44 protein-coding genes and 3 tRNA genes (1 of these 47 only partly in view) are annotated in these 53,046 nt (G+C 70.2%); 15 read left to right on the plus strand and 32 right to left on the minus strand.

What is annotated here, in order from left to right; translation table 11 throughout:
- The 4 genes in view from CX1_RS09795 to CX1_RS09810 are tightly spaced (at most 42 nt apart) and all read right to left on the minus strand, a layout consistent with a single transcriptional unit that may run on beyond the window.
- Positions 1-1,902 carry the 5' portion of an ATP-dependent DNA helicase RecG gene (locus CX1_RS09795; RefSeq protein ID WP_255217653.1) on the minus strand. It extends 228 nt beyond the left edge of the window, so 1,902 of the gene's 2,130 nt are visible here — the first part of the coding sequence; its start codon is at positions 1,900-1,902; its stop codon lies off the left edge, out of view.
- A gap of 42 nt (positions 1,903-1,944) precedes the next feature.
- Positions 1,945-3,597 (minus strand): DAK2 domain-containing protein, encoded by a 1,653-nt coding sequence (locus CX1_RS09800; protein ID WP_046649465.1) that lies wholly within the window; start codon positions 3,595-3,597, stop codon positions 1,945-1,947.
- A 10-nt stretch (positions 3,598-3,607) separates the two neighbouring features.
- A complete protein-coding gene (locus CX1_RS09805) occupies positions 3,608-4,285 on the minus strand; it encodes a uracil-DNA glycosylase (RefSeq protein ID WP_046649445.1) in 678 nt (225 codons plus the stop codon).
- A complete protein-coding gene (locus CX1_RS09810) occupies positions 4,285-5,235 on the minus strand; it encodes a thiamine-phosphate kinase (protein WP_046649446.1) in 951 nt (316 codons plus the stop codon). The genes CX1_RS09805 and CX1_RS09810 overlap by 1 nt, the downstream gene beginning before the upstream one ends.
- A 78-nt stretch (positions 5,236-5,313) precedes the next feature.
- On the opposite strand from CX1_RS09810, the gene CX1_RS09815 reads away from it, so the two are divergent.
- A complete protein-coding gene (locus CX1_RS09815; RefSeq protein WP_046649447.1) occupies positions 5,314-6,258 on the plus strand; it encodes a DUF3515 domain-containing protein in 945 nt (314 codons plus the stop codon).
- A gap of 19 nt (positions 6,259-6,277) precedes the next feature.
- Here the strand turns inward: CX1_RS09815 and CX1_RS09820 are convergent, their stop codons facing one another.
- Positions 6,278-7,396: a D-alanine--D-alanine ligase family protein gene (locus CX1_RS09820; RefSeq protein ID WP_046649448.1), complete on the minus strand. Its 1,119-nt coding sequence runs from the start codon at positions 7,394-7,396 to the stop codon at positions 6,278-6,280.
- 90 nt (positions 7,397-7,486) lie between these two features.
- On the minus strand, positions 7,487-8,485 hold the full coding sequence (locus CX1_RS09825; RefSeq protein WP_046649449.1) for an NAD(P)H-dependent glycerol-3-phosphate dehydrogenase: 999 nt from the start codon (positions 8,483-8,485) through the stop codon (positions 7,487-7,489).
- 211 nt (positions 8,486-8,696) lie between these two features.
- Here CX1_RS09825 and CX1_RS09830 point away from each other — a divergent pair, with 211 nt between their 5' ends.
- Positions 8,697-9,680 (plus strand): NUDIX hydrolase, encoded by a 984-nt coding sequence (locus tag CX1_RS09830; protein WP_046649450.1) that lies wholly within the window; start codon positions 8,697-8,699, stop codon positions 9,678-9,680.
- Positions 9,681-9,688: 8 nt separating this feature from the next.
- Here the strand turns inward: CX1_RS09830 and CX1_RS09835 are convergent, their stop codons facing one another.
- From CX1_RS09835 to leuC, 3 genes are all read right to left on the minus strand, one after another.
- Positions 9,689-10,027 (minus strand): HU family DNA-binding protein, encoded by a 339-nt coding sequence (locus CX1_RS09835; protein ID WP_060925593.1) that lies wholly within the window; start codon positions 10,025-10,027, stop codon positions 9,689-9,691.
- Between the two features lie 193 nt (positions 10,028-10,220).
- On the minus strand, positions 10,221-10,814 hold the full coding sequence (gene leuD / locus CX1_RS09840; protein ID WP_046649451.1) for a 3-isopropylmalate dehydratase small subunit: 594 nt from the start codon (positions 10,812-10,814) through the stop codon (positions 10,221-10,223).
- A gap of 40 nt (positions 10,815-10,854) precedes the next feature.
- Positions 10,855-12,285 carry a 3-isopropylmalate dehydratase large subunit gene (gene leuC, locus CX1_RS09845; RefSeq protein WP_046649466.1) on the minus strand — a complete coding sequence of 477 codons (1,431 nt, stop codon included), beginning with the start codon at positions 12,283-12,285 and terminating at the stop codon, positions 10,855-10,857.
- A 125-nt stretch (positions 12,286-12,410) separates the two neighbouring features.
- On the opposite strand from leuC, the gene CX1_RS09850 reads away from it, so the two are divergent.
- Both CX1_RS09850 and CX1_RS09855 read left to right on the plus strand, forming a co-directional pair.
- Positions 12,411-13,136 carry an IclR family transcriptional regulator gene (locus CX1_RS09850; protein ID WP_046649452.1) on the plus strand — a complete coding sequence of 242 codons (726 nt, stop codon included), beginning with the start codon at positions 12,411-12,413 and terminating at the stop codon, positions 13,134-13,136.
- 44 nt (positions 13,137-13,180) lie between these two features.
- Positions 13,181-14,434, plus strand: coding sequence for an MFS transporter (locus CX1_RS09855; protein ID WP_060925594.1), 1,254 nt, complete (start codon positions 13,181-13,183; stop codon positions 14,432-14,434).
- 56 nt (positions 14,435-14,490) lie between these two features.
- On the opposite strand, the gene CX1_RS09860 is transcribed toward CX1_RS09855, so the two are convergent.
- From CX1_RS09860 to CX1_RS09880, 5 genes are all read right to left on the minus strand, one after another.
- Positions 14,491-14,563 (minus strand) — tRNA-Glu (locus CX1_RS09860).
- 285 nt (positions 14,564-14,848) lie between these two features.
- A tRNA-Glu gene (locus tag CX1_RS09865) sits at positions 14,849-14,921 on the minus strand.
- A gap of 42 nt (positions 14,922-14,963) precedes the next feature.
- Positions 14,964-15,035 (minus strand) — tRNA-Gln (locus tag CX1_RS09870).
- Between the two features lie 172 nt (positions 15,036-15,207).
- A complete protein-coding gene (gltX, locus tag CX1_RS09875) occupies positions 15,208-16,701 on the minus strand; it encodes a glutamate--tRNA ligase (protein WP_046649453.1) in 1,494 nt (497 codons plus the stop codon).
- Positions 16,702-16,772: 71 nt separating this feature from the next.
- Entirely contained in the window at positions 16,773-17,561 is a 789-nt protein-coding gene (locus tag CX1_RS09880) for a TIM barrel protein (protein WP_046649454.1), read from the minus strand.
- A gap of 37 nt (positions 17,562-17,598) precedes the next feature.
- Between CX1_RS09880 and CX1_RS09885 the strand changes: the two genes are divergently transcribed.
- Positions 17,599-18,426 (plus strand): SDR family oxidoreductase, encoded by an 828-nt coding sequence (locus CX1_RS09885; RefSeq protein ID WP_255217655.1) that lies wholly within the window; start codon positions 17,599-17,601, stop codon positions 18,424-18,426.
- Positions 18,427-18,600: 174 nt separating this feature from the next.
- Positions 18,601-19,758 carry an isochorismate synthase gene (locus CX1_RS09890; protein ID WP_060925595.1) on the plus strand — a complete coding sequence of 386 codons (1,158 nt, stop codon included), beginning with the start codon at positions 18,601-18,603 and terminating at the stop codon, positions 19,756-19,758.
- Between the two features lie 96 nt (positions 19,759-19,854).
- On the opposite strand, the gene CX1_RS09895 is transcribed toward CX1_RS09890, so the two are convergent.
- From CX1_RS09895 to CX1_RS09905, 3 genes are all read right to left on the minus strand, one after another.
- Entirely contained in the window at positions 19,855-20,643 is a 789-nt protein-coding gene (locus CX1_RS09895; protein ID WP_060925596.1) for a fumarylacetoacetate hydrolase family protein, read from the minus strand.
- Between the two features lie 66 nt (positions 20,644-20,709).
- A complete protein-coding gene (locus tag CX1_RS09900; RefSeq protein WP_231129776.1) occupies positions 20,710-21,336 on the minus strand; it encodes an exonuclease domain-containing protein in 627 nt (208 codons plus the stop codon).
- Between the two features lie 14 nt (positions 21,337-21,350).
- Positions 21,351-23,210, minus strand: a complete 1,860-nt coding sequence (locus tag CX1_RS09905) for a DUF294 nucleotidyltransferase-like domain-containing protein (protein WP_060925597.1) — start codon at positions 23,208-23,210, stop codon at positions 21,351-21,353.
- 89 nt (positions 23,211-23,299) lie between these two features.
- Between CX1_RS09905 and CX1_RS09910 the strand changes: the two genes are divergently transcribed.
- The 5 genes from CX1_RS09910 (at position 23,300) to CX1_RS09930 (ending at position 28,197) form a co-directional block, all read left to right on the plus strand.
- Positions 23,300-24,121, plus strand: coding sequence for a hypothetical protein (locus tag CX1_RS09910; RefSeq protein WP_060925598.1), 822 nt, complete (start codon positions 23,300-23,302; stop codon positions 24,119-24,121).
- A 57-nt stretch (positions 24,122-24,178) separates the two neighbouring features.
- Positions 24,179-24,907, plus strand: a complete 729-nt coding sequence (locus CX1_RS09915; RefSeq protein WP_082719277.1) for a mycothiol transferase — start codon at positions 24,179-24,181, stop codon at positions 24,905-24,907.
- Between the two features lie 28 nt (positions 24,908-24,935).
- Entirely contained in the window at positions 24,936-25,679 is a 744-nt protein-coding gene (locus CX1_RS09920; protein ID WP_046649459.1) for a Crp/Fnr family transcriptional regulator, read from the plus strand.
- A 117-nt stretch (positions 25,680-25,796) separates the two neighbouring features.
- Complete coding sequence (locus CX1_RS09925; RefSeq protein ID WP_060925599.1) at positions 25,797-26,024, plus strand: heavy-metal-associated domain-containing protein; 228 nt, start codon at positions 25,797-25,799, stop codon at positions 26,022-26,024.
- Between the two features lie 250 nt (positions 26,025-26,274).
- Entirely contained in the window at positions 26,275-28,197 is a 1,923-nt protein-coding gene (locus tag CX1_RS09930) for a heavy metal translocating P-type ATPase (RefSeq protein ID WP_060925600.1), read from the plus strand.
- 197 nt (positions 28,198-28,394) lie between these two features.
- On the opposite strand, the gene CX1_RS09935 is transcribed toward CX1_RS09930, so the two are convergent.
- Positions 28,395-29,417 (minus strand): 3-isopropylmalate dehydrogenase, encoded by a 1,023-nt coding sequence (locus CX1_RS09935; RefSeq protein WP_113570033.1) that lies wholly within the window; start codon positions 29,415-29,417, stop codon positions 28,395-28,397.
- A gap of 106 nt (positions 29,418-29,523) precedes the next feature.
- The gene (locus tag CX1_RS09940; RefSeq protein WP_052753001.1) at positions 29,524-30,501 is read right to left on the minus strand and encodes a hypothetical protein; all 978 of its coding nucleotides are present in this window, start codon (positions 30,499-30,501) and stop codon (positions 29,524-29,526) included.
- Between the two features lie 158 nt (positions 30,502-30,659).
- Here CX1_RS09940 and CX1_RS09945 point away from each other — a divergent pair, with 158 nt between their 5' ends.
- Positions 30,660-31,628 (plus strand): hypothetical protein, encoded by a 969-nt coding sequence (locus CX1_RS09945; RefSeq protein ID WP_146780696.1) that lies wholly within the window; start codon positions 30,660-30,662, stop codon positions 31,626-31,628.
- Between the two features lie 78 nt (positions 31,629-31,706).
- Here CX1_RS09945 and CX1_RS09950 read toward each other — a convergent pair whose 3' ends face one another.
- From CX1_RS09950 to CX1_RS09965, 4 genes are all read right to left on the minus strand, one after another.
- The gene (locus CX1_RS09950) at positions 31,707-33,383 is read right to left on the minus strand and encodes a dipeptide ABC transporter ATP-binding protein (protein ID WP_082719294.1); all 1,677 of its coding nucleotides are present in this window, start codon (positions 33,381-33,383) and stop codon (positions 31,707-31,709) included.
- A 74-nt stretch (positions 33,384-33,457) separates the two neighbouring features.
- Positions 33,458-34,489, minus strand: a complete 1,032-nt coding sequence (locus tag CX1_RS09955; RefSeq protein ID WP_082719278.1) for an ABC transporter permease — start codon at positions 34,487-34,489, stop codon at positions 33,458-33,460.
- Positions 34,482-35,408 (minus strand): ABC transporter permease, encoded by a 927-nt coding sequence (locus tag CX1_RS09960; protein WP_060925603.1) that lies wholly within the window; start codon positions 35,406-35,408, stop codon positions 34,482-34,484. Before CX1_RS09960 ends, CX1_RS09955 begins: the two co-directional genes overlap by 8 nt.
- A 5-nt stretch (positions 35,409-35,413) precedes the next feature.
- Positions 35,414-37,156 (minus strand): peptide ABC transporter substrate-binding protein, encoded by a 1,743-nt coding sequence (locus tag CX1_RS09965; RefSeq protein WP_306302941.1) that lies wholly within the window; start codon positions 37,154-37,156, stop codon positions 35,414-35,416.
- 245 nt (positions 37,157-37,401) lie between these two features.
- On the opposite strand from CX1_RS09965, the gene CX1_RS09970 reads away from it, so the two are divergent.
- Entirely contained in the window at positions 37,402-38,490 is a 1,089-nt protein-coding gene (locus CX1_RS09970; protein ID WP_060925604.1) for a GTP-binding protein, read from the plus strand.
- 338 nt (positions 38,491-38,828) lie between these two features.
- On the plus strand, positions 38,829-40,343 hold the full coding sequence (gene scpC / locus CX1_RS09975; protein WP_046649463.1) for a succinyl-CoA:acetate CoA-transferase ScpC: 1,515 nt from the start codon (positions 38,829-38,831) through the stop codon (positions 40,341-40,343).
- A 125-nt stretch (positions 40,344-40,468) separates the two neighbouring features.
- On the opposite strand, the gene CX1_RS09980 is transcribed toward scpC, so the two are convergent.
- Together CX1_RS09980 and CX1_RS12555 are read right to left on the minus strand one after the other, a co-directional pair.
- Entirely contained in the window at positions 40,469-42,292 is a 1,824-nt protein-coding gene (locus CX1_RS09980) for an ABC transporter ATP-binding protein (protein ID WP_240452615.1), read from the minus strand.
- Position 42,293: 1 nt separating this feature from the next.
- The gene (locus CX1_RS12555; protein ID WP_169793214.1) at positions 42,294-43,928 is read right to left on the minus strand and encodes an ABC transporter ATP-binding protein; all 1,635 of its coding nucleotides are present in this window, start codon (positions 43,926-43,928) and stop codon (positions 42,294-42,296) included.
- Positions 43,929-44,078: 150 nt separating this feature from the next.
- Here CX1_RS12555 and CX1_RS09990 point away from each other — a divergent pair, with 150 nt between their 5' ends.
- The gene (locus CX1_RS09990) at positions 44,079-45,056 is read left to right on the plus strand and encodes a siderophore-interacting protein (protein WP_060925606.1); all 978 of its coding nucleotides are present in this window, start codon (positions 44,079-44,081) and stop codon (positions 45,054-45,056) included.
- 3 nt (positions 45,057-45,059) lie between these two features.
- Here the strand turns inward: CX1_RS09990 and CX1_RS09995 are convergent, their stop codons facing one another.
- The 7 genes from CX1_RS09995 to CX1_RS12560 form a co-directional block, all read right to left on the minus strand.
- Positions 45,060-45,842 (minus strand): ABC transporter ATP-binding protein, encoded by a 783-nt coding sequence (locus CX1_RS09995; protein WP_046651120.1) that lies wholly within the window; start codon positions 45,840-45,842, stop codon positions 45,060-45,062.
- The gene (locus CX1_RS10000; protein ID WP_046651121.1) at positions 45,839-46,858 is read right to left on the minus strand and encodes a FecCD family ABC transporter permease; all 1,020 of its coding nucleotides are present in this window, start codon (positions 46,856-46,858) and stop codon (positions 45,839-45,841) included. Before CX1_RS10000 ends, CX1_RS09995 begins: the two co-directional genes overlap by 4 nt.
- A complete protein-coding gene (locus CX1_RS10005; protein WP_113570023.1) occupies positions 46,845-47,858 on the minus strand; it encodes a FecCD family ABC transporter permease in 1,014 nt (337 codons plus the stop codon). The genes CX1_RS10000 and CX1_RS10005 overlap by 14 nt, the downstream gene beginning before the upstream one ends.
- On the minus strand, positions 47,855-48,814 hold the full coding sequence (locus CX1_RS10010; protein ID WP_060925615.1) for an iron-siderophore ABC transporter substrate-binding protein: 960 nt from the start codon (positions 48,812-48,814) through the stop codon (positions 47,855-47,857). Before CX1_RS10010 ends, CX1_RS10005 begins: the two co-directional genes overlap by 4 nt.
- A 147-nt stretch (positions 48,815-48,961) precedes the next feature.
- Positions 48,962-49,453 carry a hypothetical protein gene (locus CX1_RS10015; protein ID WP_146780698.1) on the minus strand — a complete coding sequence of 164 codons (492 nt, stop codon included), beginning with the start codon at positions 49,451-49,453 and terminating at the stop codon, positions 48,962-48,964.
- 167 nt (positions 49,454-49,620) lie between these two features.
- The gene (serA, locus tag CX1_RS10020) at positions 49,621-51,216 is read right to left on the minus strand and encodes a phosphoglycerate dehydrogenase (protein ID WP_060925607.1); all 1,596 of its coding nucleotides are present in this window, start codon (positions 51,214-51,216) and stop codon (positions 49,621-49,623) included.
- A gap of 235 nt (positions 51,217-51,451) precedes the next feature.
- Positions 51,452-53,035, minus strand: coding sequence for a hypothetical protein (locus CX1_RS12560; protein ID WP_255217657.1), 1,584 nt, complete (start codon positions 53,033-53,035; stop codon positions 51,452-51,454).
- Between the last annotated feature and the right edge of the window lie 11 nt (positions 53,036-53,046).

Raw genomic sequence — 53,046 nt, forward strand, 5'->3', positions numbered from 1 at the left:
GAAGCCATCGTTCGTCCCGGCGATCGCATCCAGCCGCGCGCGCTCCGGGGTGCCCGGCCACGTCTCGGTGCACAGGAAGCACGTCCCCGCCAGGTCACCGCGGCCGATGCGTCCGCGCAGCTGATGCAGCTGGGAGACGCCGTAGCTCTCGGCGCGGCGGATCATCATCACGGTCGCCTCGGGCACGTTGACGCCGACTTCGATGACCGTCGTGGACACCAGCACCGACGTGCGCCCCGCGACGAAATCGGCCATCGCACCGGCCTTCTCCTCCGCCGACATTTGCCCGTGCAGGAAACCGACGGCGACCCCGGGCAGGTTGCGGCGGGCCAGGTCGAAGTTGTCCTCGACGGTTTCGCCCTCGCCCATGATCCGCGGCGACACGACGAACGCGCGGTGCCCGGCGTCGGCCTCCTCCCGGATGACCTCCCAGGCCCGTTCCTCCCACCTCGGCTTCTCCACGGTGGGCACCACGATCGACGCCACCTTCTGCCGCTCCCCCGGCATCTCGCGCAGTTCCGAGACGTCGAGGTCGCCGAAGACGGTCATGGCCATGGTGCGCGGGATGGGCGTCGCCGTCATCACCAGCACATGCGGGGTCATGCCGTCGCGCCCGCGCTCGCGCAGGAGGTCGCGCTGCCGCACGCCGAACCGGTGCTGCTCGTCGATGACCACCAGCCCCAGGTCGAAGAACTCCACGCCCTCGCTCAGCAGCGCATGCGTGCCCACCACGATCCCAGCCACGCCGGACACCGCATCCAGCAGCGCCTGGCGCTTCTCGCCCACGGACATCGAACCCGTCAGCAACGTCACGTGGACGTCGAGGCCGGCGTCGTCGAGCAAATCCCGGATGGTGCGCGCATGCTGCGCCGCCAGGACCTCGGTGGGCGCGAGCAGGACGGACTGCCGGCCGGCGTCGACGACCTGCAGCATCCCCAGCAACGCCACGACCGTCTTGCCGGAACCGACTTCGCCCTGCAGCAACCGGTTCATGGGCGCACCCCCGGACAGATCGGCGGACAGGTCGCGCAGCACGGAACGCTGGCCGCCGGTCAGCTCGAAGGGCAGCGACGCCGTCAGCCGATCGGACAGCCCCGCCGGAGTCGGGGGGCACTGCGGCGCAACCCGTTCCGCGTTGCCGGCACGGCGCAGGGCCAGCGCGAGCTGGAGTTCCAGCGCCTCGTCGTACTTGAGCCGGTCGAGGGCCAGGGCCGGGCCATCGGCGCCGGGGAAATGCGCCTCGCGCAGGGCGACGTCGAACGTCGGCAGGTGCGACGGAAACTGCGGCAGCGGTTCCTTCTGCTTCGGCAGCCACGTCAGCACCCGCCGCACGTACAGCGCCATGAGGATCCCCGACAGCCCCTTGCGCCCCCGGTGGATGGGCAGATACGGCCGCGCCAGCAGCCCGCGCAGCTCCGCCATGCCGTCGGCGCCGTCGATGAGCTTCTTCAACTTGCCCGTCGCCGCGCCCGGCTGCCCGTCGGCCCCGATTACCAGGACGTCGGCATTGTTCAGCTGCGGCTGATTCCGGAACTCGCCGAGCGTGCCCAGCACCAGCAGCCGCGTGCCCGGGTACAGGACGTTGGCCAGCCACGGCTGCCCGAAGATCGGCATCGGCAGCTGCCGCACGCCATCGGTGACCGTGACGGTGACCGGGTACCTGCGCTTTTCCTTCGCAGGAACGGAAGGGTCGTCCAGGACGTCCGGCTTGACGACGCCCACCACTTCCACGACCGCCGTGATCGATTCCCCCACCTGCCCGTAATCGACGTTGAGGCTGTGGCCCTGGGCGGCGTAGCGCTGGGGCAGGCGGGTCAGCAGCCCGCCGACGGTGGTGACGCCGTGGGCCTCCTTGAGCTTCTTCGCCGCCGCGGCGCCGAGGATCCCCTGCAACGGCGTCATTGCCGTCGGCGTGGCCAACCACCCCAGCATCGCCGCGCCCCGCTACTCGACGCCGATCTGGGCGAGCTCGGTCATGCCGTCGGCGGCGTAGGCGGTGACGTCGACGCCGGGGGCGACGTCCTCCAACCGACGGCGCAGGGCCGTGGTCGACTCGGGATCGACGCCGGTGCCCAGCAGCACGGTGACCAGTTCGCCGCCGGAGCGCAGCATCAGCTCGACGGTGCGCGACAGGGCCTCGGCCACCGTGTCCGCCACGACCAGGATGTCGCCGCCGACGGTGGCCAGGACGTCGCCCTTGGCGCACGGGCCGGCGGCGGTGAGCCCGGCGCTCGGGGCGGCGCCGAGGGTGGCGGTGCGCATGCCGGCGGAGGCCTCGCTCATGGCGTAGGCGTCGACGGCCAGCGGAATCGTCGGATCGTGGACGGCCACCGCGGCCAAACCGTTGGCCAGCGTCGCCGTGGGCAGGATGGTGATGGAGTGGTCGCCGGCCTGCGCCGCCAGCTCCACCTGGATCAGCTCGCGGTTGCCCACCAGCCCGTTGGGCAGCAGCAGCACGTCGCCGTCGCCGGGCAACGCGGCGATGGCCGACAGGATGGACCCCACCACGTCGCCGTCCGGCCCCACCGGGGTCGCGCCGGCGGAGGCGAACAGGTCGGAGATCGGCCCGGTCGGGGCGACGGCCAGCAGGGAGCGGGCGGGCGCCCGTTGCCCGTCGTCGATGACGTCGGCGAGCACCTCGATGCGGATGTTCTCCGGCCGGCCGAAGTCCAGCGCCGCCTCGATGACGGCGCCGGCGTCGGTGGAGTGGATGTGCATCATGTGCTTCTCGCCGCCTTCTCCGGCGATGACCAGCGAGTTGCCCAGCGAGTGCATGGTGGCGCGAAACTCCCCCATGCGGTCGGCGGGCACGTCGATGAGCAGCATGACCTCGAGTTCCGGGCCGATCGCGGCCGACGCCGTGACGTGGAGGTCGGGGTCGTCGGGGGCCTGGCCGGACACTTCGTCGAGAAGCGCGTCGAGAAGCAGCACCAACCCCGCGCCGCCCGCATCGACGACCCCCGCATCACGCAGGGCCTGCAACTGCGAGGGCGTGCGGTCGAGGGCCTGGCGCGCGGCCTCGGAGGCGGCGGCGATGACGTCGACGAGATCGCCGGGGTCGCGCTGGCCGGCGGCGACCGCGGCCTGGCGCAGCACGGTGAGGATCGTGCCCTCCACCGGGTCTGCGATGGCGCGGTCGACGTGGCTCACCGCGGTGTCCAGGGCCTTCTGCACGTGCTCGCCGCCGAAACCGCCGGGGGCGGCAGCCTCCGCCAGCGCACGCAGGACCTGCGACAACACGGTCCCCGAATTGCCCCGCGCGCCGCGGACAGCACCGGCGGCCAACGCGATGGCGATGTCGTGCGCGCCGGGCACGTCGTCATCCGCCGACGCCTCCCCCGTCGGCCCGGCCGCACCGAAGGGGCCGGCGGCCGCGGCCCCGGCCTTTTCCACGGCCTTCTCGGCGGCAGACTCCGCCGACGCCAGCGCGGCGGACATGGTGGCGGCCATGTTCGAGCCGGTGTCGGCGTCGGGCACGGGGAAGACGTTGAGTTCGTTGATTTCCTCGCGGCGCCGTTCCAGCACGGACACGCAACGGCGGGCCCAACTCAGCAGGGAGGGCCCATCGATGCGCGTGGGCCGTTCGGACGGCGGCATGGCGGGCATATTACAGCGTCCAATCCACCGGATCGGCCCCGAGCGCGCGCAGCGCGTCGTTGGCGCGGGTGAACGGCCGCGAACCGAAGAACCCCCGCGACGCGCTCAGCGGCGACGGGTGCGCCGAACAGATGCACGGCACGTCGCCGAGCAGCTTCTGGGCGGTCTGGGCGTCGCGACCCCACAGGATCGCCACCAACGGCGCGTCGCGGCGGGCGAGGGCGCGGATGGCCTCCGCGGTGATGTCCTCCCACCCCTTGCGCCGGTGCGAGGCGGGCTTGCCGGGCTGCACCGTGAGCACCCGGTTGAACAGGGCCACGCCGTTGTCCGTCCACCGCGACAAGTCCCCGTGTTCCGGGGCCGTGAGCCCCAGGTCGGACTCGTATTCGCGGTAGATGTTGGCGAGCGACCGCGGCAGCGGCCGCACGTCCGGGTGCACCGAAAAGCTCAGCCCCATCGCATGGCCCGGCGTGGGATACGGGTCCTGGCCGACGATGAGGACGCGGACGTCGTCGAAAGGCGTGGTGAACGCCCGCAGCACGTCCTCGCCCGCCGGCAGGTAGCCGCGGCCGACCTCGTTTTCCGCGCGGAGGAAGTCGCCCATGGCATGAATGGAATCCGCCACCGGCTCCAACGCGCGGGCCCAGCCCTCCTCGACGGGCAGGGGGCGGCCGTGGAAGTCCGCCATCAGAAGCTCACCCATCCCCCGCGCAGCCACGGCTCGCGACCGGCGACGGACACCGGCAGACCACGATCGCGGTGGACAGTGCCGATGGGCCGGAAACCCGTGGGCGGCTCGCCGGAGGTGGTCCCCAGCAGCGTGTGGTCCTCCCCGCCGGCGAGCACCCACCGCCACGGATCGGTGTCGACGGCGTCGGCCGCGGCCATGAGCAGCTCGGACGGGGCGATGACATCTTCGTCGATGTCGATGGTGACGTTGCTGGCCACCGCGATTTCGGTCAGGTCGACGACGAGGCCGTCGGAATTGTCGGTCAGCGCGCCCACGCCGGCCGCGCGCGCCACGGGGCCGCGGCCGTAGGCGAAATCGGGGACCAGGTGGGCGTCGACGAGCTCCCTGAATTTCTCCGGAACCGCCGCCGGCGACCCGTATCGGGTCAACAGGTCCAGGCCGGCGCCCGAGTATCCGATCCGCCCGGCCGCGATGACCGTATCGCCGGCGCGGGCGGCCGAACGGACCAACGGGCGGCCGGGGCCGCCGAGCTCGCCCATCGCCGTGATGGAGATGACCAGGGAGTCGCCGCCGACGATGTCCCCGCCGACCAGCTCCGCGGCGCATTTGCGGCCCTGCTCGCGCAGCCCCCGGGCAATGCCGCGGACGACGTCGAGTTCGGTGTCCTCCGGGACGGACAGGCCCATGAGGATGGCGGTCGGGCGGGCGCCCATCGCCTCGACGTCGGCGAAGTTCTGGACGGCGGCCTTGGCCCCCACCTGCTCGGGCGTGGACCATTCCAGGGAGAAGTGGCGGCCCTCGACGAGCATGTCGGTCGACGCGATGTAGCGGGCGTTGGGCGTGGTCATGGACAGCACCGCGGCGTCGTCGCCGTTGCGGGCCGAGGGCGCGACTTCCCGGATCGCCGCGATCACGGCGTGCTCGCCGACTTCTCCGACTGTCGTCATGGTTGGGGTCACCGTTCCTTCCGGGGCGCCGCAGGGCGGCGCATCGCCCGTGGCGTGGGCGAAGTAGACTTTTCCCACATGGGAGAAAACGTTCACGCTCAGGGTAACCGGCGCCGCGCGGCCATCGCACTGGCCCTCGCGGTACTGCTCACCCTCGGCGTCATCATCGGCGCGAAGTTTTTCCAGGACGATCAGGCCAGGAACCCGGTGATGCTGTCGTCGCCGGAGATGCCCGACGACGATTCCCCGAAGTGCGCCGAGCTCCTCGACCGCCTTCCGGACCGCGTGGATGGCCTGGTCCGCGCCGAACTCGCCGACCCCGCCCCCAAGGGCGCGGCGGTGTGGCGCAACACCGCGGATGAGCGGGTGACGCTGCGGTGCGGCGCCCCGGTTCCGGTGCAGTACACGGAGCTGTCGGCCACCGAGGAGATCGACGGCGTCACGTGGGTCCGCGTCAACGACACCACCGAGGGCTCCGACCTGTCGACGTGGTTCGCCGTCGGCCGCACCCCGGTCGTGGCGGTGACCGCCGATGCATCGCGCGCCGACGCCATCGGGGACCTGTCCGAGGCCATGCTCCCCGACGCCGAGATCGGCGACGCCCCGGCCCCGAACCCGGTTCCGCTCACGGACCTCGAGGCCCCGCAGGCCGACGGCCGCTGCTCCGCGGTCCTGGCCGCGCTGCCGAAGACCATCGGCGAGCGCGAGCGGGTGGAAGACGCCGATCTGCCCGAGGGCTCGGTGGTCTGGGCAGATGAGGCAGGCAGCGTGATTTCGCTGCGCTGCGGCCTCGCGGAACCGGCCGGTTACGAGGACACCGAGCAGCAGTTGACGCAGATCAACGACATCGTGTGGTTCTCCGAGCCGTCGCTGTCCTCCGGTGACGTGGGCACGTGGTACGCGATGGGCCGCGAGCGCTACGTCGCCGTCCATCTGCCGGTCGGGGAGGCCTCCGCGGTCCTGCCGCAGATGTCCAACATCATCTCGGCGAACCTCGAGAACGTCTCGCCCAGCGAGGAATAGGTCCGACCCGCGCCCCCGCCTACCGACGCGCGACCAGCGCGCGCTGCACGAGCGTGTCCAGCAGCTCCGGGTAGGTCACGCCGGAGGCGGCGAACATCTGCGGGTACATGGAAATCGGGGTGAAGCCCGGCATGGTGTTGACCTCGTTGAGCACTGGCCCGTCGGCGGTGACGAAGAAGTCGACGCGGGTCAGGCCGTCGCAGCCGATCGAGCGGAATGCCAGCTTGGACAGCTCCTGCACCTGTGCAATTGTCTCGGCGGGCAGCTGCGCCGGGATCTGCGCGGTGACCACGTCGTCGAGGTACTTGGTGTCGAAGCCGTAGAAGCCCTCGTCGGAGTCCTCGGTGCCGGCCAGCTGCGCGGGAGCCGAGGCCACCAGCTCGCCGTCGGGGCGCTGCAGCACGCCGCACTCGACCTCGGCGCCGACGATGCCCTTCTCCACGATCACCTTCGAGTCGTGCGCCCGCGCCAGCTCCAGCGCCGCCGCGAACTCCTCCCAGGAATCCACCTTGGAAATGCCGATCGACGACCCGCCGCGCGCGGGCTTGACGAACACGGGCAACCCCAGGCGGCCGCGGTCGGAGTCCGCCAGCTCCTCGCCCTCCGCCAGCACGGCCTGCTCCCCCACCGGAATGCCGCCGGCCACCGCGAGGTTCTTGGTGCGCTCCTTGTCCATGCCCGCCGCCGACGCCAGCACGCCCGGGCCGACGAACGGGATCCGCGACAGCTCGAGCAGACCCTGGATGGTCCCGTCCTCGCCGTTGGGGCCGTGCAGCACCGGGAACACCACGTCGACGATGTCGTGGACCTCGCCGGCCGCGGGCCCGGCGACGTAGCGCAGCTCGCCCTTGCGCGACGGGTCGGCGGACAGCTGCAGCTCGGCGCCGCCGTCCCCGACGTCGGGCACGTGCGGCAGTTCGCGGCCGTGCTTGCTCAGCGCCTCCGGGTCGGCCGTGCCGGGCGTCCACGTGCCGCCGCGGGTGATGCCGACCGGCACCACGCGGTAGACCTCCGGGTCCAGGTGGGCCATGATCGCGCCCGCGGACACGCAGGAGACGTTGTGCTCGGGGCTCGCGCCGCCGTAGAGGACGGCGACGGCGATGCGGTCATCGGTGGTGCGCTGTGCAGGCGAAGTCATGGTTTCGCATCCTACCCCCGGGGCCGGACCGCATTTCGCTTGACGACGGCCCGGCGCACGCCGGTTTCCGCCGCACCGCGCCGGCGGCGGCTATTCCGCCTTGCGGGAGCGGCCCATCAACGCGCGGATCATCTCGTCGACGGACACGCCCTGATGGCACACGGCGTGGACGGCCTCCGTGATCGGCATTTCCACGCCATGCTCGTGGGCGAGCTCGCGCACCGAGATCGACGAGATGACGCCCTCGGCGACCTGGCCGCGGGTGGCGTGCTGCGCCTCCTCCACGGTGTCGCCCCGGCCCATGCGCTCGCCGAAGGTGCGGTTGCGCGACAGCGGCGACGAGCAGGTGGCCACGAGATCGCCGAGGCCGGCCAGGCCGGAGAAGGTCTTCTCCTGCGCGCCGGCGGCGACGCCGAGACGGGTGATCTCCGCCAGGCCGCGGGTGATGATGGTCGCCAGCGTGTTTTCGCCCAGCCCCTGGCCCGTGGCCATGCCGCACGCCAGCGCGATGACGTTCTTGCACGCGCCGCCGATCTCGCAGCCGATGACGTCGGGGTTGGTGTACGGGCGGAAGTAGCCGGTGGCCACGGCCGCCTGCACCAGCTGGGCACGGGTGACGTCGGTGCACGCGATGACGGTCGCGGCGGGCTGACCGGCGGCGATCTCGCGGGCGAGGTTCGGGCCGGACAAAACGGCGACGCGTTCCTCCGGCACCTGGGCGACTTCGGTGATGACCTCGCTCATGCGCTTGTGCGATTCGCGCTCGATGCCCTTGGCCAGGCTCAGCAGCGTCGCCTGCGGTGCGATGAGGTCGCGCCATTCCGCCAGATTCACGCGCAGCGTCTGCGAGGGCACGGCCAGCACCACGATGTCCGCTCCGTCGAGCGTCGCGGCCGCGTCGTCGCCGGCGGTGATGTTCTCCGGCAGCACCAGGCCCGGCAGGTAATCGGAATTCTCGCGGGTGGTCTGGATGCGCTCGGCCTGCTCGCCGCGCCGCGCCCACAACCGCACCGGGTTGCCCGCGTCGGCGAAGACCTTGGCCAGCGTCGTCCCCCACGAACCCGCGCCCATCACGGCGACGTCGACCATCGGTCGCTCCTTCCGGTTGCCCTCGGCTGAATCATGCTCCAGGAGACCACGGGAACCCCGCTCCCGGAACCCCTTTCGCCGACAAGCCTAGCCATGGTCGGCCGCCAGGCGTTCGACGGGTGAGCCACCTGCGGCGGGGTTATGCTTGGTCGAAGCACCAGCCCCGTCGACCGTCGAGTACCGCGCCCATCGGCGCACAGGAGCAAGCAAGATGACGTTGCATGAAAACGACAAGGACAAGGACAACGACCAGAGCCTGACGGGGCGGTTCCGGGAGATCCCCGCCGATCCGGGCGAGGGGGTGTCCAAGCCGACGTACGCCGCCGGCGCCGTCCTGTGGCGCGGGGACGTCGACGAGCCGGAGATCGGCATCATCCACCGCCCCGGTTACGACGACTGGTCGCTGGCCAAGGGCAAGCTCGATCCGGGCGAGAACTTGCCGATGACCGCCGAGCGCGAGATCCGCGAGGAAACCGGTTACACGGTCCGCCTGGGCAAGCTTCTGGGCAACGTCTCGTATCCGGTCGCCGGGCGCACGAAGCTGGTCTGGTACTGGACCGCGGAAGTCCTGGACGGCGAGTTCACCGCCAATTCGGAGGTCGACGAGCTGCGCTGGGTCAGCTTCGACGAGGCCGCGGAGCTGCTGACCTACGACCTCGACGTCGACGTGCTGAACAAGGCCCGCAAGCGGCTGGGCAACGAGCCGGACACGCGCATCATTTACGTCCGTCACGGCCGGGCGCATTCCCGCAAGAACTGGGCGGGCGACGACAATCTTCGGCCGCTGGACAAGAAGGGCCGCCGCCAGGCGGAGCTTCTGGTGCCGGGGCTTCTGCCGTTCCGCCCGGAGCGGGTCTACTCGGCGGAGCCGGTGCGCTGCAGCCACACGGTTGAACCGCTGGCCTCGGAACTGGGCGCCGACGTGGTGGTCGACGAGCTCTTCGGCGACGTCGCCTGCATTTCCCGGCTGGTGGACTCGCAGCGCCGCTTCATGGAGGTCGTCGCCGAGGGCGGCGTGTCCGTCATCTGCGCTCAGGGCACGGTCATCCCGGACACCATCGCCTGGCTGTCGGCCAACGGCACCCTGCCCCTGGAAGAGATCCCCTGCAAGAAGGGTTCGGCGTGGGTCCTGGGATTTAACGACGGGGTGCTCACCACCGCCGATTACTACGCCAGCGCGCTGCCCGTGAAGTAAGTGCCGGCTCAGGCGTCGAAGCCGGTGTGCGACGACGAGCGGCGCACCGAGATGCCGCCGTCGTCTTCCCTGCCGTCCTTGACCACGGCGCGGAAGTAATTGCCGGGGCGGAACGCGGGACTGCGGGTCGCGGGGACCTCGATGGGATCGCCGGTGTGAGGGTTGCGTGCGGTGCGGGGGGCGCGTTCGCGGGCCTCGAAGGTGCCGAAGCCCATGATGGTCACCGACTTCCCCTGCGCCACGGAACGGACGATGATGTCGAGCGCCCCCTCGATGGCCGCTGCCGCGTCGGCTTGATTGATGTCCAGCTTCTCGGCGAGTTCGGCGACGAGATCGGCCTTGTTCATCGCGAGTGCCTCCAGGAATTTCGCGGGCGAGTCGGTTCGGGATGACGTGGGCGGACCGACACGGAGGCGATTCATAGAACTACGCTACCGCCCCGATTGAACTCCCAATTCACCGTTCTCCCCTCAACTTAACCGCGCATGCGAAAGGGCGCCACGCGAGCGTGGCGCCCTTCCCCCGGGCAATCGGGGCCGATTACTGCAGGGTACGCGGCTTGTGCGACGGCCGAGATTCCTCAAAAGCGTTAATTTCGGCTTCATTTCGCAGAGTCAACGAGATGTCGTCAAGTCCTTCGCGAAGGCGCCAACGGGTGTAGTCGTCGACGTCGAAAGGCAGCACCGAATCACCGGCGGTGACGGTGCGCGCTTCCAAATCGACGGTCAATTCCAGGCCCGGCTCGGCCTCCATCTTCTTCCACAGCAGCTCGACGTCGGACTGCTCCATCTGGGCGGCCAGCAGGCCGGCCTTGCCGGAGTTGCCGCGGAAGATGTCGGCGAAGCGGGAGGAGATGACGACGCGGAAGCCGTAATCCATCAGCGCCCAGACCGCGTGCTCGCGCGACGAGCCAGTGCCGAAGTCGGGGCCGGCCACCAGCACGGAGCCGTTGGCGTAGACCGGGCGGTTGAGCACGAAACCGTCCTCGTTGACGCGCCAGTTCTTGAACAGGCCGTCCTCGAAGCCCGTGCGGGTGACGCGCTTGAGGTAGACCGCCGGGATGATCTGGTCGGTGTCGACGTTGGAGCGCCGCAGCGGCACGCCGACACCGGTGTGGGTGGTGAACTTCTCCATGGTCGGAGTCCTTTCGGGAAGTACGTGTCGGTGGTCGGTGCTACAGGTCTTCCGGCGACGCCAGGTGGCCGGCGACGGCGGAGGCGGCGGCGACGGCGGGGCTGACCAGGTGCGTGCGGCCGCCCTTGCCCTGGCGCCCCTCGAAGTTGCGGTTCGAGGTCGAGGCGCAGCGCTGGCCGGGCTCGAGCTGGTCGGGGTTCATGCCCAGGCACATCGAGCAGCCGGGCTGGCGCCATTCGGCGCCGGCGGCGGTGAACACGGCGTCGAGGCCCTCGGCCTCGGCGAGCTCGCGGACGCGGGCGGAGCCGGGCACGACGAGCATCTGGACGCCCTCGGCGACGGAACGGTCGCGCAGGACGTCGGCGACGGCGCGCATGTCCTCGATGCGGCCGTTGGTGCAGGAGCCGACGAACACGACGTCGACGGGCACCTCGCGCATCGGCGTGCCCGGCTTCAGGTCCATGTACTCCAGGGCTCGCTCGGCGGCCAGGCGCTCGTCGTCACCGGAGATCAGCTCCGGATCCGGCACGGTCTCGCCCAGGGGGACGCCCTGGCCGGGGTTGGTGCCCCAGGTGACGAACGGGGTCAGGGCGGAGCCGTCGATGTCGACGACGGTGTCGAACTCGGCGTCGGGGTCGGTGACCAGCGACTCCCAGTACTCGACGGCGGCGTCCCACTCCTCGCCCTGCGGGGCGTGCGGGCGGCCCTTCAGGTACTCGTAGGTCACGGCGTCGGGGGCGATCATGCCCGCGCGGGCGCCGGCCTCGATGGACATGTTGCAGATGGTCATCCGCGCTTCCATCGACAGCTTCTCGATGGCCTCGCCCCGGTACTCGATGACGTGGCCCTGGCCGCCGCCGGTGCCGATCTTGGCGATGATGGCCAGGATCAGGTCCTTGGACGTCACGCCGGGGCGCAGCTCGCCGGAGACGTTGACGGCCATGGTCTTGAACGGCTTGAGCGGCAGCGTCTGGGTGGCCAGGACGTGCTCGACCTCGGAGGTGCCGATGCCGAAGGCCATGGCGCCGAACGCGCCGTGCGTGGCGGTGTGCGAGTCGCCGCACACGACGGTGGTGCCCGGCTGGGTCAGGCCCAGCTGGGGGCCGACGACGTGGACGATGCCCTGCTCACGGTCGCCCATGGGGTGCAGGCGAATGCCGAACTCCTCGGCGTTGGAGCGCAGCGTGGCGATCTGGGTGCGCGACGTCGGCTCCTTGATGAGCTCGATCGCGCCGCCGCCGATGCCGTCGGTGGGCACGTTGTGGTCCTCGGTGGCGATGGTGAGGTCCGGCCGGCGCACGGGGCGCCCGGCCAGGCGCAGGCCGTCGAAGGCCTGCGGGGAGGTCACTTCGTGGACGAGGTGCAGGTCGATGTAGATGAGATCGGGTTCACCGTTCTCCCCCTGCTTGACGACGTGGTCGCGCCACACCTTTTCGGCGAGCGTCTTCGGGCTGGCGTCCGTGGTGCTCATGGTCACCTCTCGGGTCGTGATGGGCTGCTGTGTCATCCTGTGATCGGGCGCTTTCGGCCGGGGTGAGCGGCCTTCCGTGAACGCCGGTGACAGCGTCCCAGATCGTGAGATGTTAATATCATGGCATGGGACAGACTAGCACAGCCGACGCCGCCCCGATGAGCGGGATCAAGGTCCTCGACCGTTCGGTCCTCATCCTCACCACCGTCGCCGCCGGCCCCTGCACGCTGGCCGAGTTGTGCGAGCGCACGGGCCTGCCGCGCGCCACGGCGCACCGCCTGGCGACCGCGTTGGAGGTGCACCGTCTGGTCACGCGCACGCCCGACGGCCGCTGGACCACGGGACCGGGCCTGACCGACCTCACGCCGGTCACGTCCGACCTGCTCGCCGACGCCGCCGCCCACGTGCTGCCGCGCCTGATGGAGACCACCGGCGAGTCCGTCCAGCTCTATCGCCTCACCGGCGACACCCGCACGTGCATCGCCTCCCTCGAACCGCCGACGGGCCTGCGCAACACGGTCCCCGTCGGTTCGCGCATGCCCTTGTCGGCCGGTTCCGCCGCGAAGATCCTGCTGGCCTACGGCCCTCCCGGTTTGGCCGAACGCATTTTGCCGGGCGCCGACTTCGATGCGGCCGAACTGGACGACGTCGCCAAGCAGGGCTGGGCCGAGTCCATGGGCGAGCGTGACCCGGCGCTGGCCAGCGTGTCGGCGCCCGTGCGCGATGGCGCCGGCGAAATCGTGGCGGTGCTGTCGATCTCCGGGCCCGTCGAGCGCCTGTCGCCGTCGCCGTTCGAAGCGTGGGGCCGGGAGGTCCTCACGGCCGCGGCCGACATGGAGAAGCGGTTGTAGTGCCCTCCGAGCCGCGCTCCCCCGAACCCGGGTCCCCGGCGCAGATGTCGCCGGGTTACCGGCATTTCGTCCTCGGCTTGTCGACGCTCGCGGCCGTCGGATCCTCCGTCGTCCACATGGGCACGCCCTTCCTCATCCCCGCGTTGACCGCGACGGGGCTGTCGCTGCCGGCCGCGGGGCTGATCGCCGCGATGCCGGCCGCCGGCATCGTGGTCACGCTCATCGCGTGGGGCTGGTTCGTCGACGTCTTCGGCGAGCGCGCCGCCCTGTCGTTGGGCCTGGGCTCGACGGCGGCGATGACGGGAGTGGCCGCGTGGGCGTCGGAAAGCGGTGCCGTCGCGCTGGCCGGGGCGCTGTTCTTCGCGGGCTGCGCGGCGGCGTCGGTGAATTCCGCCTCGGGGCGCGTGGTGTCGGGCTGGTACCCGCCGTCGCAGCGCGGCACCGCGATGGGCATCCGGCAGATGGCGCAGCCGATCGGCGCCGCACTATCAGCGGTGACTTTGCCGGTGCTGGCGGCCACCCACGGCATCCGGACGGCGCTGGCCTTCGCCGCCGCGCTCTGCGCCGTGCTGGCCCTGGCGTGCCTGCTGGGCATCAAGGATCCGCCGCGCCCGGAGTCGGGTTCCGCCGACCACGCGGCGGCCGCCGTGAGCCCCTATCGCGGTTCGCGGTACCTGGTGCGCATCCACGTGGCGTCGGCGATGCTGTCGTGGCCGCAGTCGATGATGGGCTCCTTCATCCTCGTGTGGCTCATCGCTCGCGGGCATTCGGAGGTCTCCGCCGGCGTCATCGTCATGATCGCCCAGCTCTGCGGCGCGGGCTCGCGTGCGGCGATGGGCTTCATCTCCGACCGGGCGCGCTCGCGCCTGCGCCCGTACCGGCACGTCGCCGTGGTCACGCTCGGCTTGCTGTTGCTCATGGCGCTTTTCGACGGCCTCGGCGCAGGTTGGGCGGCGGGCACCTCCGAAGGACCCGGAGCCGACACTTTCGCCACGTCTCCCCTGGGCATCGTCGCGACGATCATAGTCGCGGCGCTGGCCGTCGCGTCGGTCTCCCCGAATGGCCTCGCGTTCACCGCCGTGGCCGAGTACGCCGGACCGCTGTGGTCGGGCCGCGCGCTGGGCACCCAGAACACGTTCCAGAACATCATTTACGCCGCCACTCCCCCATTGGCCGGTGCCGTCGTCGCCGGCATCGGTTTCCCCGCGCTGTTCGCCCTGTCGGCCGTGTTCCCCGCGGTGGCGCTGGCCGTCGGCCCCCGCGACGACGAGCGGCGCCGCGCGACGTTGGAACCCTGAGTCGACGCCCGACGCGAAAGAAGGCCCCCACCTGATGGTGGAGGCCTTCTTCGTTGTACCCCGTACGGGATTTGAACCCGTGCCGCCGCCGTGAGAGGGCGGTGTCCTGGGCCGCTAGACGAACGGGGCTCGGACGGCGATCGCGGTCGGAATCTTTCGTTCCCGCCCGTTCTGCGCTGACGTGAAGAAGATTAGCAACACCCCGCCGCGCCCTCCTAATCGCCTGGTGAACCCGCATTTTCGGATCTTCGCGGGCGTGCTACACCGAAGCCCGGACGCTTCCGGCGTTTCGTGCGACGAATGAGCGAAAGCGTCCGGGGTTACGTGCATCCCGCACGCGGCCCACCCAGTCGCCGATCCCCGCCGACGCAAAAAAGAAGACCCCCACCGGAAAGGTGGAGGTCTTCTTCGTCGTACCCCGTACGGGATTTGAACCCGTGCTACCGCCGTGAGAGGGCGGCGTCCTAGGCCGCTAGACGAACGGGGCGCAGAACTCGCTGCAAATCATTGCTGATCAGCTGGAATTCAGCTGGCCTACCAGGACTCGAACCTAGAACGACGGTACCAGAAACCGCTGTGTTGCCAATTACACCATAGGCCATCATGCTCTGACTCCCGGCCTTGCGACCGGCTGCCGTTGCAACGAGGACTAATATAGCCAGAACGCGCGCACCCACACAAATCCGCTGGTCAGAGGGAAAACAAGCGCGTAATTCGCTTGGCGACGATGACGGTGGACCGCATCGTCGCAAAGCGAAAGCCGGCCCGTCCCCCTACTGCGCGGGCTCCGACTGCCACGGGGTGACCTCGCGGGCGGCCTTCAGGCGCGCCAGCGACTTCTCGCGGCCCAGCAGCTCCATGGACTCGAACAGCGGCGGCGACACCTGCGCGCCGGTGACGGCCACGCGGATGGGGCCGAACGCCTTGCGGGGCTTGAGCTCCAGATCCTCGATGAGCGCCTTCTGCAGGGCGGCCTCGATGGCCGGGGTGGTGAACTCCTCCTCCGGCAGGCCTTCGACGGCCGCGATGGTCGCGTCGAGCGCGGCCACGGCGTCCTCCTTGAGGTTGCGGCGGGCGGACTTCTCGTCGAGCTGGAACTCGTCGTCGGACACGACGAGGAACTTCACCAGGTCCCACGCCTCGCCGAGGGTCTTGATGCGCGTCTGCACCATCTCCGCCAGGAAGGCGAAATCCTTGGCCGGGTAGTCGATCGGCCAATCGCGGGTCTCGGCGAGGTAGGTGCGCAGGCGGGCAGCGAAGTCCTCCGGGTCCAGCAGGCGGATGTGCTCGGCGTTGATGGCGTCGGCCTTCTTCTGGTCGAAGCGCGCCGGGTTGGAGTTGACGTCGGCGACGTCGAACGCGGCGACCATCTCGTCCATGGAGAAGACTTCGTTGTCCGCGGAGATGGACCAGCCGAGCAGCGCCAGGTAATTCAGCAGCCCCTCGGGCAGGAAGCCGTTGCGGCGGTGGATGAACAGGTCGGACTCGGGGTCGCGCTTGGACAGCTTCTTGTTGCCCTCGCCCATGACGAACGGCAGGTGGCCGAACTTCGGGGCGCCGGAGCCGATGCCGATGCGCTCGAGGGAGCGATACAGGGCGATCTGGCGCGGGGTCGACGGCAGGAGGTCCTCGCCGCGCAGGACGTGGGTGATCTCCATCAGCGCGTCGTCGACCGGGTTGACCAGGGTGTACAGCGGCTCGCCGGTGGAGCGGGCGATGACGAAGTCGGAGACGACGCCGGCCTTGAACTCGACGCGGCCGCGGACGAGGTCGTCGAAGGCGATGTCCTCGTCGGGCATGCGCAGGCGGATGACGGGCTTGCGGCCCTCGGCACGGAAGGCGGCCTTCTCCTCGTCGGTGAGGTTTCGGTCGTGGTTGTCGTAGCCGAGCTTGGGGTCGCGGCCGGCGGCGCGGTGGCGGGCCTCGGTCTCCTCCGGGGTGGAGAAGGACTCGTAGGCTTCGCCGGACTCGATGAGCTTGGCCAGGACGTCGGCGTAGATGTCCTTGCGCTGCGACTGGCGGTACGGGCCGTGCGGGCCGCCGACGTCGATGCCCTCGTCCCAGTCGAGGCCGAGCCACGTCAGGGCGTCGATGATGGCCTGGTAGGACTCTTCGGAGTCGCGCGCGGCATCGGTGTCCTCGATGCGGAACACGAGCGTGCCGCCGGTGTGGCGGGCGTAGGCCCAGTTGAACAGGGCGGTGCGGATCAGGCCGACGTGGGGGGTGCCGGTCGGTGAGGGGCAGAAGCGGACGCGAACATCAGACATGCTTGACGACGATACCCGCCCGCACCTGCATGCTCGCGGCCAACCGGCGATGGGGAACGAACGGCCGAACGCTACCGCCCGACCCATTCGTCGGCGATGCGCCCGGAGTAGCCGAGCTCTTCGAGCCGCTCCAGCCACCGGCGCATCGGCGCCGCCCCCGTGAACCCCGCGCCCGTGCCCGGCGCCCCGCGGCCGGGGGAATCGGCGATCTGCACGTGGTGCGGCAGCGGTTGCTCCCCCGCCGCGACGTCATCGAGCCACGCGTCGACGTCGGCGCCGAGCTCGGCCAGGTGGAACACGTCGAGCAGCAGGCCCGCCCCGGTTTCGCGGCACAGCTCGACCGCGGTCCACGGGTCGCGCACCGGCAGCTCGGGGTTGCCGGACAGCGGTTCGATCAGCGGGGTGAACCCGGGCAGCGCCTCGGCGACCGCCCGGACATGACGCCGCTGCGTCTCGGTCACTTCGGGGCCTCCCGCGCCGGGGAGCAGATTGCCCATGGACACGCCGGTCAGTTCGCGCAGTCGGCGGACGGCGGCGAGGTGGCCGTCGGAAAGCATGCGTTCGTGCAGCACCCCGCGCTCCCCCGCGGCCATGTCGCCGGCCCACAGGTTGATGGCGACCAGCCGCACGCCCGCATCGTCGAGAGCAGCCGCAAATTCCAGGATTTCGCTTTCCGACGGCTCCTCCGCCGCGAACGGCCACCAGAACTCGACCTCGCGGTAGCCGGCGGCCGCGGCGGCGCGCATGGCCTCCGCGGGAGTGCGGCCGGGATGGTGGATGGAGCAGTTGGCGACGTGATCGGTGCCGGTGATGTGATCAGTGCCGGTGACGTGGTCCGGGGTGTCGTTCGCGGGGGTCATGGCGTCCAGATTAGTGGCCCGTGCCACAATTCGATCCATGCGAGCCATGAACGAAGCCGGCGACGGCCCGGACGTGACGGACGGTGGAGACCACCGTGACCACCGCAACCACGGCGACCGCGCACGCTACGCGCTGGTCACCGGCGGCGGGGCGGGCATCGGCGCCGAAGTCGCCCGGGCCCTCGTCGCCGACGGGTGGACCGTGCGCATCTGCGGACGCACGCCCGCCCCTCTCGAAGCCGTGTGCGCCGAATCCCCCGACGCGCTGAGCTGGGCGCGCTGCGACGTCATCGACGAATCCGACGTCGACGCACTGTTCGCCGGCATCGCCGCCGACTTTGGCCGCCTCGACCTGGCCGTGATCAATGCCGGCGTACCCGGGCCGACCGCACCGCTGGGAGAGATGAGTGCCGACGGCTTCCGCGAGACGGTGGAGATCAACCTGACCGGCGCGTTCCTCACTGCGCGCGGTGCCTTCCGCGCCATGGCGGCGCAGGATCCGGCGGGCGGGCGAATCATCTTCAACGGCTCCATCGCCGCCCAGACTCCCCGCCCGCATTCCGCGCCGTACGCGGCGTCGAAGGCGGGCCTGGCCGGCCTCGCCGCAGTCACAGCGCTCGACGGGCGCCCGCACGGGATCACCGCCACGCGCATCGACGTCGGCAACGCCGCGACGGGGCTGCTCGCCGGTTTCGGCGCGTCGACCGGCGCGCTGCAGGCCGACGGATCGCACCTGGTCGAGCCGACCTTCCCCGCGGCCGAAGCCGCCCGCGCATTCGCCTACGCGGCGTCGCTGCCCGCGGGCGCGGTGGTGGACCAGCTCACGGTCACCGCCGCGGGAATGCCCTTCGGCGGGCGCGGCTGAGACGGCGGGAATCGCCCCTGACATGGAGGTTTCACCTGCGAATCGGTTCCCGGCGACCTGCTGGGTATCATCGGGATACACCGGGAACGACGACTCCCGCGGTGGCGTGGATCACTCACCGCATGGCTCCGATCGGGTTTCCGGCCGAGTGCGGGAAGGCGGTGAACGGGTCCGATGACCTCGGAAGGCGACGAATGCGTCCGCGGGCGACGCGGCCCCTTCGACGGGCGCCCCGCAACGGCCCCCGACTTCCTGCTCTCCCGCAGCCACGGTTCCGTGCGCACGCAGGGATCCCTGGCCACGTACAGCGACCCGTGGCTGGCCGCCGAGCGCCTGCGCCGCGGTGAGCACCAGATGATCGTCGGCGCCATCCCGTTCAATCCCGAGCGCCCCGCCGCCCTGACCGTGCCGCGCGAGATCATCCGCTCCGAGCAGCCGCTGGAGCCGCCGGCCCACTACCGGTGGAATCCGCCGGAGATCAAGGCCCGCATCGTCGGCCACGACCCGGCGCCGGAGGAGCACCTCGAGCGCCTCGACGCCGCCATCCGCACCATCAAGGTCTCCGGCATGGACAAGGTCGTTCTGGCACGGGCCATCGACCTGGCCATCGATCCGGCGATCGACCCGCTGCAGTTGTCCTCCCGCCTCATCGACGGTTCCCCCAACCGCGACGGTTTCGTCGCCGACCTCGGCCCGGCCGGCGGGCGATTCACCGGCCGCATGCTCATCGGGTCCTCCCCCGAGATGCTGGTGCGCCGCCGCGGCCGCATCGTCGAGGCGTTCCCGCTGGCCGGTTCGGCGCCCCGCTCCCGCGACCGCGCGGCCGACGAGGCCGCCGCCGCGAAGCTCATGGCCTCGCGCAAGAACAACGAGGAACACGAGTTCGTCGTCGACGACATCGCCGACAACCTCGCCCCGCTGTGCTCGCACCTCGACGTCCCCCACGAGCCGCAGCTGCTGAGCACCTCCGAGATGTGGCACCTGGGCACCTTCATCCGGGGCGAACTGAAGGACCCGGTCATCTCCGCCCTCGACCTGGCCCTGCTGGTCCACCCCACCCCGGCGATCTGCGGCACGCCGACCGAATCGGCCATGAGCGTCATCGAGGCCATCGAGTCCGACCGCGGCTTCTACGCCGGCTGCGTCGGCTGGTGCGACTCCGAGGGCGACGGCGAATTCGTCGTGTCCATCCGGTGCGCCGAGATCGACGCCGCGGGCACCGAGGCCCGCCTGTGGGCCGGCGGCGGCATCGTCGCCGACTCGAACCCCGAAGAGGAGCTCGCCGAAACCACGGCGAAGCTGCGCACCGTACTGCGCGCCTTCGGGCTCTGACCTCTGCCCGTGCTCCCACCCGGGCACGCGAAAACCCCTCCCCGACCTGAAAAGGTCCGGGAGGGGTTCGTCGTCAAGCGAAAGCGGTGAAGCGGACTACGCGCGCTCGACCGGGTTGGCCAGCTTGCCGATGCCCGGGATCTCGATCTCGATGCGGTCGCCCGGGAACATCTCGGCGGTGCCCGCCGGAGAACCCGTGCAGATGATGTCGCCCGGCAGCAGGGTAATCGAGGCGGTGAGGAACTCGATGATCTCCGGGATCGACATGATCATCTGGTCGGAGTTGGAGTCCTGCTTGGTCTCGGTGACGCCGTTCTGGGTCAGGTGCGCCTTGATGGGCAGGTTCTCGTAATCCAGCTCGGTCTGGATCCACGGGCCGATCGGGCAGAACGTGTCGATGCCCTTCGCGCGCGCCCACTGGCCGTCGGCGAACTGCAGATCGCGCGACGAGACGTCGTTGACGATGGTGTAGCCGAAGATCACGGACTCGGCGTCGGCGGCCTTGACGTTCTTGCAGGGCTTGCCGATGACGATGGCCAGCTCGCCCTCGAACTCCACCTTCGTGGCGAACTCCGGGATGCGGATGGGCGCCTCGGGGCCGATGACGGCCGTCGGCGGCTTGAGGAACATCGTCGGCGGCAGCGACTCGCCGGAGGTCTTGAAGACCTCCTTGACGTGGTCGGCGTAGTTGCGGCCGATGGCGACCACCTTCGACGGCAGCATCGGCGCGAGCAGGCGCACGTCGGCCAGCGGCCAGGAGCGGCCGGTCTTGGTCACCTCGCCGAAGGGATGGCCTTCGATCTCGTGCAGCTGAACACCGTCATCTTCGCCTTCGACCAGCGCGAAACACATGCCCTCGGGGTGGGCGATTCGAGCAATACGCATGCGGGACAGGTTACATGCCCGCACCCGGCACACGGTGATCGGCCCCACGCCGCCGGGGGCACCCCGCTACCGCGGCAGCCCCGCCGCGTCCTGCGCCAGCCACAGCTCGGCGCCGGACAATGCGTCGGTCAACGCGTGGTGCGCCTTGTAGGGGGCGAGCCCGTATCGTTCGCGGACGGTCCACAGGCGCAGCTCGTCGCGGCGCGGCTCGCGGTCGGCGGCCTGGTACTTGCGGTACTCGCGCTGCATGGTGTCGGCGACCTCGACCTTGAGCCCGGCGCCGAAATGCTGGCGGCAGGCCTTGTCCAGGAAGCCCGTCTCCAGCTTCGCGAAATGCGCCAGCAGCCTGCGCCCCTTGAGCGCGTGGAGCACCATCTCCATCGCCTCGCGGGGGTCGACGCCCTCGGCGATGGCGTCATCGGTCAGGCCGTGGAGCGTCGCGGATTCGCCGACCGACGCCTCCCCTTCCGCGCCGCGCAGCACCACGTGGCCGGCGCCGCCGAGGATGATCTCGTCGCCGTCGACCGGCACCCAGCCGATCGACAGCAGACGGTCCTTGTTCGGGTCGAGGCCCGTGGTCTCCACGTCCACCGCCAACCAGCGGTCCTGCTGCAGCGGGACGTCGTAGAACTCGGCGAGTGCGCCGGTTGCTTTGCGACGGCCACCGCCGAACATCGAATCGAAGATTCCCATGAGTTATCGCCCCGTCACGACATCTGGCTGATCGGGTACTTCGTGGCCAGCGACTGCTGGAGCCGGCGGATCACCCCGAAGGCGTCGCGCAGGTGCTCTCGCTCGAGGCGGGACAGCTCCTTCGGGTTGACGTGGTTGTCGGGGACCTCGCCCCCATTCACCGCCGCCTCGTGGTGGGCGAGTTGGACGGTGGCCAGGAAGTCGAAGGCGTCGCGCAGATCCGCGGCGCCCTGACGGCTCACGGCGCCGGCGCCGGCGGCCGCGGCGAGGCGGTCGCGGGTGCCCACCTGGGGCAGGCCCGAGGCCACCGCGAACAGACGCGCCATCTGGACGACGGTGGCGATGCCGCCCTTCTTGATGTCGAGCGTGTTGGCGTGGCTGCCGCCCTTTTCCAGCACGAGACCGCGGAAGAAGCCCAACGGGGGTTCGCGGTTGGCGGCGAGCTTGGCCAGGTGCGCGTGGAGGCGCTTGGAGCCTTCGGCGATGGGCACGTAGGTGGCGCGCAGGTCATCGACCAGCTCGTCGTCGCCGTGGACGCCGCGGATGTCGAAGAACGTCTGGGCGTGGAGCAGCGCATCGGGGTCGGGCTTGGTGATCCACAAGTGGAACTTCGTCTTCCACTGCGACAGGCTCATGCGCCAATCCGGGTTCGACGCCATCATGTTGCCGGGGCACAGCGGGTAGCCGCATTCGGCGAGCGAGTTGCAGACGAAGTCGGCGAGCCGGGCGAAGTAGTCGCCGTGAGCGGCTTCGTCGTAGGCGTCGTCGATGATGAAGGCGTTGTCCTGGTCGGAGGCCATGCCCATCTCGCGGCGCCCCTGGGAGCCGAGGACCACGAAGGAGTACGGCACCGGCGGGGCGCCGAATTTTTCCTCGCCCAGGGTCAGCAGGCGGCGGGCGACGGCGTCGGCGGTGACGGTGAGCAGGCGGGAGACCTCGTCGGCGGACACGCCGCGCTCGATGAAGCGGCCGACGACGCGCCGCGAGTTGGCGGCGACCTCGGCGATCTCGGCGACCGTGCCCTTGCGGGCCAGCGTGGCCGTGGCGTAGACGGGGTCGGTGTGCAGGGTGCGCAGCAGGTCGCCGATGACGACCATGCCCACCACTCCCGTCTCGTCGGCGACCGGCAGGTGGTGGTAGCTGCGTTCGGCCATGAGCAGCATCGCCTCGAACGCCAACATCGACGGGTCGACGGTGACCGGGTCCGGCGTCATGACGTCGCCGATGATCAGCTCCGGTCCGTGGCCCGCTGCGAGCACGCGGCGGCGCAGATCGCGGTCGGTGAGGATGCCGGTGAGTTTCCCGTCGTCGATGATGAGCAGCGAGGAGACGTTGCGTTCGCTCATCAGCTGGGCGCCCTCCCCGATCGTCGCGCCGGAGCCGATGTGGACGGGATCGCCGGCCATGAGGTCGGCGACGCGGGTGCGCAGCGCGTCGGTGGACGCGGAGCTGCGCAGGTCCGAGGCCACGGCGCGGATGCGCGCGTTCTCGCCGCCGTAGTACTGGCTGATGTGCGGGAAGCGGGCGACGAGATCGTCGAAAACCTCGTGGGAGATGACCAGCAGCAGCGTGTCCTCCACCGCCGTCATGGTGTACAGCGACGGTTCACCCGACAACAGGGTGGAGTAGCCGAGGTGATCGCCGTCGTCGCGCCGGTCGAGCAGCGTGCCCGCGGGGTCGAAGACGTCCACGAGGCCGGAGCGAACGATGAAGACCGCGTCGTTGGCTCGGCCGGCGGAGATGATCTCCTGCCCACGGCGGGCGTAGCGCATGGTCAGCCGGGACGGCAGCTGCCTGAGCTCCTCGTCCGGCAGTTCCGAAAACGGCGAGGTCTGGCGGAGGAAATCGCGGATTTCGTCGAGTTCGACGGACATGGGGCCTCCTGGGGGCTCCGGCCGGACCTCTGACGCCCGACGGCAATCGTTTCATCCAGAATATCGAACACCGCTGCTAGGTTGGCCCCATGTTCAGCCGACGCAGGAAGACCGGACCCCAGGACACCCCCGAGCCCGCCCCCGATGCGGCGGAGCCTGCCGAAAACACTGCCTCGCCCGTCAACGACATCCCCTCCGATGACGCCGAATTGATGCGCACGCTGCGCTCCCGGTTGTTCGACAGGATGACCGATGAGACCCATGACCGGGAGTTCGCGTACTCCCGCCGGATCGGCCCGTTGGCGGAGGTGATGTGCCGGGATCTGCCGTCGCACGTCACCACGCTCACCGACGCGCACCTGGCGGAGCGGGACCTCGATCTGCTCTTCGCCGCAGCGCGCCGGAACACGGAGGTCGAGCAGTCCGACCTGTCCAACGTCGCCGTCGAGGGCGGCGGCCCGATGTGGCTGCTGGAGGGGGACCACTTCTTCGTGTCCTCGCAGATCGCGTCGCTGCCGGCGCGCATCGCCGACGAGGCCGGTGTCCCCGCCGTCGGCGAAGGCATCCTGGCCGTCGCGCCGCGCCGCGGCTCCCTGGTGGGCGTGCCGTTGGTGGACGAAACGTCGCTGCGCGGGATCGGCATGCTCTTCGACTTCCTGGAAAGGTTCGGCGACGGCACCGGCTTCGAGGGGCTCTATTACATCCACGATCCGGAAGTCTCCTCCTCCGTGGCCGGGTCGGGGTTCAGCGACGGGCCGTTGATCCAGGACGTTCGCGGCCCCGACGGCCCCAACGGCAAGCCGTCCGTGCTCGTCGACGGCCCCTTCGAAGACGCGATGATGCGCGCCGGCCTGATCAATCCCGGCGGTCCCGCCGACGGCGGGTCCGGGACGGGGCCCGGCGAACGGTGAAAGCCATGGGCGTCGCAAAGCCTGCCGTGTGACATCGATCACGGCTATGGTGGATGCATGAACACGCAGAACCCCGCCCGCCCGCTGGAATCCCACATTCTCGAGGCATTCGATGCGATCGCCGCGATCGTCGGCGGCATGGACGACGAGCTGGCCAACGCCCGCCCCGACATCCCCGGCGTGAACTCCCCGCTGGTGCTGCTGCGCCACGTCGGAGGCTCCGCCCGATACTGGCTCGACCACGTGTGCCTGGGCAACGAGGACGTGCGCGACCGCACCGACGAGTTTTCCGCCCGCGGCTCCGTCGCCGACGAACTGGAGCGCCACGCCGCACAGCGCGAGGTCATCGTCGCCGCGCTGGAGAAGCTCCGCGACGCCGACCCGCAGGACGCGCCCGCCGCTCCCCCGACCGACAAGCGGCGCTGGTGGCTGCCGACGATCGGCGGCGTGATGGTGCACGTGTACCACGAATGCGCGCAGCACCTCGGCCACCTGGAGATCACCCGCGACGCGCTGGTCGCGGGACTGCCGCGGGCCGGCCAGAAGCGGTCGGTGCTCGACCTGATCATCGACGAGCTGGACCGCCAGGGGCATCCGGCCGACGCAATCGAGCCGGACGAGTACTACGGCGGGCACGTCATCACCACCACCGACGGCATGCAGCTGGGCACCGTCGACATCGAGGCGGCCTGCATCCGCGTTTCCGAGGGCGTCCGCGGTCCCGAGCGCACCCAGCGCCGTCGCTGGGTGGTGCGCGAGCAGCTCATCGCGCTGTTGTCGGACTGAGCGTGGCCGATCATGGTTCGATGGGGCCATGAGTGAACGACGATACGTGCCGCTGCGGGCGGCCTGCGGAGAGCCGCACTCCTGCCCCGCGCCCGTGCGGCGCCGGGTGCTGGCGGCGACGGCGCTGTTCGGGGACCTGGGCGAACGGGACATCGCCGACGTGGGCGAGCGGATGACCGCCCGATCCTGGGCCGCCGGCGAATACCTGTACGTCGAAGGGGACCCCGCCGACGACCTGTACGTCCTCGCCTCCGGGCGCGCGAAAATGACGCGGACCGACGCGGACGGCGCCGAAATCGTCCTCGACGTGCTCGGCCCCGGGGATCTGTTCGGTGGAGTGGCGTCGTTGGGCATGGGTGTCCACGGAGATTCCGTCATGGCCCTGCAGACGACGTGCGCGCTGCGCATCGACTCCGAGGGATTCCGCACCCTGCTCGGCGATTACCCCGCAGTCGCCGTGCGAGCCTTCGACGAGGTCGCGGGCCAACTCAGTTCGACCCGCGCGGCATTCGCGGCCGTGACCGGCACCGTCGCGCAAAGGGTGGCCGGTGCGCTGGTCCGCCTGGCCGCGAAGTTCGGCGATCCCGGGCCCGACGGGGTGTTGCTGCAGGTGCCGCTGACCCGGGCGGACCTCGCCGGAATGACCGGATCGACCACGGAGTCGGTGAGCCGCGCCATGAGCGCCATGCGCCGCGACGGCGTCATCGACACGGGCCGCAAATGGACCGCGATCATCGACATGGCCGCGCTCCGGGAGCTCGCCGAAGGATGATTTCCGGATAATTGACGCACGTCAATGTCGCTTCCGCCGCCCCGCAATAGCGTGAGTGGCGCACCAAGGAAAACGGCGGGCCACGACCCTCCGACCAGCCGAAAGGAAGCGATCACCATGTCCGACGTCACCACCACCATGCTCCGCGCCGAGGGCTTCACCTGCCCGTCGTGCGTCTCCAAGATCGAGAAGCGGGTCGGCCGCATGCCCGGAGTCTCCGGCGTGACCGTCCACTTCAACACCTCGCGCATCGAGGTCGACCACGACCCGGAGGTCGCCGGCGCCGACGCCATCATCGACGAGATCGCGAAGGCCGGGTACGTCGCCAAGGCATCCGCCTTCTGACTCCCGCCCGCCGACCCGAACCGCCCCGTACCGGACCACCGGTGCGGGGCGGTTTTCGCGTCCCCGCTCGTCCCCCTCTCCTCCACCTCTCCTCCACCTCTCCTCCCTTCCGAACCTCTCCCGGACAATTGATCCGCGTCATTCTCCGGAGCGCCGCTCCCCCATACCGTCGGAGACGAACCTGGAAATCGCCTGGTGACCGGCCCGCTCGGCCGCGGCAGTGGGCGACCTGAACCGAAAGGACGGGACAATGACACGCTTCAACGGATTCCTCACCGGACGGTGGGCGGTGCCGATCATCTCGGGCACGCTCATCATCGCCTCGTGGATCGCATCGGGCCTCGCCGGCGCGCACGCGGTGGCCAACGGCCTGATGCTCGCCGCGGCCGTGGTCGCCGGCTGGCGCATCGCCCGGGGCGCCGTCCGGGCACTGATGGTCCGCGACATCGGCATCGACGCACTGGTGACCGTTGCCGCCGTCGGAGCCATCCTCATCGGCAACTACTGGGAAGCCGCGGCGGTGACCTTCCTCTTCGCCGTGGGCAATGCCCTGGAGTCGGCGACGCTGAACAAGACGAGGTCCGCGCTGCAGGAGCTCATCGCGGTCGCCCCCGACGAGGCGGTCGTCCTCCGCGGCGGCGAACAGGTCACGGTCGGCGCCGCCGAGGTCGCCGCGGGCGAGATCGTCATCGTGAAGAACGGCGCCAAGGTCCCCGTCGATGGGGTGGTCGTCGACGGAACCGGCGCCATCGACCAGGCGAGCATCACGGGCGAGTCGGTGCCCGTCGACAAGCGGATCGGCGACCAGGTGTTCGCCGGAACCATCTCCCGCGGCGGCTTCCTGCGGGTCGAGGCCACCGGCGTCGGCGCGGACACGACGCTCGCGCGCATCATCCACCGCGTCGAGGAGGCGCAGGACGCGAAGGCTCCGACGCAGACGTTCATGGAGAAGTTCTCACGCTGGTACACGCCGGGCATCATCGTCCTGGCCGTCGTCGCGGGGCTGGCGTTCCGCGACGTCGAGCTGGCGCTGACGCTGCTGGTCATCGGCTGCCCCGGCGCGCTGGTCATCTCGATCCCGGTGTCCATCGTCTCCGGCATCGGCCGTGCGGCGCGCGACGGCATCCTGATCAAGGGCGGCGAATTCCTGGAGACCGCGGCCGACATCGACCTGGTCGCCGTGGACAAGACCGGCACGCTCACCGTCGGCGAGCCGCGCCTGGTCGACGTCATCCCCGTCGGCGAGGGCGTCACCCGTCGCGAGGTGCTGGCCGCGGCGGCCCGCGCGGAGGCCGGCTCCGAGCACCCGCTGGCCGCGCCCATCCTCGAGGCCGCCCGCGACGGAGGTCTGTCCGTCGCGCTGCCGGACACCGTGGAATCCGTTCCCGGCAAGGGCATCCGCGCCGTCGCCGACGGCGAGCTGATCCTGGTGGGCAACCCCGCGCTGCTCGAGCAGTTCGGCATCGATTCCCCTGACGCAGCCCGCGTCGCCGGCGAACTGGCGGACGGCGGGACCACCCCGATGATCGTCGCGGCGGGCGGCCGCGCGCTCGGCGTCATCGCCGTCGCCGACGAGGTCCGCGACATGGCGGCCGACATGGTCGCAGGCCTGCACCGCATCGGCGTCAAGGACGTCGTCATGCTCACCGGCGACGTCGAACCGGTGGCCCGCGCCATCGGCGGCGCGACCGGGGTCGACGAGATCCGCGCGTCGCTGCTGCCGGAGGGCAAGTACGACGCCGTGGAGTCCTACCGCGCCGCCGGCCGCACGGTCGCGATGGTAGGCGACGGCGTCAACGACGCCCCGGCGCTTGCCGCCGCGGACATCGGCGTGGCCATGGGCGCCGCCGGTTCCGCCGTCGCGGTCGAGTCCGCCGACATCGCGCTGATGTCCGACGACCTGCTCAAGCTGCCGGAGGCCATCGACTTGGCCAAGCGCACCAACCGCGTGATGAAGCAAAACATCTTCATCGCCCTGCTCACCGTCGCCGTGCTCTTGGCGGGCGTGTTCGCGGGCGGCGTGACCATGGCCATCGGCATGCTCGTCCACGAGCTGTCGGTGCTGGTGGTCATCGTCAACGCGATGCGGCTGCTGCGCCGCAGGAAGTTCGCGACCGGCTCCCTGATCCCGGCCTCCTCCACGGAGCCCCGCAGCCCGGTGCGCGTCGCCTGAGTTGGGGACGCAACTGCGGACGCTTCCCCGATTTCACGCAACAAAATCGGGGAAGCGTCCACAGTTGGTGCCGCGCGCCCCGGGGTGCGTTCACTTATTGCTTGGTGACGGCCCGTGCACACGCCAAAAGGCGCCCGGATCGGAATTCGATCCGGGCGCCTTTCCATGAGGTGAGCGTGAGCGTCGTAAAGCGAAACCTAACCCTGCGACACCGCGGCGGCGATGCGGTCACCGACCTCCGAGGTGACCATGGGGGCGTCGCCGCGGGATGCGACGTCGGCCTCGACGGCACGCTCGATGCGGGCGGCGTCGTCCTCGCGGCCGAGGTGGCGCAGCATCATCGCACCGGAGAGAATCGCGGCGGTCGGGTCGGCGATGCCCTGGCCGGCGATGTCCGGGGCGGAACCGTGGACCGGCTCGAACATCGACGGGTTGGTGCGGGAGGCATCGATGTTGGCCGAAGCGGCCAGGCCGATGCCGCCGGAGATCGCGCCGGCCTCGTCGGTGATGATGTCGCCGAAGAGGTTGTCGGTGACGATGACGTCGAAGCGCGACGGGTCGGTGACCATGTAGATGGTCGCGGCGTCGATGTGGCTGTAGTCGACGGCGACCTCGGGGTACTCGGAGGCGACCTCGTCGACGGTGCGCTGCCACAGGCCGCCGCCATGGACCAGGACGTTGGTTTTGTGCACGAGGGTGAGCTTCTTGCGGCGGGTCATGGCCAGGTCGAAGGCGTAGCGGACGACGCGCTCGGCGCCGAAGCGGGTGTTGACCGACGTCTCGTTGGCCACTTCCTGGGGCGTGCCGACGCGAATGGCGCCGCCGTTGCCGGTGTACGCGCCCTCGGTGCCCTCGCGGACGACGACGAAGTCGATGTCGCCGGGGTTCTTCAGCGGCGACTCGACGCCCGGGTACAGCTTCGACGGGCGCAGGTTGACGTGGTGATCCAGCGCGAAACGCATCTTCAGCAGCAGGCCGCGCTCGAGGATTCCCGGCGGCACCTTCCGCGGATCGCCGATGGCGCCGAGCAGGATGGCGTCGTGCTCCCGGAGGCTGTCGAGGTCGGCGTCGGTGAGCAGCTCACCATTGCGCTCGTAGCGGCGGGCGCCGAGATCGTATTCGGTGGTCTCGAAGTCGCCGATGGTCGCGCGGAGGACCTTGAGGGCCTCGGCGGTGACCTCGGTGCCGATGCCGTCGCCGTCGATGACGGCGATCTTCAGCGGGCCGGTGGTGCCGGTGGTGTCGCTCATTGTCGCGGGGATCCCTTCTCACTATATGGACGCGACAATCCTACCAAATGAGATTGGCGGGGTCACGGTGGTGGCGTCACCAGCCCGGCGGGCGCGACTGGCACACGTCGTACCACAGATCCTGACCACAAGTTTGGGACCCGTTCAAGCCGCCGCAGCACCGCTCCCCCAACGAAGCGCGGGTCGCCTGGGGATTCTGCACGCAGTATTCCTCGTAGCCGACGGAGCCGTCGGTCATGATCGCCTGACCGGGAGAATCCTCGACGCAATAGTAAAAGTACTTCGCCTCGCCGCCACCATCCGCGCTGACCCCGGAACCGTCATCAGCACCCTGCCCCGCACCCGCCGCCGACGCCGACTGCCGGTACTCGTGGACGTCGTAGACGACGTCACCGAGATTGCCCTCATCCGTCGACGACATGAACTCCCATTGCGGGGTCGCACAGTTGGTCAGCAGCATCCAGCCCCGGTCGCCCTGCTGAGAGGCGACGACGTCACCCACCGAATTGGCCAGACTCGCGTTGAGCATGACGTTTTCGTTCGCGCTCCGGAACACGACCAGATACGTCACGATGCCGCAGGAATTCATCGACATCGGCCATTGGCCCCCGTCAAGCGTTGCCTGCGTCGGCCCCGAGTGCTCGAAGACGCGGACCCGCCCATCGGTCGAACGTTCCAGCTGGTAGTCACCCCAGCTCTCGACGGCCTCCGGGGCGGGCCCGGAAATCACCACCTCGAAACCGGCCCCCTCGAGCATCGCCGCCGAATCCATGGCAGGTTCTTCGGGTTCGGTCTCGGTCTCGGGCGAAGAAGTGGAGCCCGGGGCGGGACCCGCCGTTTCGGACGATGCATCCGCCGCCGGTTCCCCGTCGTTCCCCGTCAACGCCACAACGGTCACCGCCACGGCGACGGCGATGACCGCCACCAACGCGGCGATGATGATCCCTGCCTTCATCCCCGCCGACATGCGGTTGCCGGCGGATTCGAAATTTCCGGGCTTACCGTCGCCCCACGGGTTGTCGTCGAAAAGCGGTTCCTTCTCGCTGCGGCTCATCGCGTGCCGCCTTTCTTTCCGTGGCGCCGACGCCGATTGATATCACCCACGAGAATACCCGGCGCCACCAGCGGCCAACGCGATCCGTCCTCCCCCGTTGCGATGCCCCCGTGACTGCACTTCTGCGGACGTGCGGCGTCCCCGCTAGTTTGCGGGCCATGGGGGAAACGACGACGGCACGGCCGTCCCTGAAAATGATCATCCGCACGCTCAAATGGTCCGGCATCACGGTGGAGGGGATCACCGACGACGGCGCCGGTGCCCGCCTGGAACTGGGTGACGGCACCATCTTCAACACGCACATTCTCGAGCACATGCTCGGCAACGCCCCGCGCACGAAGTGGCGGCGCATCATCGAGGACTTCATCAGGCCCGCGGTGGAGGGTCCGCCGGACGTGCCTGGGATCGGCGAGGTCGAGCTGATGAAGAACACCTACTCCCGCCTGTTGTGGGAGTTGCCCGCCGAGTTCGGGCCCGGCGCCTACACCTACGCCCGGAAGTTCGGCCCGTTCCACGAAGTCCTGCAGATGAAGATGGGCCAGCACCTGGCGTATCTGTCGGATCTTCAGGTGGAGGGCCGGGACCTCGATTTGCTTTACGACGCCGCCCGCAAGAACACCGAAAAACTGCACTGCGATATCGACCTCATGGCCCACCCGGAGACCGGCGCGATGTTGTGGTCCTTCAAGGGCGAGTCGAACCTGGTGGCGTCGAAGCTGCCGTTCGTGCCGGCGGCGATCCGCCGCGGCACCGCCGGCGTGAGCCGCGCCGGTGAGGCCGATGCCATCGGCCACGGCATGCTCTTCGCCATACCCAACCGCCACGAAATTCTGGCAACCGGGCTCAGCGCACCCTGCGACCTGGACAGCATCGAGTTGTTGATGAAGTTCTCCGCCGACTCCGCCGACTCGACCGGCATGCCCGGCACGTGGTTCATGCATTGGGACGACGGCGCCATGGAGATCGAGGCCGTGTCGTACGGGAAACACCCCATCACCGGCGAGATGCGCCTGTCCGACGGAGCGTTCCGAGACGCCATCCTCGAACTCGCGGACGAGCTCTCGGCCGACATGGACGGGTGGGATGATTTGGACGACTGGGACGACCCGGAGGACACCGGTCGCTGACCGCCGCACCACGGCGAAACCCCGCCCCCGACCACGAAGGTCGGGGACGGGGCGTCGTCTAGCGGAAAAGCGGTGGCCTTATCCCGCGTGCAGCTCGATGCTGCCGCCGGGAATCGAATCGAGCAGCCGGCGGGTGTACTCCTCCGAGGGGTTCTCGAAGAGCTCGTCGGTGCGGCCGGTTTCGACGATGCGGCCCTTCTCCATCACCAGCACCTGATCGGCGATCTGCTTGACCACCGCCAGGTCATGGGTGATGAACAGGTACGACAACCCCAGCTCGGCCTGCAGCGAATTGAGCAGGTCGAGGATCTGGGACTGCACCAGCACGTCGAGGGCGCTGACCGCCTCGTCGCACACCACCATCTCCGGATTCAGGGCCAGGGCGCGGGCGATGGCCACGCGCTGGCGCTGACCGCCCGACAGCTCCCCGGGATAGCGGTGCGCCATCGGCCGGGGAATGGACACGCGGTCGAGCAGCTCGTTGACCCGGGCCTGACGGGACTTCTCGTCGCCGATGCCGTGGATGCGCAGAGGCTCCGCGATGGTGTTGTACACCGAATACATCGGATCGAGGGACCCGTACGGGTTCTGGAAAATCGGCTGGACGCGGCGGCGGAAATCCAGCTCCCCGCCCTCGCCACCGCGCTTGCGGCACCGATCGGCGACGTCGACGCCATCGAACGACGCCGTGCCCGACGTCGGCTCCAACAATCCCAGAACCATCTGGGCGACCGTCGACTTGCCCGAACCGGACTCGCCGACGATGGCCGTGGTGGTGCCGCGCGGCATGAAAAACGTGACGTCGTCGACCGCGGTGAAGGAATCCTTCTTCCACGGCTTGGCGCCGGGGACCTCGAACACCTTGGTCAGATTGCGGACCTCGAGGATCGGCACGTCGCCGCCGGCGGTGACGCCCGGCGCATCGGCCTGCTCCATCGCCTCCTCGCGGACCTCGGCCCGGCGATCGAGGACGTCGTCGCGGCGGGCGCGCAGCGACGGGGCCGCCGCGACCAGGCGCTTGGTGTACTCGTGCCGGGGATCCTGGAGGATCTCCAGCGCCGGGCCCCACTCGACGACGTGGCCCTGGCTCATCACGATGATCCGCGACGCCCGCTCGGCGGCGAGCCCCAGATCGTGCGTGATCAGCAGCACCGACGTGCCGAGTTCGCGGGTCAGGCCATCGAGGTGATCGAGGATCTGCCGCTGCACCGTCACGTCGAGCGCCGACGTCGGCTCATCGGCGATGAGCAGCTTCGGCCGTGCCGACAGCCCGATCGCGATGAGCGCGCGCTGGCGCATGCCGCCGGAATACTCGTGCGGGAACTGGTCGATGCGCCGCTTGGCGTCCGGCAGCCCCGCCTCCTCCAGCAGCTCGATGGCGCGGGCATGGGCCTTCGACCCGGAGGCGATGCCGTTGGCGCGCAGCGACTCCTTGATCTGGTGGCCGACCTTCCACACCGGGTTGAGGTTCGACATCGGGTCCTGCGGGACCAGGCCGATCTCCGCGCCGCGCAGGGCCGTCATCCGCCGATTGGACGCATGGGTGATGTCCTCGCCGTCGAAGGTGGTCGTGCCGCCGGTGACGTGGCCGCCGCCGGGCAGCAGCCCGATGATCGAATGCGCCAGCGTCGACTTGCCCGAACCGGACTCGCCGACGATGGCGACGGTCTCGCCCGGGAAGATGTCCAGGTCGACTCCGAACACCGTCGGGGCGGGGTTCTTTTTGCCGCCGAAGGCGATGTCGACGCCCCGCATGGACAGCAGGGGCACCTCGGCACCGGCGCGGGCGGAAGCCTCGCGGGCGGGGTTGTCGTGCGCGGGAGTGTCCGTCACTTCTTCCTCTCCTTCGGGTCGAGCGCGTCCTTGACCACGTCGCCGAGCAAAATGAAGCCCAACACGGTCAGGGCCAGCGCACCGGCCGGGTAGAACAGCGTCGTCGGCGACTGGCGCAGGGTGTTCTGGGCGACGGAGATGTCGTTGCCCCAGCTCACCTCGGTCGGCGGCAGGCCGATGCCCAGGTACGACAGCGTCGCCTCAGCGACGATGTAGATGCCCAGCGACGTCGTCGCCATGACGATGATCGGCGCCAGGCAGTTGGGCAGCACGTGCCGCAGCAGGATGCGCCCGCTGGACAGGCCCAGCGCACGGGATGCGGTGACGTACTCGTTGTTCTTCACGGCGAGCACGGACGAACGCACCACGCGCGCCATCGACGGCCAGCCGAACAGGGCCAGCACCAACGTCACCGTCAACACGTCCCGGCTGGGGAACACCTGCATCAGGACGATGCCGGCGAGCAGCAGCGGGATGGCGAAGAAGATGTCGGTGATGCGCGACAGGAACGAATCGAGGAAACCGCCGATCCACCCCGCCGTCGCGCCGATGAGGATGCCCAGCAGGGTCACCAGCAGCGTCACGCACACGCCGACGATCACCGACGGCCGGGCGCCGTAGATGACGCGGGAGTAGACGTCGTAGCCCTGCTGCGTGAAACCGAAGGGATGGCCGTCGGTCGGCTCCCCCAGCGAGTTGCGCAGGTCCGCCGCGCGCGGGTCCACGGACGTGAACAGCCCGGGGAACAGCGCGACGACGGTGACCAGGGCGATGATGGCCACGGACACCCAGAACAGGGGCCGCCGGCGCATGCGCCGCCACGCCTCCCCCCACATGCCCAGGGGCACGGTGTCGGGGAGCTTCTGGTCGCGGGTGAGCACGTCCTCGGTGGACACGGGTGCGTGGCCACGCTGGAGGCGGACGCCGTCGAGGGTGGACGCCGTGACGGCGCCGACGTCGGGCAACCCGGCGTCGCCGGATCCCCCGGCCGCCCCGGCTGCGCCGGAAAGGTTCTTGGGGTCAGGCATATCGGATCCTCGGGTCGAGTGCTGCGTACAGAAGGTCGATGAGCAGGTTGGCCACCATGTAGATGATCACCAGCACGGTGACCACGCTGACCACCGTCGGCGTTTCGCCGATGGTCACGGACCGGAAGATCAGGCCGCCGACGCCGGGGATGTTGAAGATGCCCTCGGTGACGATGGCCCCGCCCATCAGCGCCGCCAGGTCCGCGCCGATGAAGGTCACGACGGGGATCAGCGAATTGCGCAGGACGTGCGAGCCGACGACCTCGCGCCTCGACATGCCGCGGGCATAGGCCGTGCGGACGAAGTCCGACCCCACCGCCTCCGCGACCGACGATCGGGTAAGCCGCAGCACGTAGGCGAAGGACACCAACCCCAGCACCGTCGCCGGCATTATCAAGTCGATGAAGTCGGCGTTGCCGCCCACCGTCGGCGGCACCACCGCCAACTTGATGCCGAAGATGAACTGGGCGACGAAGCCGATGACGAAGATCGGCACGGCGATGATGAACAGCGACACCACCAGCACGGTGGAGTCGAACCAGCCGCCCTTGCGCAGGCCCGCGACGACGCCGAAGCCGATGCCGAAGATCGTCTCGATCACCAGCGCCATCAGCGCCAGCTTGATCGTCACGGGGAAGGCGTCGGCGAGGACGTCGGTGACGGGCCGGCCGGAGAACGTCTGGCCGAAATCGAACTGGAAGATGCCGCCGACGTACATGAGGTACTGCACGAGGAACGGCTTATCCAGGTTGTAGCGCTCGCGGAGCTCCGCCTCGACCGCAGGCGTCAGGGGCTTGTCGCCCGCCAACGCCTGGATCGGGTCGCCCGGGGTCAGGAACACCATCGCGTAGATCAGGAAGGTGGCCCCGAAAAACACCGGGATCATTTGGAGCAGCCGCTTGCCGATGTACCACGGCACTCGGATCAGCCCTTCTTCATGGGCGCGTAATCGAACGTGCCGTTCCACATCATGTCGACGCCGGAGACTTCGGGGTTCCACGCGTAGGAGGACATGGGCACCCACATCGGGATAGCGGGCAGCTCGTCGACCATGATTTCCTGGGCCTGCTTGTACAGGTCATTGGCCTTGGCGGTGTCGGTTTCGGCGGCGGCCTCCTCGAGGAGACGGTCGACCTCGGGGTTGGCGTACTTGCCGTCGTTGGACGATCCGTCGGACTTGTACTGCGGCTCGAGGAAGTTGGAGATCGACGGGTAGTCGGCCTGCCAGCCGGAGCGGAACGCGGAGTTCACGGACTCGCTGGTGACGTCGTCACGCAGGCCTTTGAACAGCGGGTACGCCTTTCCGGTGGCCTCGATGCCGAGGGTGTCGGAGATGCCGTTGGTGATGGCCTCGACCCACGGCTGGTGGTCGCCGTCGGCGTTGTAGGCGATCTCGAACTTGCCGGAGAACGGCCGGATCTCGTCGGCCTGCGCCCACAGTTCCTTGGCGCGCTCGGGGTCGTAGCCGATGGTCTCGGAGGAGTCCGGGGACTCAATGCCCGGCAGGGTGGGCACGGCGAAGTCGACGGCCGGCTCGGCGGCGCCGGCGAAGATGGTGTCGACGATCAGCTGGCGGTCGAAGGCCAGGGAGATCGCCTGACGACGGAGCTTGCCTTCCTCGTCTTCACCGAAGTGCTCGAGGTACTGAGGGATGACGAAGGTCTGGGAGCGCATCGCGGCCAGTTCACCGTTGGAATCCGGGAAGTCGTTCTTGTAGTTCGACAGAGCCGCGGTGGGGATGGTGTTCAGCACGTCGAGTCGACCCGACTGCAGGTCGGCGTAGGCGGTGTCGAGGTTCTGGTAGAACACGAAGTTCACGCCGCCGTTGGCGGGCGCCTCACCGGCGTAGTCCTCGTTGACCACGGTGTTCAGGCCGACGTTGTGCTGCCACGCGTCATCGGAGGCCAGCTTGTACGGGCCGTTGCCGATCGGCGCCTGGCCGTAGGCCTCGACGTCGTCGAAGGCGACCTTGGGCCACGGGAAGTACGCGGTGAAGCCCAGGCGCATGGGGAAGGACGCCTCGGGGCTGGACAGCTTGACCTTGAACTCGGTGTCGGAGACCTTCTCCAGGCCGGACATGGTGTCGGCGGTGGCCCCCTCCTCGGCGACCGCGTCGTAGCCCTCGATGTTCTCGTAGAAGTACTGCTGCTTCTGGGCGTTCTTCGAGGCGGCGCCGTAGTTCCACGCGTCGATGAAGGAGTCGGCGGTGACCGCCTCGCCGTTGGTGAAGGTCCAGTCGTCCTTGAGCTTGATGGTGAACTCGGTGGCGTCGTCGTTGGGCTCGATGGAGTCCGCGACGGCCATTTCCGTGTCGCCGTCGGCCGTGTAGGTCACCAGGCCGGTGTACAGCGTGTCGATGATGTCGCCGCCGCAGGTTTCGTTGGTGTCGGTGGACAGCAGCGGGGACTGGGGCTCGCAGCCGTAGGCGTTGATGGCCTCGGAGCCATCGCCCCCTCCGCCGGATCCGTCATCGGAGCTGCACGCCACCATCGCCGCGCTCGCCGCGATGGCGGTGAGCCCGGCGATGATCGCCTTCTTGGGTGACTTCATGGTCTTGCCTTTCTTCGGGCCGGGGTTGTGCCCCGGATTCTCGGAGGCCATCGCGGGCGCCAAGTAGTCGATGGTGCCCGTCGAACGACGGCGGGCGGCCCGATCGGGACGGGCCACCTATGAAGTTATGGAAACGGTGTGAAAACTCGGGCCAGCTTCTGTTAACCCTCAGTTAAACCTTAGAGATTTTTCGGCAAGCAAGTGAGCCCCATCACAAACTTCGACCGCCAAAAGAGACGTCACACCGCAGAAACGCCCATTCCCCGACGCCCCCTCCCCCGCAAAACCCCGGACACGGCCACGTCGGCATCGTCGCAAAGCCCGCTTGTTGCAAATGGTTTTCGTTAAAGTATGGTGTCCGCATGACCCACTCCTCCCCCACTCCCGTGACGGTCCTCTCCGGCTTCCTCGGCGCCGGCAAGACCACGCTCCTGAACAATCTCCTGGCGGACCGCGCCGGCCGCCGGCTGGCCGTGATCGTCAACGACTTCTCCGAGGTAAACGTCGACGCCGACCTCATCGCCGCCGGCTCCCACCTCACCCGCGGCGAAGACCGCTTCGTCGAGCTGTCCAACGGCTGCATTTGCTGCACCCTGCGCGAGGACCTGGTCGAGGGCGTCGGGAACCTGGCGCGCTCCGGCAAGTACGACCAGATCGTCATCGAATCGACCGGCATCTCCGAGCCCATGCCCGTGGCGGCGACCTTCGAGTGGGAATTCGAGGACGGTTCCCGCCTGGCCGACGTCGCGCCCATCGACACGATGGTCACGCTCGTCGACGCCTCGCAGTTCCTGCCGATGCTGCGTTCCGGCACTCCCCTGTCCGCAGCCGACCGCCAGGCCACCCCGGACGACGAGCGCACGGTCTCCGATCTGCTCGTCGACCAGGTCGAGTTCGCGGACCTCATCCTGATCACCAAGACCGACCTCGTCGACGAGCCGGTGGCCCGGGCGACCGAGGACGCCGTGCGGGCCATGAACCCGCGCGCCCGCATCCTGCGGGTGACCGACGGCGAGGTCGGCGCCGGCATCGTCCTGGATGCGGGGCTTTACGACGAAGCCACCGCCGCGACCTACCACGGCTACGCCGAGGAGCTGGCGAACCCGCACACCCCGGAAACCGAGGAGTACGGGATTTCCTCCGTCACCTTCCGCGGCGACCGCCCGTTCGACCGCGACCGCCTGGTCGCCGCCCTGCGCGCCACGCGCGGCCTGGTCCGCTCGAAGGGCCACTGCTGGATCGCCGATCGCCTGGAGATCGCGCAGGTGTGGAGCCAAGTCGGCCCGAACCTGTCCATCCAGCCGGCCGTCGAATGGGCCCGCACCGACATCGCCCCGTCGAACGAGGTCGTGCTCATCGGCGTCCACTTCGACGCCGACGCCGCACTCGCCGCATTCGAGGCGGCCATGCTCAGCGACGAGGAGACGATGGCGCTGCTGGCCGAACGATGACGGCGCCGCGGGGGTGGCGGCCACCGGGCGACCTTTCCGGAATTCGCGTCGCGGACGCACCGCTTCCCCCTCCATTCGGGGCCCCCGAAGCCCCGTGACGCGGGGAGTGCACCGATTCACCCTGTTCGCCGGGGTGTGCGCCACGACACCCGGGCGCCACAGGGGCACCCTGCGTCATATGCCCTCAACAGCGACTATGCTGGAGTACGCCGTTCGCATGGTAGGTTCGCCGACAAACCGATGCGAATCGGGGCGAGCGCCCAGTCGACGCGACGGGGGCGGGTCCGGAAGCGGGTCGGCGGTTTTTCAGGACGAACATCCACGATTCAGGAGGAACAATGTCGGAACGCATCGCGCACGCAGGTTTGCGCGGCAAGGTCATGACCGCTGATGAGGCCGCTGCCTTCATCAACCCCGGCGACATGATCGGATTCTCCGGCTTCACCGGCGCCGGCTACCCCAAGGAGCTGCCGGGCGCGCTGGCCAAGCGCATCACCGAGGCCAAGGACCGCGGCGAGGAGTTCCGCGTGAAGGTGCTCACCGGCGCCTCCACCGCCCCCGAGCTCGACGCCGCGCTGGCCGAGACCGGCGGCATCGCCTGGCGCATGCCGTACCAGTCCGACCCGAGCATGCGAAAGGCCATCAACGACGGCACGTCGGCCTACTCCGACATCCACCTGTCGCACTCCGGCCCGCAGACGGAGCAGGGCTTCTTCGGCGACCTCAACGTCGCCGTGGTCGAGGCCACGCGCATCACCGAGTCCGGCGGCCTGGTCCCGACCTCCTCGGTCGGCAACAACGTGTCGTACCTGAACGCCGCCGACAAGATCATCGTCGAGGTCAACTCCTGGCAGTCGCTGGGCCTGGAGGGCATGCACGACATCTGGAGCCCGGGCCTGCCGCCGAACCGCCAGATCGTCCCGATCATCGGTTCCGGCCAGCGCGTCGGCACCACCGCCATCGAGATCGACCCGAGCAAGGTCGTCGCCGTCATCGAGACCAACGCCGCGGACCGCAATTCGCCGTTCAAGCCGCTGGACGACGACTCGAAGGCCATCGCCGGCCACCTGATCGACTTCTTCGAGAACGAGGTCTCCCAGGGCCGTCTTCCGGAGAACCTGCTGCCGCTGCAGTCCGGCGTCGGCAACATCGCCAACGCCGTGCTCGCCGGCCTGCTGGACTCCGACTTCGAGAACCTGACCTCCTACACCGAGGTCATCCAGGACGGCATGGTCGAGCTGCTGGACAAGGGCACCATGACCGTCGCGTCGGCCACGTCCTTCGCCCTGTCGCCGGAGGCGGCCGAGCGCATGAACGACCAGGCCGAGGACTACGCCAAGAAGATCGTGCTGCGCCCGCAGGACGTCTCGAACAACCCCGAGGTCATCCGCCGACTCGGCGTGATCTCGTGCAACGGCCTGATCGAGGCCGACATCTACGGCAACGTGAACTCGACCCACATCATGGGCACGAAGATCATGAACGGCATCGGCGGCTCGGGCGACTTCACCCGCAACGCCTACATCTCCACCTTCGTCTCCCCGTCGACGGCGAAGGGCGGCGACATCTCCGCCATCGTGCCCATGGTCTCGCACCACGACCACACCGAGCACGACGCCATGGTCATCATCACCGAGCAGGGTCTGGCCGACCTGCGTGGCCTGGGCCCGCGCCAGCGCGCGAAGGTCGTCATCGAGAAGTGCGCGCACCCCGACTACAAGGAGGCGCTCACCGAGTACGTCGAGCGCGCCGAGAAGGGCGGCCAGTCCGCGCTGCACACCCCGCACGATCTCAAGGAGGCCCTGGGCTGGCACCAGCGCTTCGTCGAGACCGGCTCCATGAAGCAGAAGTAAGGTCTCGCTTCACGGCCGAAGCCGCTTTACGACGCCCGGCCCGCACATTCCAGACGGAGTGTGCGGGCCGGGCGTTTTTCGTGGTTCGGCGGGGTCCGGAACCGGGGCCGGGATCGGCCGAGAAGCTACGCCTGCTTGCGCCGGCCCTCCGACCACGCGCCCCACAGGGTGGCGTAGCGGCCGCGGGCGGCGACGAGGTCGGCGTGGGGGCCGGATTCGACTATGCGCCCGTCGTCCATGACCACGACGCGGTCGGCCGCGGCGGCCTGGTCCAGGCGGTGGGCGACGATGAGGGCGGTGCGGCCCCGGGTGACTTCGTTGGCGGCCTCGGCCAGCGAGTCCGCGCCGGCGGACCCGGCTTCGGCGGTGGCCTCGTCCAGGACGACGACCGGCGGGTCGGACAACAGCACGCGGGCCAGCGCCACCTGCTGGGCGGCGACGGGATCCAGCCGGTGCCCGCCGATGCCGACGATGGTGTCCAAGCCGTCGGGCAGGCGCCCGAACCAAGAGGAGCCGCCGACGCGCTCGATGGCCTCGAGCACCGCGGCGTCGTCGGCGTCGGGGGCGGCCAGCGTCAGGTCGTCGCGCAGGGTGCCCTCGAAGACGTGGACTTCCTGGGTGACCAGTGCGACGGTGCGGCCGCGGGCGGCCTCCGCGTCGACGGTGAGGTCGTGGCCGCCGACCATGACGGTGCCGGAGTCGGCGATGCGCAGGCCCGCGACGATCGCGGCGACGGTGGATTTGCCGGCGCCGGACGATCCGACGAGGGCGACGGTCTCCCCCGGCGCGATGGTCAGGTCGACGTCGTCGACGGCGCTGCCGCGGCCGTAGGAGAAGCTGACGCCGCGCAGGTCCACGCCGGCGGCGGGATCCGGGTCGGCGTCGGCGTGCTCGGGGCGCCGTTCGCGCAGCACGCCCACGATGCGGGTCAGCGAGGTGGCGCCGGACTGGGCGACGTCGAGGACCATGACCATGCGGGTCAGCGGGGCGAACAGGCGCATGAACAGCAGCATCGCGGCGGTCGCGCCGCCGATGGTCGTGTGCCCCGCCTGCACCAGGTAGAAGCCCAGCACCAACGTCGAGGCCATGCCCAGGTACTCCGCGAAGTGCATCCGCGCCATGATGATGTTGTGCGTGATGCGCGCGTCCACGCCATGGCGGACGACTTTCCAGCTCCATTCGGCGATGCCGAGGCGTCGCAAAGCAGCCAACCCGAACGCCCGCACCGCGGGCAGGCCGTGGATGGTCGACAGCACCATGCGGGCGCGCTCGGCCATGGCCCCGCGCTCGGCGGCGAAGACGGCCGGGGCGGTGCGCAGGTACCCGCGCACGGCCAGGACGTGGACGGGCGCGACGACCAGGAACGCCGCCATGAATCGCCAATCCACCGAACCGACGCCCGCGATGGACACGAGGACCGTGAACAGGGCGCCCGCGGCGATGGGCAGGGTCTGGGTGACGGCGGCGGAGACCTGGGCGACGTCGTCGGTCGCCCGGGAGACCACGTCGCCGGCGCCGGCGCGCTCGACGCGGGCGACGGGCAGGCCCAGCGCCGTGCCGACCATGTCCTCGCGCAGATCGGCGATGGCGGTCTCCGCCAGCCGCGCCACGAGCTTGAAGCCGATGGCGGACAGCACGCCGGAGCCGATGGCCGCCAGGACCATCCGGAGCGCCAGTTCGCCGATGTCGCCGCGGGTGCCTCCGTCGGCGACGACGTCGACGATGCCGCCCATGAGCTTCGGCACCAGCACGCCGCACCACGCGGCGGCGATGAGCACCGCCACCGCGACCGACAGGCGCAGTCCGCGCCCGCGCACCAGAGTGCGCAGATGCCGCAGGGTCTCCCCCGCCCCGGCGACGGGGAACCGGTCGGCCGTCATGGCGGCGTCGCGGCTGTCCGCGCCGAAGGTCGGGCGCAGGTGCTGGGTCAGCTGATTCATTCCGCGCATGTCACGCCACCTCCATCTCGGCCGCCCAGGCGGGGGCGGAGGTCAGGACGATCGTGGTCCTGCCCTTCCGGTGCCGCGCCACGCCGCGGGCCACGGCCTGCTCCGTCACCGAGTCCACGGCCGTGGTCGGGTCCGCCAGGACCAGCGCCGGCGGATCCGCCAGCAGTGCACGGGCCAGCGCGATGCGCTGGCGTTGTCCGCCGGAGAGCATGACTCCGGCGTCGCCGATGCGGGTGTCCAGGCCGTCGGGCAGGACCTCGATGACGTCGACGCAACCGGCGGCGGCCAACGCGGCGTCGATTTCCGGCCCGGTCGCGTCGGGTCGGACGGCGAGGAGGTTCTCGGTGACCGTGCCGTCGAAAAGGTCCGCCGAGTGCGGTGCCGTGACCACCCGGTCGAGGACGTCGCCCAGCCGCGCTTCGGCGAGGTCGACGCCGTCGACGAAGTAGCGCCCCGGGTCCGGGCGGTGCGTCAGGGTCAGCGCGTCGACGATGTCCGACATCTCCGCGGCGCCGACCGCGAAGACGCGGTGGGCTCCGGGCGATACCGCCTCGCCGTCGATGACGATGCGCGCCGGCGTCGCGTCGGCACCGTCGAGCGCCGTGCCGTCCTCCGACACGGCGTAAGGCTCGCGGAGCAGGCCGAGGACCCGCTCGGCGCTGGCGACCGACGTCGCCCAGACGGCGGAGGCGTTCTTGCCCAGGGCGGTCATCGGATCGATGATGAACTGCGCCAGGCCCACGACGGTGATCAGCTCACCGACGGTGAGGTGGCCCTGGATCGCCGCAATGCCGGACCCGGCGGCGACGAGGGTGACGAAGATGCCGCCGAGGACCTCGACGGAGCCGATCAGCCTCGCCTCGGCGTCGACGGCGTGGACGGTGGAATCGAGGGCCTCGCGGGAGCGGGTGCGGTAGCGGCCCGCGGCGGTGCGGCGGGCGCCGAGGCCGGCGAGCGTGCGGAATCCGGCCACGAGGTCGGCCGCGGTGGCCGACGCACGGGCGGCTGCGGCCTGGCGGTGCCCGACCCGGCGGCGCAGCGGGGCGCCGGCGGCCATCGAGCCCCAGGTCAGCAGGGCGCCGCCGATGAGCACCACCAGGCCGATCGGCACGGAGACGGTGAGCAGGATGATCGACGCGAAGATCAGCGCGGCGACCTCCGCCACGGGGCGCAGGCCGACCATGACGGCGCGCGCGGTGTTCTGGGCGTCCGTCGTGGACACCGCCAGCAGCGCGCCCGGCGGCCGGGTGCCGTTGGCGAAGCCGCGCCGGTCGACGATGCGGTCGGTCAGCTGCATGCGCAGGGTGTGCTCGACGGTGAGCATGGCGATGGTGCCCAGGCGCCCGCCGAAGCGCGCCGCCACGTCGAGGACCAGGAACACGGCCGCCAGCACGAGCATCCACGACCACAGCGCGGTGGAGTTGCCGTCGGCGATGGCGGTGTCGACGGTGCGCCCGGCGACCACCGGCACCAGCGCCTCGCACACCTGGTGCACGATCATCAGCAGCATCGCCGGGATGGTCACCGGCTTGCGCGAGAACATCACCCGCAGCTGGTATTTCGCGGGCGACGTGGTCGCGTCGAATGCGGGTGGCGCGATCGGCGGCGGCGTGGCCGGCGCTGTGATGAGCGGCACGGGGACCTCCCGGGTCAAGGCTGGATGTGCGGCTGGATGGACGGGAAGAAACGAAGTATCACCTTACCCGGCGGGCCCACCGCCGATCCCCCTGCGGTGCCGCCGCTCCGGACGCGGGAGCAATACCGAAAGTTCGGGTAGCCTACCCTCATGCCATCAGATGTCGTCATCGCATCCCCCTCCGAATTGGCGCCCTTCCGCCTGTTCCGGACCACCGTCACGGCCATCGACCGGTCGCGCCCGACCATCGTCCGCGTCACCCTCGGCGGCGATTGTCTCCGCCGCTTCGGCCGCGGCGGCCTCGACCAGCGCATCAAACTCTTCTTCCCGCGCATCGACGACGCCACCGGCCGCGCCCTGCCCCTGCCCGAACTCGGCCCGGACCTCTTCGACGCCGACGGCGCCGGCGAGGACACCGCCTTCGCCCGGCTGCGGGCGATCATGTCCGCGCCCGGCGCCCCGCACGTGCGCACGTACACGGTGCGCCGCATCGACCGGGACGGCACGGCCCTCGACGTCGATCTGGTCGCCCACGGCACCACCAGCCCGTCGGCGCGCTGGCTGGCCCAGGTCCGGCCGGGCGATCCGCTCACCGTCCTGGGCCCCGACGAGATGTCGGCCGGGCGCCTCGGCGGCATCGAGTGGCGGCCCGGCGCGGCGTCGTCGATCCTCATCGCCGGCGACGAAACCGCCCTGCCCGCCATCGCCGGCATCGTCGAGCAGGGCGGGGTCCCGGCCGGTGCCCGGGTGCGCATCGTCGTCGAGGCGCCGGATCTGCGTGATCTCGACGATCTCCGCGCCCCTTCCGAATGGACCGTCGTCCGGTTGGCCCGCCCGGAGGGCATCGCCCCCGGCAGCTTGCTTTCCGACGCCGTGCGCACCCTCCTCGCCGACGAGCCCGGATTCCTCCGCGGAGAGGCCACTGGAGAGGACGGGGCCGAGACCAGCGACGAGGACGTCGTCTGGGACCTCGCCGCGGACCATCTCGACGGCGGCGGATACGCGTGGCTCGCGGGAGAGGCCTCCGCGGTGACGGGGCTGCGCCGCCACCTGGTGCGGGAACTCGGCGTCGACAAGTCCCGGGTCTCGTTCATGGGCTATTGGCGCGCCGGCCGCGAAGGCGCCTGAGGTTCAGACCGTCCCGCGGGCCACGATCAGCGGCGCCTTCCCTCCGGCCGGATCGTCGAGGACGTCGGCCCGCAGACCGTAGGCCTCGGCGAGCAACGCCGGGGTGATGGCGTCGCGGGTGCCGCCGTCGGCGAGGATCGCGCCGTCCTTCATCACCACCACCCGGTCGGAGTACATCGCGGCCATCGACAGGTCGTGCAGGACCATGACGACGGTGCGGCCCTCGTCGGCGAGCCCGCGCACCAGGTCCAGCATCTCGATGGCGTGTGCGGGGTCGAGGTAGGTCGTCGGCTCGTCGAGAAGCAGCACCGGAGTTTCCTGCGCCACCGCCATGGCCAACCAGGCGCGCTGTCTCTGCCCGCCCGACAAGATGGCCAGGTCGTCGTCGGCGAGCCCGGCGGTGCCGGTGCGTTCCAGCGCCTCGGCGACGGCCGCCCGGTCCCGGGCCGACGGCCCGCGCCACCGGGGGCGGTGGGGATGCCGGCCGCGGGCGACGAGCTCGCCGACGGTCAGCCCTTCCGGCGCCACCGGATGCTGCGGGAGCACCGCCACGCGGCGGGCGCACTCGCGGGCGGAGAGCGAATGGACGTCGACGCCGCCGACGCGCACCCGCCCCGAACGCGGCGCCAGCAAACGGGACATGGTCCGCAACAGCGTCGACTTGCCGCAGCCGTTGGGCCCGAGCAGCGTGGTCACGCCGCCCGGTTGCGCCGTCAACGACGTCCCGCGGACGATGTCCGGGCCCTCGCCGTATCCGGCGACGACCGCTTCGACGGTGATGTTCATGGGATGCTCCTCGCAGTTGAGCCGCGCACGACCAGCGCGACCAGGACGGGTCCGCCGACGATGGCGGTGATCAGGCCGACCGGAACGGTCACCGGAAGCAGCGACGCGATGACCGCGCAACCGGAGATGAGCGTGGCGCCCGCGGCGGCGGAGGCCACCGGCGGTGCGGTGGGGGCCCGGGACGCCAGCCGCGCCAGCTGCGGAGCGACCAGCGCGACGAAACCGATGGGCCCCACCACCGACACGGTCACCGCGACCAGGCCCGTCGACGCGATGAGCAGCGTGGCCCGCACCCGGTCGACGTCCACGCCGAGCGCGCGCGCCGAATCGTCGTCGTGCGCCAGCAACGGCAGATCCCGGCCGCGCCATGCACCGAGCAGCGCGAAGGGCACGGTGGCCGCGACCAGCGGGGGCAGCGCTTCCCAGCGGACCAGCCCCGTCGACCCGGCCAACCAGGTCTGCGCCTCGGCCGCCCGCGACAGATCGGCGCGGACCATGAGGTAGGACACCGCCGCGTGGCACATCAGCGACAGTGCGACGCCGACGAGGATTACCCGGCTCGACGTGCCGAGCCCGCCGAATGCGAACAACAGGGCGACGATCGCCGCGGCGCCGGCCATCGCGAGCAGGCAGCGCCACCAGAACGTCGGGATGCCGACGGCGAACTCCGGCCGGGCCACCAGCGTGCCCAGCACCACGGCCACCGCCGCTCCCCCGGACACGCCCAGCACGTCCGGCGACGCGATCGGGTTGCGCGACGACGTCTGCGTCCACGCACCGGCCACCCCGAGCGCCGCGCCGACGAGAGGCGTGGCGATGGCCACGGGCATCCGCAGATCCCACACGACGGTGATCTCGCGGCCGGAGCCGCCGCCCGTCAACACTGACAGGACCGTCGACGGCGGGATCGGCACCGGACCGAGGCCGAGCATGAGCACGTACGCCACCGCCGCGACCGCCCCGAATCCCGCGGCGGTGACGCCGGCGGCGACGGTCCTGCGATCACCTGCAGGCACGGTGCTCCCCCTTTCGGACGGCGTACACGAACAACGGCGCGCCGATGAGGGCCAGCACGATGGACACCTCGATCTCGCCCGGCCGGAGCACCATTCGCCCGGCGACGTCGGCGAAGACGGTCAGGGCGGCACCGGCGGCCGCGGCCGCCGGCAGCAGGCGAACCAGCGACGGCCCCGTCAGCGGCCGGATCAGGTGCGGTGCGGCGAACCCCACGAAGGCGACCGGCCCCACCGCCGCCGTCGCGGCGCCGGCGAGCACGACGACGGCGACGAGCATCGCGGCCCTGATCGCGCCCGGCGACGCGCCGAGCCCCGCTGCGGCGTCGTCGCCCATGGCCAACAGGTCCATCGATCGCGCGAAAGCGGCTGCGACCGCAGCGCCGAGGACGAGTCCGCCCACGGCGAGCGCCGCATCCCCGGTTCCGCTCCCCGACAGCGAGCCGACGGTCCACTGCCGCATGCCGTCGAGCACCGCATGGGATTGCAGCGCCAGCAGCGTCGTGGCGGCGGTGAAGGCCGCCGACGCGCCGACGCCGACGAGGATCAGGGTCAGCGGATCCGCCGATGCGCGCGACGCGCCGAACACGATGAGCGCGGCCGCGGCGGCGCCGGCCATGGCCAGCGGGGCCCGAACGAGCGATCCCGCCAGCCCGACGGTCATGCCCGCGGCGACGGCGAAACCGGCGCCGGAGGTGATGCCGATGATCCCCGGGTCCGCCAGCGGATTGCGGGTCCACGACTGCGCGATCGCGCCGGCCATGGCCAGCGAGGCACCGACCGCCAATCCGAGGATCGTCCTGGGCACCCGCAGCTCCCACACCACGTGGGCCAGGTCGCCGAAGACCGAGGTGGCCGCCGTCGCCGCCGACGGGCCGTCGCGCAGCACGGCGAGCACCTCGGCCGGGACCGTCGGTCTGGCCCCGATGAACACCGACGCCGCCGCGCACGCGATCAATGCCACCGCGAGGGCGACGGGCCAGGCCCGGCGGGCCCCGGTCACAGCTGCGCGGAGAACTTGCCGATTGCCCACGGGATGGTGACCGGGTTCGGCATGCTCATGGCGTTGCCGGTGTCGGAATCGAGGAACCGCACCCGGCCGTCCTTGACCACGTCGAGGTTCATGAACGTCGGGTCCTTCTTCAGTGCGTCGGCGGCGCCCATGTAGTCGAGCACGAACAGCACGTCGACATCGTCGAGGTCCGCGTAATTCTCCGGCGCGAAATCCTTGTAGAAGGTGCCGTCGTCGGTCTTCTGCAGCTCGTCGGGGATGGTGTAGCCCAGGTCCTCGATGAACTGGCCACGGCCGTCACCGTCGGTGTACAGGCCGATCTTGCCGTCGTAGGGCATGACGATCGCCGCGGTCTGGCCGGCCGTCTCCGGGTGCGCCTTCTTGAACTCCGTGAACTTCGCCTCGGTGTCGGCGATCAGTTTCTCGCCCTCTTCGGGCTTGCCGACGGCCTCCGAAATGGTCCCCACCTGAGAATCCCACGGCACCTGCCAATCGGCGTGCCCTTCGTCGTGGAGGGTGACCGGCGCGATGGCCTCGAGGTCCTTCTTCGCCTGCTCGTCGACGGCGTTGTTGACCGCGATGATCTTCGTCGGGTCGGACGCCGCGATCTTCTCCACGGTCTCCGCCGTGAAGCCGGTGCCCGTGCCGTAGACGACGTCGGGCCTGGCGTCGCCGAGCAGCTCCTTCGACCACGGGCCGACCCCGGATTCGTCGACGTCGCCCTCGGCGCCCCACGGGGCGACCAGCACGGGCTCGATTCCCAGCGCCAGCAGCGTGTCCGCATCGCCGAGGCCGACGGCCGCGATTCGCTCGACGCCCTCGCCGTTCGCGCCGGCGTCCGTCCCGGCTCCGTCGTCACCGCGCGAGCAGCCGGTCAAGGCCAGCGCCGTCACCGCGGCGAGCGCCGCCGCCTTGATGATCCTCTTCCGGCAATGGTTGTGATTCACGTTCCTGAACTCCCGTTCGTCGTTCACGCGGCGCACCGCCGCACGGGAGCACTATAGGCGGGCCACATCGGACTTGGCAAGGCTGCCCTAATTTACGTCGGTGGTGGTGGAGGGGCGGGCCATGACGGGTCGTCTCCGAGCCTCGCCCTACTTCCGGGCGACGGCTCCCCCGTCGGCGTCGCCAAGCACCTTCGCCGCCTTGAGCACGGCGCGCGTCTCCCCCGTGATCGGCCCCAGCTGCTCCTCGCGGGCGGCCTTGTCCGCGGCCGTGGCGGTGACCATGTACAACGACGCGAACGCGCCGAGCACCCACGACACCTTCACCAGCGCGCCCGGGATGTCCAGCGGCCCGAGCTCGACCATCGCCGGCGGCTTGCCCGTCCACGTCGCGATGGTCGCCTCCGGCACGCTGACCAGGCCCAGGAACACGAACCCCGCGAACACCAGCACCCCGAAGAAACTCGCCTGCGCCGCCTGCACCGAAGCGGCGACGTAGCGAAGATCGAGCTTCAGCCGCACCGGCAGCTTCCGGTCCTCCTCGATGACCTCGCGGACGTGCTCGTTGACCACCACGAACGACGCCAGCACGCCGCCCGCCCGACCTGGAACACCGCCACCGCCGTCCACGCCGGGGCGCACCGCTGCAGCAGACGATGGGCCCGCACCCGGGCCGGCAGGGCAGACGGAAGCCCCGAGGCCCATAGCCTCCGGATGACCTCTCGGTCCATCCGGACGGCTTCTTCCACGGGCCCCGGGGCGTTGTCTCGCACGCCGTTCAGATTACGCCATGCGAACGGCGGGTGGAGCTAGTTGAGCACCAGCTGCAGCGCACGGTTGGCGTCGATCTCGTCGACGATCGACTCGATCAGGTCCTCCGGCACCTCCTGCGACACGCGCAGGATCAGGATGGCGTTGTCGCCGTCGGCCTCCGGGGACAGGGCGGCGGCCTCGATGTTGATGCCCGCCTGGCCCAGCGCCACGCCGACCTTGCCCAGGGCGCCCGGCTGATCCTTGTAGGTGAGGAACAGGTTGCGGCCCTCCGAACGCATGTCGACGCCGCGGCCGTTGATGCGCACGATCTTCTCCACGCGCTCCAGGCCGGTCAGGGCGCCGGTGACGGTCGAGGCGGTGCCGTCGGCGGCGATGACCTTGACCTCGACGACCGAACGGTGCGTGACCGACTCCGGGGCGGTGGCCACGGAGATCTCGACGCCGCGCTCCTCGGCGATGCGCGGGGCGTTGACGAAGGTGACCGGCTCCTCGATCATCGAGGAGAACAGGCCGCGGGCGGCGGCCAGGCCGAGCACGTCGACGTCCTCGGTGGACAGCTCGCCGCGAGCGGTGACCTCCACTGCGGTGGGCGCGCCCTCCAGCAGGCCGCCGGCGACGAGGCCGAGCTCGCGGGCGAGCTCCAGCCACAGCGCGACCTCTTCGCCCACGGCGCCGCCGGAGACGTTGACCGCGTCCGGCACGAACTCGCCGGCCAGGGCCAGCAGCACGGACTTCGCCACGTCGATGCCCGCGCGGTCCTGCGCTTCCTCGGTGGAGGCGCCCAGGTGCGGCGACACGACGGTCTGCGGCAGCTTGAACAGCGGGGAGTCGGTGCACGGCTCCGAGGCGTAGACGTCGAAGCCCGCACCGCGGATGTGGCCGGACTCGATGGCGTCGGCCAGGGCCTGCTCGTCGACGAGGCCGCCGCGGGCCGCGTTGATGATGATCTGGCCCTTCTTCGACTTCGCCAGGAGGTCGGCGTCGAACATGCCGGCCGTCTCCTTGGTCTTGGGCAGGTGGATGGTGACGAAGTCGGCGCGGGAGACGAGCTCCTCGAGGTCGACGAGCTCGACGTTCATCTGGGCCGCGCGCGCCGGGTTGGCGTACGGGTCGTAGGCGATGATCGTGGTCTCGAACGCGGCGAGGCGCTGCGCGAACAGCTGGCCGATGTGGCCGAAACCGACGATGCCGACGGTCTTGCCGAAGATCTCGACGCCCTTGAAGGACGAGCGCTTCCACTCGCCGTCGCGCAGGGTGGCGTCGGCGGCGGGGACCTGGCGGGCCGTGGCCAGCAGCAGCGCAATGGCCTGCTCGCACGCGGAGTGGATGTTCGAGGTCGGGGCGTTGACGACCATGACGCCGCGCTCGGTGGCGGTGTTGATGTCGACGTTGTCCAGGCCAACGCCGGCGCGGCCGACGATCTTCAGCTTGGGGGCGGCCTCGAGGACTTCCTTGTCCACGGTGGTCGCGGAACGGACCAGCAGGGCGTCGGCGTCGGCGACGGCGGCGAGGAGCTCCGGGCGGTTCGGGCCATCGACCCAGCGCACCTCCACGGAATCTCCGAGCGCGTCCACGGTGGACTGCGCGAGCTTGTCGGCGATGAGGACGACCGGGCGAGCGTTCTGGCTCACGAGCAACTCCTGATTATGTGCGTATGCGTCCGATCCGATCCGGCACGACCGCGCCCGAAAGGATGGGTCCACGCCGGCTCGTTGGCATGGACCCGATCATCATATCCCCGGGTGTCCCCCTCGGGGGTGGTCGACCCCTGAACTGGTGGCCCGGAAACGCCCGGCCCCGGCCACCGCGTCCCCCTGGGACGAGTGGCCGGGGCCGACCATGAAAGGCGGATTGTCCGCCGAGCGCCTACTGGTAGGTGACGATCCAGGGGCGCGGCTCGATGTCCATGGTCTGCTCCGGGGTGAACATCGGCTGGTCCTCGTCGATGAAGTTCTTCCACGCCATGAAGATCTCCGGCTGGATGCCCTGGCGCATGACGTTCCACGTCTCGAACTTCTGCTCCGGGGTGCCGTGGCCGTCGGCGTGCAGCACGATGGCCAGCTCCGGGCGGGAGACGTCGATGGTTTCGCGGTCGCGCAGCATCTGCAGCTGGAACTGGTGCAGCATGAGCACCTTCTGCGGCAGGTCGTTCTCGGCGGTCAGATCCGCGAGGTAATCGACGACGCGGTTGACCTCCTCGGCCTGCACGTGGCCGACGGCGACGTTGGGCAGCCCGTCCGGCGTCAGCTTCCACTCGGGGTCCAGCGCCAGGCCGACGTTCGGCTTCTTCAGCAGCTCCTCGTAGAACTTCGCCTGCTCGACGAAATCGGCACGGCCGGGCTGGAGATCGATGATGACGTATCCGCCGGCCTCGGTCATCGCGTCGACGTACGGCTTCAGCGTTTCGACGGGCGCCGGCTCGGTGTAGTCGCCGCGCGGGCCGGGCGAAGCCTGCGCCACGGAGGCGATGATCTCGAAGGCCGGGATGACCTTGTCTCCGGTCAGGCCCTGGTACTCCTCGACCAGCGACTCGGCGTGGGCGACGGCTTCCTCGGGGGTCTCCTCGCCCATCACGCCGAGCACCGGGGCGCCCGGGTGGCCGTAGGTGGCGATCATGTGGCGCCCGGGGAACACCAGCTGGCCGCCGCCGGGCAGCTCCGCGATGTTCTCGTCGGCGGCGAGCTCGACGGACTTGCCGAACTTGCCGTCGTCGCCGAAGACGTCGCCGAGGCCGATCAGCGCGCGGTCGCCGCGCGCGGCCTCGATGGACTCGCTGGTGGCGCGGGCGTCGCCGATGGGCAGCCACTTCACCTCGACGCCCGCGGCGCGGGCGGTGGCGATGGCGCCGAGCGGGGTGCCCGGGGCGGCGAACGCCAACGGGTCGTCGTCGCCGGTCTTGGGCTCCACCGGGTCGGAGGCGGCGAGCGCGTCGGAGGCCTCTCCCCCGGCGTCCGCGGCACCCTCGGCCCCCTCGGCGGGCGCGGTCGGCTCGGCGGCGTCCATCTCGGCGATGGCGCGGGCCGGGTCGTCCTCGTCGGCCGCGGCGGCGGTGAACTCGGTGCCCGTGAGCGTCTTCAGGCCCTCCAGGTCGCCCGGGGCTGCAACGACGGTGCGCTCGCCCTCCGCGGCGACGTCGGCGTCGCCGACGGTGACCACGGTCGACGCGCCGAGGCGCGAGATCTCCTCCTCCACGGACGACGCGTCGGCGCCGGCCTGGACGAGCATGGGCACGCCGGACGCCACCGCGATGCCGGCGGCGCGGCGCTGCGCGCCCTCGTCCTCGGAGGACACGACGACGGCCTCGGCCGAGTCCAGCAGAGCCTGCGACGCCGCCATCTCATCGGCGACGGCGACAGGCTTGTCCGGGGCCTCGGCGGCCTTCGTGGGGCCGTCGTCGCTGGAACAGGCGACGAGGCCGAACACGGTTGCGGCGCCGGCGACGAGCGCCAGCGACCGGCGGG

It is taken from the genome of Corynebacterium xerosis NBRC 16721 = ATCC 373, assembly GCF_001552415.1.
In the GTDB taxonomy this organism is placed as follows: domain Bacteria; phylum Actinomycetota; class Actinomycetes; order Mycobacteriales; family Mycobacteriaceae; genus Corynebacterium; species Corynebacterium xerosis.

What these genes read in the sequence shown, in the direction of transcription:
- CX1_RS09800 (WP_046649465.1), bottom strand. Translation starts at nt 3,597, where the DNA reads ATGCCGCCGTCCGAACGGCCCACGCGCATCGATGGGCCCTCCCTGCTG.
- CX1_RS09805 (WP_046649445.1), bottom strand. Translation starts at nt 4,285, where the DNA reads ATGGCGGACTTCCACGGCCGCCCCCTGCCCGTCGAGGAGGGCTGGGCC.
- CX1_RS09810 (WP_046649446.1), bottom strand. Translation starts at nt 5,235, where the DNA reads ATGACGACAGTCGGAGAAGTCGGCGAGCACGCCGTGATCGCGGCGATC.
- CX1_RS09815 (WP_046649447.1), top strand. Translation starts at nt 5,314, where the DNA reads ATGGGAGAAAACGTTCACGCTCAGGGTAACCGGCGCCGCGCGGCCATC.
- CX1_RS09820 (WP_046649448.1), bottom strand. Translation starts at nt 7,396, where the DNA reads ATGACTTCGCCTGCACAGCGCACCACCGATGACCGCATCGCCGTCGCC.
- CX1_RS09825 (WP_046649449.1), bottom strand. Translation starts at nt 8,485, where the DNA reads ATGGTCGACGTCGCCGTGATGGGCGCGGGTTCGTGGGGGACGACGCTG.
- CX1_RS09830 (WP_046649450.1), top strand. Translation starts at nt 8,697, where the DNA reads ATGACGTTGCATGAAAACGACAAGGACAAGGACAACGACCAGAGCCTG.
- CX1_RS09835 (WP_060925593.1), bottom strand. Translation starts at nt 10,027, where the DNA reads ATGAACAAGGCCGATCTCGTCGCCGAACTCGCCGAGAAGCTGGACATC.
- leuD (WP_046649451.1), bottom strand. Translation starts at nt 10,814, where the DNA reads ATGGAGAAGTTCACCACCCACACCGGTGTCGGCGTGCCGCTGCGGCGC.
- leuC (WP_046649466.1), bottom strand. Translation starts at nt 12,285, where the DNA reads ATGAGCACCACGGACGCCAGCCCGAAGACGCTCGCCGAAAAGGTGTGG.
- CX1_RS09850 (WP_046649452.1), top strand. Translation starts at nt 12,411, where the DNA reads ATGGGACAGACTAGCACAGCCGACGCCGCCCCGATGAGCGGGATCAAG.
- CX1_RS09855 (WP_060925594.1), top strand. Translation starts at nt 13,181, where the DNA reads ATGTCGCCGGGTTACCGGCATTTCGTCCTCGGCTTGTCGACGCTCGCG.
- gltX (WP_046649453.1), bottom strand. Translation starts at nt 16,701, where the DNA reads ATGTCTGATGTTCGCGTCCGCTTCTGCCCCTCACCGACCGGCACCCCC.
- CX1_RS09880 (WP_046649454.1), bottom strand. Translation starts at nt 17,561, where the DNA reads ATGACCCCCGCGAACGACACCCCGGACCACGTCACCGGCACTGATCAC.
- CX1_RS09885 (WP_255217655.1), top strand. Translation starts at nt 17,599, where the DNA reads ATGCGAGCCATGAACGAAGCCGGCGACGGCCCGGACGTGACGGACGGT.
- CX1_RS09890 (WP_060925595.1), top strand. Translation starts at nt 18,601, where the DNA reads ATGACCTCGGAAGGCGACGAATGCGTCCGCGGGCGACGCGGCCCCTTC.
- CX1_RS09895 (WP_060925596.1), bottom strand. Translation starts at nt 20,643, where the DNA reads ATGCGTATTGCTCGAATCGCCCACCCCGAGGGCATGTGTTTCGCGCTG.
- CX1_RS09900 (WP_231129776.1), bottom strand. Translation starts at nt 21,336, where the DNA reads ATGGGAATCTTCGATTCGATGTTCGGCGGTGGCCGTCGCAAAGCAACC.
- CX1_RS09905 (WP_060925597.1), bottom strand. Translation starts at nt 23,210, where the DNA reads ATGTCCGTCGAACTCGACGAAATCCGCGATTTCCTCCGCCAGACCTCG.
- CX1_RS09910 (WP_060925598.1), top strand. Translation starts at nt 23,300, where the DNA reads ATGTTCAGCCGACGCAGGAAGACCGGACCCCAGGACACCCCCGAGCCC.
- CX1_RS09915 (WP_082719277.1), top strand. Translation starts at nt 24,179, where the DNA reads ATGAACACGCAGAACCCCGCCCGCCCGCTGGAATCCCACATTCTCGAG.
- CX1_RS09920 (WP_046649459.1), top strand. Translation starts at nt 24,936, where the DNA reads ATGAGTGAACGACGATACGTGCCGCTGCGGGCGGCCTGCGGAGAGCCG.
- CX1_RS09925 (WP_060925599.1), top strand. Translation starts at nt 25,797, where the DNA reads ATGTCCGACGTCACCACCACCATGCTCCGCGCCGAGGGCTTCACCTGC.
- CX1_RS09930 (WP_060925600.1), top strand. Translation starts at nt 26,275, where the DNA reads ATGACACGCTTCAACGGATTCCTCACCGGACGGTGGGCGGTGCCGATC.
- CX1_RS09940 (WP_052753001.1), bottom strand. Translation starts at nt 30,501, where the DNA reads ATGAGCCGCAGCGAGAAGGAACCGCTTTTCGACGACAACCCGTGGGGC.
- CX1_RS09945 (WP_146780696.1), top strand. Translation starts at nt 30,660, where the DNA reads ATGGGGGAAACGACGACGGCACGGCCGTCCCTGAAAATGATCATCCGC.
- CX1_RS09950 (WP_082719294.1), bottom strand. Translation starts at nt 33,383, where the DNA reads ATGCGGGGCGTCGACATCGCCTTCGGCGGCAAAAAGAACCCCGCCCCG.
- CX1_RS09955 (WP_082719278.1), bottom strand. Translation starts at nt 34,489, where the DNA reads ATGCCTGACCCCAAGAACCTTTCCGGCGCAGCCGGGGCGGCCGGGGGA.
- CX1_RS09970 (WP_060925604.1), top strand. Translation starts at nt 37,402, where the DNA reads ATGACCCACTCCTCCCCCACTCCCGTGACGGTCCTCTCCGGCTTCCTC.
- scpC (WP_046649463.1), top strand. Translation starts at nt 38,829, where the DNA reads ATGTCGGAACGCATCGCGCACGCAGGTTTGCGCGGCAAGGTCATGACC.
- CX1_RS09980 (WP_240452615.1), bottom strand. Translation starts at nt 42,292, where the DNA reads ATGCGCGGAATGAATCAGCTGACCCAGCACCTGCGCCCGACCTTCGGC.
- CX1_RS09990 (WP_060925606.1), top strand. Translation starts at nt 44,079, where the DNA reads ATGCCATCAGATGTCGTCATCGCATCCCCCTCCGAATTGGCGCCCTTC.
- CX1_RS09995 (WP_046651120.1), bottom strand. Translation starts at nt 45,842, where the DNA reads ATGAACATCACCGTCGAAGCGGTCGTCGCCGGATACGGCGAGGGCCCG.